Raw genomic sequence first — 57671 nt, 5'->3', positions numbered from 1 at the left:
GCCCGAGCCGCATGCGCTCAGTGCGAGAATCCCCAAGGCGGCCACTGCGAGTGTGAGTCTGTTTTTCATGGGTCGTCATGAATCCTTAGCTGGTGGGTACCGGCGGGGTCGTCCCGCCGAAGGTCTTGCGCAAGTCGGTCTTGCGGATCTTGCCGCTGGCGGTGCGCGGGAAATCGTCCGTGAGCACCACGGAGCGGGGGATCTTGTATTTGGCCAGGCGTCCGGCCAGGTGTTCCTTGATATCGGACTCGGTGATGGCCGCGCCTTCCACCGGGACCACGACGGCCCGCGGCACCTCTCCCCATTTTTCGTCCGGGACACCGATGACGGCCACCGAGGCCACGCCCGCAAGCTCCATGATGGCCTGTTCCACCTCGGCCGGGTAGATGTTTTCGCCGCCCGAGATGATCAGGTCCTTGAGCCGGTCGGAAATATAGAGGAAGCCCTCGTCATCCAGGTACCCCACGTCCCCGGAACGGAACCAGTGTCCGTCGATGAAGGCCGCCTTGCTGGCCTCCGGAAGCTGCCAGTATTCCTTGATCACGTTCGGGCCCGAGATCAGGATCTCGCCGGCCTGTCCGGCCGGCAGCCGGGCGCCTGCGGGGTCGACAACCATGACGTCGGTGAAGAAATGTGCCAGCCCGGCCGAACCGGCCTTGGAACGGGAGCGTTCGGCCTGCAGGGAGGTGGCTCCCGGTGCGGTTTCTGTCATCCCGTAGCCTCCCGAGAATCCCAGACCGCGTTTTTCGTAGGCCTCGAGAACACGCGTCGGAACCGCGGATCCGCCACAGGTGAGCATGCGCAGCGAGGAAATGTCGGTGCCGGCCCATGCGGGGTGCTCGGCCAGCATCTGGTAGGTGGTGGGGACCCCGGAGAGCGAGGTGATCGAGTGGCGCTCGATCGCCGCGAGCACCGAAGAAGGCTCGAAACGGTCCTGGAGCACCAGGGTTCCACCCTTGAGCAGCGTCGGCAACGCGCCCATGCCCAGCGAGGCCACGTGGAACATCGGGGCGATCATCAGGGCCCTGGCATCGCTGGTCACGTCGTAGTCGACCAGGACGTTCAGGGCATTCCAGGTCATGTTCCCGTGCGTCAGCACTGCACCCTTGGGCCGGCCGGTGGTCCCGGAGGTGTACAAGATGATGGCCGGATCCTCGTGGTCCACGGCGATATCCTGGTATCCGGAATCCGCCGCATCCAGTGCACGCTCGTAGGCCGAGTCGGCCCGGGGCTCGTCATCGAGCACCAGATGGTGCTCCACCGGGCTATCAACCATGGCCGCCAGCGCCAGGTCGTCGAAGGAGACAGGGTTGATGATCACGGTGCTGCCCGAGTCGTTCAACGCGTAGTTCAGTTCACGCGCTGTCAGCCGCGTGTTGAGCGGCACGAAGATGGCGCCGATGCCGCCGCAGGCAAAGAGCGTCTCCAGGAAGGCGGAGTGGTTGTTGCCCAGGTAGGCCACGCGGTTGCCCTTGGCCACGCCCAGCGAGCGAAGCGCGTTGGCCAGTTTGTCCACGCGGGACGCCAACTGCGCGTAGCCCAGGGACTTTTCCCCCTCGATGACGGCCGCGTGGTCCTGCGACTTGACGCGGCGCTTGTGGATCCAGCCGCCGAGGCCTTGGTTGAGCATGGGTGCCTTTCCCGTGTGCCGGCCGGGTGGCCGGCACACCTTCTTGGAACGTTGGTGTCGGTACTACTTGACGGTCATGGCCGCGACGTCGGGTGCCTTGGAGAGGAACTTCAGCTTGGCGGCCAGCTCGGCCAGCTTGGCGAGCTGGTCGCTGGGCACCACGCCGTCCCAGGTTTCCATCTTCAGGTTCTCGGCCACCTTGGCGTCCATCTTCATGAATTCGGGCAGCAGGGCCTTGGCCCCGGCCTGGTCGCCTTCGGCGGCCGCGAGTGTCTCGGTCATCGCTGCCTTGAAGTCTGCGACGATTTCGGGCTTCTCCTGGGCGAACTTGCCGCTGGTGAAGCTGACCATGGTCGGCAGGCCGGGGATGGCCTTCTGGTTCGGGTAGCCGAGCAGTGCGTTGTCCGGGTTGGCCAGCGCCTTGGACAGGAACGGTTCCGGGAGCCAGATGGCGTCCATGTTCCCGCGGTCGAGCTGGGCTTCCATGTCCGGGAACGGCATCTCGGAGAACTTCAAGGCACCCGAGTCCCCTCCGTCGATCGCGGCGGATTCCATGATGGTCAGGTCGCCCTGGGTCTTCAGCGCGTTCACCGAGGTGGTTTTGCCGGCCAGGTCGGCAAAGTCCTTGATGCCCGAATCGGCACGCACGACCACTCCGTTGATGTCGTCCCCCTCGGCCTTGGAGTCGGAGTAGCCCGAGACGATTTTCATGTCCAGGCCCTTGTCGACCGCGGTCAGCACCGAGAGCGGGTTGCCGACGGCGAAGTTCAGGTCGCCGGTGGAGACGGCTGGAAGCATGGCCGCACCGGCGGAGCTGGTGGTGAGTTCCACGTCGAGTCCGTGCTTTTCGAAGATGCCCTTGTCGATTCCGTATTTCACGGCGACTGACGGTGCTATCGGCAGGACGCCGACGACAACCTTGGTCAGTCCGCCGGAGCCGGAGCCGGAGGCAGCGGCACCGGTATCCGAGGCGGCGGAGCCCGAGGGCGAACCCTGGCCACACCCGGTCAGCGCGAGAGCCGCAATCGATGCCCCGGCGAGGATGGTGGATAAACGCTTCTTCATGGATGCTCCTTGGTGAAAAATGATGGGCCGGGCATCTGCGCCCCAACCGCGAGATCATGTGACCCCTGCCACATATGACAATCTAAGCACAATCATTGAAAAAATCAATAGTTGTCACTTTTGTGCGCCTGGCCCGGTTGAATGTGACGCCACATTCGAGCCGGCAGCCTTGCGCCGAAACGGCAAAAGGCCGGGAACATCCCCGGCGGGCGCCCGACTTTTTGCTGGATCCTAGGCGTAGAAGCGGTAGATGCCGCGCGACACCACGGCGGGCTTCGGTGCGCCCTCGACCTCGACGACCTGGTCGACAGCGATCTGGTAGCCGCCCTTGACCTCTTCGACCTCGGCGATCTGCGCTTTCATGCGGATCCGCGCGCCCACCGGCACCGGCGAAGGAAAGCGGACCTTGTCCAGCCCGTAGTTCACGCGGGTGGAGACGCCGGTGACGTCGAAGAGCTCGGACCAGAAGGCGATCTGCAGGCTCAGCGAGAGGTATCCGTGGGCGATCGGTCCGCCGAAGGGGCCGTCCTTGGCCTTTTCCGGGTCGGTGTGGATCCACTGGTGGTCGTCGGTCGCATCGGCAAACGTGTTGACCTGGTCCTGGGTGACGGTGCGGAAATCGCTGTACCCCAGGTCGGTGCCGGCCGCGGTGGCGAGCTGCTCGTACGAAAGAACTGTCTGGCCCATGATGGGTACTCCTCTAAGTGATGCGGTTTGTATTGGCGTGTTTGAATAAGGATCCGGTGGTGCCGGAACCCTCCTTAGCGGAAGGCCCCGATGCCGGTGATCGCCCGGCCAAGGATCAATGCATTGATCTCGTCGGTGCCCTCGTAGGAATAGATGGCCTCGGCGTCGGCATGGAAGCGGGCGACGTCGTAGTCGAGCACGATGCCGTTGCCCCCGCAGACCTCCCGTGCCAGGGCTGCGGTCTCCCGGAGCATGCGGGCGGTGAACATCTTGGCCATGGCCGAGTTCTCGTCCTTGTAGATGCCTTCGTCCTGCGCCTGGGTCAGGCTGACCACCATGGCCAGGGAGGCGGTCACGTTGGTGAGCATCGTGGCGAGCTTCTCCTGGATCAGCTGAAAGGACGCCAGTGGCTTGCCGAACTGGTGGCGCTCGGTGACGTATTTCAACGCCGCCTCGTAGGCGCCGGCGGCCGCTCCGGCGGCGATCCAGGCGACGTCCGAGCGCATGTTGCGCAGGCAGGCGGCAACGTCGGCGAATGAGTTGATGTTGCCCAGGCGCCCCGATTCCGGCACGCGGACGTCCGTGAGCTCGATGTCGGCGTTCTGCATGATCCGCAAGGATGTCTTGCGTTCGATCTTGCTCAGCTTGACGCCCGTCGCGTTCGTGGGCACCAGGAAGCATTTGACCTTGGCATCGGCGGTGTCGCGGGCAAAGACCGCCAACACGTCGGCCTGGGCGGCACCCCCGATCCAGCGCTTGGCCCCGTTGATGACCCAGGCTCCCCCCTCGGGACCCTGCTCGAAGGTTGCCGAGGTGGCCAGACCCCCGGCAATGTCCGAGCCATGTTCCGGCTCGGTGAGCGCGAAGACGCCCTTGTATTCATAGGAGGCGATGCGCGGGTCCAGCTCGGCTACCTGCTCCGCACTGCCACCCAGATTCACCGTGGTGCGGAAGAGCCCGGACTGGGCGTTGTAGAAGGTCACGACCGAGGCATCGACACGAGCCAGCTCGAAGTTCCTGAAGCCGCCAAAGAGGCCGCGGACCGTCTCGCCGGCGGCCAGCACCTCGGCCGGCCGCATCAAGTCCAGGCCCACCAGCGGCTCGATGATCGATTCGGGGAATTCCCCACGGTCCCAAAAGTCGTTGAGAACCGGGCGCACGTGCGTATCCAGCACAGAGCGCAGGCGCAGCAGCGCCGCGCGCTCGGCACCGGTCAGCAGCCGGGCAAAGCCGTACTGGTCGCTGGGATAGAAGTCGGTCATGGCCTGCCCAGTCCCAGCACCCGCACCGCGTTGTCCTTGAGGATCAGCGGTCGGACTCCGTCCCTCAGCGGCAATTCGGCGAAGGCGCCGAGCCACTTTTCCGGGGCGATCAACGGGTAGTCGGTGCCGAAGAGCACCTTGGTGGAGAGCACGTTGTTGCTCATCTTCACCAGGGATGCCGGGAAGTACTTCGGGCTCCAGCCCGAAAGGTCGATGAACACGTTCGCCTTGTGCGTGGCGATCGAGTTCGCCTCGTCCTGCCACGGCACCGAGGGGTGGGCCATGATGATCGTGAGCCCCGGGAAGTCCGCGGCCACGTCGTCGAGCAGCAGCGGATTGGAGTAGCGCAGCTTGATGCCGCGTCCACCGGGTAGCCCGGCGCCCATGCCGTTTTGCCCGGTGTGGAAGATGCACGGCAGTCCGAGCTCCTCAAGCGCCGCCCACAGCGGGTGGAACTCCCCACCGGAGGGATCGAAGCCCTGCAGCGAGGGGTGGAACTTGAAGCCCCGCACCCCAAGGTCCTCGGCCTGGCGGCGGGCCTCGGTGATTGCGGCCGGGCCGGTGCGCGGGTCCACCGAACCGAAGGGGATCAGCACGTCGTTGTTGCGTACGGCCCCGGCCACCAGGTCGTCGATCGAGTTCGGCAGATGGCCCAGCGCGGTACGGGCATCGACGGTGAAAAGCACCGCTGCCATCTTCGCCTCGCGGTAGACCTGCGCGATGCGGTCCACCGAGGGAGTGCGCTCCGCGGACTTGAAGTACGCGGCAGAGGCCTCGAAGAGGTCCTCGGGCATGGCCTTGTGCCCGCACTCGTCGACCTCGAGGTGCACGTGCATGTCGATCGCGGTGACAGCGTCGAGGTCGATGCCGGATTCGTAGCGGATGCTCATTGCGCGCACTGGTCCCCTGCTACTTGGCTGCCGGTTCGGGCTGCAGTTCGGCGGGCAGCTCCGGAAACTTCTCGCCGACCGACTGCAGGTTGCCGGAGAACGGGAAGCGTTCGAGCAAGGTGGCGTAGTCCCAGCCGCCGTCGTTGAATTCCGAGGCGATGGCTTCCGGGTGGCTCCACAGCTGGAGGCGGTCCCCGCCGGCGCCGATGGCCTGGCCGGTGATGTTGCCTGCCTCATCGGAGGCGAGGAAGGCGATGAGTCCGGCGACGTCGTCGGCGGTGCCGAAGCCCAGTTCCTTGCGGAAGAAGTCGGGCATGGCCTCGCCGCGCTCGTCGGCCTCGATGGCCTTGGCGAAGAACGGAACGGTCTTGGTCATGGCGGTGGCGGCCACCGGGATGACGGCGTTGACCGTGACGCCGGCGCGCTTCATTTCCATTGCCCAGGTGCGCACCATGCCCACGATGCCGGCCTTGGCAGCGGCGTAGTTGGTCTGGCCGAAGTTTCCCCGTTGGCCGGTGGGCGAACCGATGGTGATGATGCGACCGGCGATGTTGTTTTCCTTGAAGTACCCGTAGGCCTCGCGGACGCAGGTGAAGGTGCCGCGCAGGTGCACGTTGATGACCAGGTCGAAGTCCTCGTCGGTCATCTTCAGGATCGACTTGTCGCGCAGCACGCCCGCGTTGGTGACCAGGATGTCCAGGCGCCCGAAGTTTTCCACGGCGGAGGCAACCAGCGCCTTGGCGGTTTCGGCGGACCCGACAGGGGCCACGACCGCCACGGCCTTCCCGCCCGCCGCGGTGATCGAGGTGACGGCTTCTGCCGCCACCTCGGCATCCACGTCGTTGATGACCACTGCGGCACCCTGGCGGGCCAGTTCCTGCGCGTAGCTCAGGCCAAGTCCGCGGCCGCTGCCGGTAACGATTGCAACTTTTCCAGCCAGTGACACGTCTGCTCCTTCAAGGGTGGTTATTGCCCCCGCCGACCCTGTCGTGGGAACCTTGCTATATACATAACAACTTAAACTCTTGATAAAGTCAACGATTAAGTTTCTTATCAATCTCGAGGGGCAGCACCATGGCAACCAGGCCGGGCACCACCATGAACACCATTGACCGACTCCTGTCCAGCGAACTGGCGGGCGAAATCGAGTTCCTCACCGCCCGCACCCGCTCATTGGGATCGGCACGCGCCAACATGCTCCTCGAGCCGCTTGACCTCAAGGTCCGCTCCTACTCGGTGCTCTCGCTGGCCTGCAGCGGACTGGCACCCACGCAGCGGGAACTGGCCGAATTCCTCTCACTGGATCCGAGCCAGATCGTGCCGCTGGTCGACCAGCTGGAAGGGCGGGGCCTGGTGGAACGAACCGCCGACCCCAACGACCGCCGCTCCAAGGTCATCACCGGCACGAAATCCGGCGAGCAGCTGTACACCAAGGCGCGCGAAGCCACCGCCGAGGGCGAGGCCGTGGCCATGGCGAAGCTGAGCAAGGCGGAACAAGAGACCCTGCGCGACCTGCTCTCGCGGATCGCGTTTCGCGACTGACCGCGACGAGGCGCCTGACAAGCGGGTATTTTTCCCGATTTGCGCGCTATAGACCCCATTGCCTCCGCAAATGAGGCACCATGGGAACATGCCGAAAATTCGCGTCTCCGAAGCAGCCCGTTTTCTCGGGGTCAGCGACGACACCATTCGCCGCTGGACCGAGAACGGAAACCTCACCCCGCACAAGGACGCCTCGGGCCGGCTGGCCGTCGACGGGCTCGAGCTGGCCCACCTCGCCCGGAACCAGGCCCACCTGCCGGATGACCCCTCGCAGATCGGTTCCTCCGCACGCAACCGATTCGTCGGGCTGGTCACCGCCATCACCATGGACACCGTGATGGCACAGGTCGAGCTGCAATGCGGTCCCTTCCGCGTGGTCTCCCTGATGAGCAGCGAGGCCGCACGGGAACTGGATCTCAAGCCGGGGTCCATCGCGACCGCCGTGGTCAAGGCGACCACCGTCATCATCGAATCCCCGCAGGGAAAGACCGCGACATGAGTTTCCCGGGCAAAAGCATGGCCACACTCGTCATGGCCGGGGCGCTCATCACTTCGCTTGCCGGATGCTCCGCGGGCACCGCAAGCGACGCCTCGTCCAATCCCCCCGACACCGGGCCCACCGGAAGCATCACGGTGTTTGCCGCGGCCTCCTTGAAATCCACGTTCACGCAGCTGGCCGACAACTTCGAGGCCGGCCACCCCGGCACCACCGTCCACCTGAGTTTCGCCGGCTCCTCGGACCTGCTCACCCAGATCACTGCCGGCGCCCCAGCCGATGTCTTTGCCTCGGCCGACACCAAGAACATGTCCAAGCTGCAGGACGCCGGCCTGGTTGCCGGCACGCCCGTCGATTTCGCCACCAACACCCTTCAAATCGCGGTTCCCCCGTCCAACCCCACTTCGATCGCGTCCCTTGCCGATTTGGCCAAACCCGGCCTCAAGCTGGTCATCTGCGCACCCCAGGTCCCGTGCGGGGCCGCGACCGAGACCGTCGAGGAATCCGCCGGAGTGATGCTCGCCCCGGTCAGCGAGGAATCCTCCGTCACCGACGTATTGGGCAAGGTGACCAGTGGCGAGGCCGACGCGGGGTTGGTCTACGTCACCGATGTCTTGGCTGCCGGGGACAAGGTCAAGGGCATCGAGTTCCCCGAGTCTTCCGCCGCGGTGAACACCTACCCGATCGCCACCGTGGCCACCAGCCAGAACAAGGAACTCGCGGATGCCTTCATCGCCTCGGCCCTCGAGCCCGAGGGCCGCAAGGTCCTGGCCGCCGCCGGCTTCGGAAACCCGCAGGGCTAGCGGGATGCGTCGTCGAAGCGGCACCGGATACACCGCGGTTCCCCCGTGGATCTATGCGTTCGCGGCCGTGGGCGCGCTCTTTGTCATGCTTCCGCTGGTTGCCATGGCCGTGAAGATCAACTGGGCGCAGTTCATCCCGCTGATCACCTCCGAATCCTCGCTGACCGCGCTGGGCCTGTCACTGCGCACCTCGGCGGCCAGCACCGCGCTGTGCATCCTGCTGGGCATTCCGCTGGCGCTGGTGCTGGCCCGCGGCGATTTCCCGGGCCAGCGGGTGCTGCGCGCCTTCGTGCTGCTGCCCCTGGTGCTGCCGCCGGTGGTCGGCGGCATCGCGTTGCTCTACACCTTCGGACGCCAGGGCCTGCTGGGCCGGTCGCTGGAGCTGGCCGGGATCCAGATCGCATTTTCCACCACCGCGGTCATCCTGGCCCAGACCTTCGTCGCCCTCCCCTTCCTGGTGGTCAGCCTCGAGGGCGCGCTGCGCACCGCGGGCGGAAGGTACGAGGCGGTCGCGGCAACGCTGGGCGCGAGGCCCACCACGGTGCTGCGCCGCGTGACCCTGCCGCTGGTGCTTCCCGGACTGGCCTCCGGAGCGGTGCTCTCCTTTGCCCGCAGCCTCGGGGAATTTGGGGCGACCCTCACCTTCGCCGGCTCCCTGCAGGGCGTCACCCGGACCCTGCCGCTGGAGATCTACCTGCAGCGCGAGACCGACGCGGACGCCGCGGTGGCACTGTCCCTGGTGTTGGTTGCGGTGGCCGTCATCGTCGTGGCCCTGTCCTACCGTGCGCCGCGCGGGCGACAGGCCATGGCGGGGGCGGGCTAGATGGGGTTCAGGTTCGAGGCCACGCTGGAATCCCGGAACTTCGAGGTTGCCCTGGAGCTTGCCCCGGGCCAGACCCTGGCGCTGCTGGGTCCCAACGGGGCGGGCAAATCCACGTTGCTGTCCATCATTGCCGGGCTGCTGCGCCCGGACTCGGGCAGCGCGAGGATCGGCGAGCGCACGCTCTTCGACCTCGATTCCACCAAGCCCTCCTGGGTTGCTCCGCATGCCCGGGGCACCGTGCTGCTGGCGCAGGAGCCCCTGCTCTTTCCGCACTTGAGTGTGCTGGAGAATGTGGCCTTCGGTCCGCGCAGCACCGGCACCCCCGCGGCCGAGGCCAGGAGCGTGGCGCGCCAGTGGCTTGCCTCGACCGACACCGGGGCGCTGGAATCCCGGCGTCCCGGCGAGCTGTCCGGGGGCCAGGCGCAGCGGGTGGCCGTGGCCCGGGCGCTGGCTGCCGCTCCGGACCTGCTGCTGCTCGATGAGCCCATGGCCGCGCTGGACATCCACGCCGCCCCCCTGATGCGCCGGCTGTTGAAGCACGTGCTGGCCGGCCGCAGCGCCATCATCATCACCCACGACGTGCTCGATGCGCTGATGCTCGCCGATTCGGTCGTCGTCATGGAGGGTGGGCGCATCACCGAGGCCGGGGCCACCCGCGAGGTGCTCAACAGGCCGCGTTCCCGCTTTGCCGCCGGGCTCTCCGGGCTGAATCTGCTCACCGGCACGGCCCGCGCCGAGGGGATCGAGACCCGCTACGGGCACGTCAGCGGCATTTCGGAGGGGAAGCTGTCGCCGGGGGACCCGGCGGCGGCGGCCTTCCGCCCCTCCGCGATCTCGGTGTACCTGGATCCGCCGCACGGCAGCCCGCGGAACCTGCTGGCGGCCACCATCACCGATCTGGAACCCCACGGGGATGCGATCCGCGTGCGGGCCGGCGACCTGGCCGCCGACATCACCCCGGGCGCGCTGGCCGACCTCGGGCTGGTTCCCGGGATGCGGGCCTACTTCGTGCTCAAGGCCACCGCCGTCACCATCTATGCCAGCTGAGCGTCCAAGCGTTTCGTGCAACCGGTTGTCAGCATGCAGGTCCCGGGAGCCGCGTAACCTCGCCGCATTCGACCAACATATTCTCATTCAATGAGATGAGGCATGTGTTTTGTGTGCCGACGCCCACAGACTGTTTGCAGACGGATCACATTCATTCGGCTTCCCCCAGGTTGCCCGCGCGACGACGCACGGCCGCCGGCAGGGAAAACGCCACCGACGCACCAAAGGACTCGATCGCCCCATGGCCACAGAGCGCACCATCCTCAAGACCCAGGTCGGCATCGTCGGCGGTGGCCCCGCCGGCCTGATGCTCGCGCACCTTCTGGCCAAGACCGGCATCGAGAACATCGTCGTGGAATCCCGTGACCACGAGACCATCCGCAACACCCACCGCGCCGGCATCCTGGAGTCGGGCTCGGTCAAGATGCTCACCGACACCGGGGTCGACGGGCGGGTGCTCACCCACGGGGACGAGCATGCGGGGATCGACCTGCGCTTCAACGGCGAATCCCACCCGCTGGACTTCACCGACCTGGTCGATGCCACCGTCACGCTCTACGCCCAGAACGAGGTCTTCGTCGACCTTGCCTCGGCCCGGGCGCGCGACAGCGGGGATGTGCGCTACTCCTGCGAGGTCACCGCGGTCTTCGACCTGGAAACCGAGACCCCGAAGTTCCACTTCACCGATGAATCCGGCAACGGCTTCGAGGTGCACTGCGACATCCTGGTCGGCGCCGACGGCTCGCGCAGCTTCTGCCGCCGCGCGGTCCCCGGCACCCAGGACTTCAAGATCGAGTACCCCTTCGCCTGGTTCGGCATCCTCACCGAGGCCCCCAAGTCCGCCCCGGAACTCATCTACGCCAATTCCCCGCACGGCTTCGCGCTGATCTCCCAGCGAAGCGAAACCGTCCAGCGCATGTACTTCCAGTGCGACCCGAACGAGAACACCGACGACTGGTCCGAGGACCGGATCTGGTCCGAGCTGCAGCGCCGCGTCGACGGGCCCGACGGATTCACGCTGAAGACCGGGAACATCTTCGACAAGACGGTGCTGAAGTTCCGCTCGTTCGTCCGCGAACCGCTCTCCCACGGCAGGATGTTCCTGATCGGGGATGCCGGGCACACCGTCCCGCCCACCGGCGCCAAGGGCCTGAACCTTGCCTTCGCCGACGTCAAGGTGCTCTTCGAGGCGCTGGATTCCTTCTACGCCACCCGGAACGACGCGCTGCTGCACGGCTACTCCGACCTGGCGCTGAAGCGCGTGTGGAAGGCGCAGAACTTCTCCTACTGGATGACCTCGATGTTGCACACCCCGGTGGACGCCGACCCGTTCATGGCCAAGCGCGCCCTGGGCGAGCTCGACACCGTGACCTCCTCGCGCTACGGGCAGCAGTACCTGGCCGAGTCCTACACCGGCTGGCCCCACTCCTAGCCTTCTTCCCTCCATCCATTTCCCGCATTCCCCCACCGAAAGGAGCACGCAGTGAGCACCGAAGCCACCTCGACCGAGTCCTTCGCCGATTCGCACGTGCTGGATCCCGCAGCCACGACGCTCTCGCAGGACGCCATCTCCGCCGAGATCACCGACATCCACGCCGCCTACCGCCGGTCCGTCCTTGACGGGGCCAAGGCCGAGACGCAGCCGCGCATCGATTTTGCGCCCTACCGCTCCTCGTTGCTGCGCCACCCCACCAAGAACCTGCACCACGCGGATCCGGAGACCATCGAGCTGTACTCCCCCGCCTTCGGCGAGCGCGACGTGCACGTCCTGGAATCTGATCTGACCATCCAGCACAACGGCGAGCCGATCGGCGAGCGCATCGTGGTGCAGGGGCGCGTGCTCGACGGCGACGGCCGCCCGGTCGCCGGGCAGCTCGTGGAAATCTGGCAGGCCAACGCCGCCGGACGCTACATCCACAAGCGCGACCAGCACCCGGCCCCGATCGACCCGAACTTCACCGGCGTGGGCCGTGCGATCACCGGACCGAACGGCGAGTACTCCTTCACCACCATCAAGCCGGCGCCCTACCCGTGGAAGAACCACCACAACGCCTGGCGCCCGGCGCACATCCACTTCTCGCTCTTCGGCACCGACTTCACCCAGCGGATGATCACCCAGATGTACTTCCCGGGCGACCCGCTGTTCAGCCTCGACCCCATCTACCAGGCGATCACCGACGCTGATGCGCGGGCCCGCTTGGTGGCCACCTACGACCACTCGATCACCTCCCACGAATGGGCCACCGGCTACAACTGGGACATCGTGCTCACCGGCAGCAACCGGACCTGGCTGGAAGAGACAGAGGGAGACCACTAACATGACGCAGGCACCCAACACCCCGGCCCCCGCGCTGAAGCTGGCACCCACCCCGGGACAGACCATCGGCCCGTTCTACGGCTACGCGCTGCCCTTCGCGAAGGACAACGAGCTGGTCAACCAGGCCCGCCCCGGAGCGGTGCGCCTGCACGGGGTCGTCACCGACGGCGCCGGCACCCCCATTCCCGACGCGCTGCTGGAAATCTGGCAGGCCGACGAGCACGGCAACGTGGTCTCCAAGGACGGCTCGCTGGTCCGCGACGGCTACACCTTCACCGGCTGGGGCCGCACCGCGGTGGACAACGTCGGGCACTACACCTTCACCACGCTGAACCCCGGGGCCACCGAGGTTGGCAAGGCACCGTTCATCATGCTCACGGTCTTCGCCCGCGGCCTGCTCAACCGGCTGTTCACCCGCATCTACCTGCCCGAGGACACCGAGGCGCTGGCGGCCGACCCGCTGCTTTCCTCGCTGGACGAGGCCGGCCGCAGGACGCTGGTCGCCACCCGCGAGGCCGACGGCTCACTGCGCTTCGACCTTTCGCTGCAGGGCGAGGACGAGACGGTGTTCCTTTCCTACCCGCGCGAGTCGTAACACGCGCACCCCTGGTGGCCCCCGCCTGCTGCGGAACTCGCCGTTCCGTCCCCGAACCGGGATGATGGAAATGCGGGGTCCGGCGCAGCGGGGGCTTTGGGGGGGTCCACCCCCAGGGGTTCCCGGGCATTCCCGGAACCGCAGAAGCCACCTTGCCCCACCCCCTCCCAAGGAGATGCACCGACCATGTACCCGGCCGATTACGGATTGCTGAGCCCCGCCTGGGCGGGGACGCCGGTGGCTTCCGCCGCCTCGGATGCCGCCTTCGCCCAGGGCATGCTCGACGTTGAAGCCGCCTGGGCCAGGGTCCAGGCCGAGGCCGGACTCTGCAGCCAGGTGGACGCCGATGCTGTTGCCGCCATCTCCAGGGTCGAGCTCTACGACCTGGGCGCACTGGCCCAACGCGGGCCCGACGGCGCCAACGCGTTGATCCCGCTGCTGGGCATGATGCGCGAACAGCTCGCCGTCTCCGGCGCCCCGTCCACCGCGGCACTGGCCCTGCACCGCGGCGCCACCAGCCAGGACATTATCGACAGCGCCCTGATGCTCATTGCGTCCCGCTCCATCGCGGCCATGCGCACCGACCTGCTCGCCGCCGCAGACTCCCTGGCCGCGCTGGCCCACGAGCACGCCGCCACCCTGTGTGTGGCCCGCTCGCTGACCCAGCACGCGCTGCCCACCGTCTTCGGGCTGCGTGCCGCCAACTGGCTCGCCGCCCTCACCGCGGCCGGGCGCCAGCTCGACGCCGCAGCTGCCGCACTGCCCCTGCAATGGGGCGGAGCCGTGGGCACCCTGGCCTCGCTGCACCAGCGCCTGGGAGCGGCACTGCCCTACAAGTCCGACCACCAGCTTTCGGCCCGCGCCGCCGAGCTCGGCGCGAACCTCGCCGCCGAGCTCGGGCTGGCCTCCCCCGTGGCCCCGTGGCACACCGTGCGCCAGCCGGTGCTGGCCCTGGGCTCCGCGCTGGCCTCCGTCGCCGCGGCAACCGGTACCTTCGGAGCCGACGTGCTCACCGCCTCCCGCCCGGAAATCGGCGAGCTGTCCGAACCCCGCGAGGCCGGCAAGGGCGGCTCCTCGGCCATGCCGCAGAAACAGAACCCGGTGCACTCGGTGCTGCTGCGCAATGCTGCGCTGGCCGCCCCCGCGCATCTTGCAACCCTCTTCGCCGCCGCCGGCACGGCCGTGGACGAGCGGCCCGACGGAGCCTGGCACGCCGAATGGGCTTCCCTGCGCGAACTGCTGCGGCTGGCCGGCGGCGCCGCGCACCACGCCGCCGTCCTGGCCTCCGGCCTGGGAGTGCACCCCGAGGCGATGGCCCGGAACATGGCACTGTCCGGGGACCTTCTGGTCGCCGAGCGAATCTCCACCGTCGCCTCACCCCTGGTGGCCGGCGGGAAGGCGGCCGTGCAGGAACTGGTCCACGAATCCCTGCGCACCGGCACCCCGCTGCGCACCCTGTTGCAGGGGGTCCTGCCCTCCGACATGGACAACCAGTTGTTCCTCGACGACCTGCTGGACCCGGCCGGCTACCTGGGTTCGGCCGCCGACTTCATCACCCGTATCCGCGAAGACTTCACGAATTGGAAGGACTCATGAGCATTCCCGCACTGACCCCGACCCTGCTGCATCCGGCAGCCGACCTCCCCACCCTGGTGCTGGGCCCCTCGCTGGGCACCGGCTCGCTGGCCCTCTGGGGTCCGGCAGTCCCGTACCTCAAGGACCACTTCCAGCTGGTGGCCTGGGATTTGCCCGGCCACGGCGAATCCGCGCCCTCCACCGCGGACTTCTCGATGGCAGAGCTGGCCGCCGGGGTCATCTCGATGATCAAGGCGCTGGAAACCGACGGAGTCATCAACCCGGCAGCCCCGCTGTTCTACGCGGGAGTCTCGGTCGGCGGGGCAACCGCCCTGCAGCTGGCCAACGACTTCCCCGGCGCCTTCGCGGGCCTGTCGGCCATCTGCTCCGCGGCGAAGATCGGCACCCCCGCAGGCTGGGAGGAGCGCGCCGAGCTCGTGGCCAAGGCCGGCACCCCGGTGGTGCTCACCGGATCGGCCGAGCGCTGGTTCGCCCCGGGCTTCATCGAGGCGAACCCGGTCATCTCCACCGATCTTCTGCACAACCTGCAGGACGCGGACCGCTTCGCCTACGCCCACGTCTGCCGCGCCCTGGCCGGCTACGACCTGAGCGAGGCCCTGGCCTCCATGCCGGATCCGATCCTGGCCATCGCCGGCGCCCACGACGCGGTCTGCCCGCCGTCCGACGCGCAGTTCATTGCCGATAACGCACCCCATGCCCGGGCCGCCACCATCGACACCGTCGCGCACCTGGCCCCGGCCGAGGACCCGGAGGCCACGGCCGCGCTGCTGGTGGAGTTCTTCGCTTCCGTCACCGCGGAGAAGACCGCATGACCGCCTCCGAACGCCTGCCCGGCGACAGCTACGACGCCGGTCTGGAGGTCCGCAAGCAGGTCCTGGGCACCGAGCACGTCGCCCGGGCCACCGCGAACTCGACCAACTTCACCGACGAGTTCCAGGAAATGATCACCCGCTATGCCTGGGGCACCATCTGGACCCGCGACGGACTGCCGCGCACCACGCGCAGCGCCATCACGCTGACCGCGCTGATCGCCGGCGGCTACTGGGAAGAACTGGAAATGCACGTGCACGCGGCACTGCGCAACGGAATGACCCCGGACGAAATCAAGGAAGTCTTCCTGCAATCCGCCATTTATTGCTCGGTTCCGGCGGCCAACACCGCCTTCAAGATCGGCAAGGCAGTGCTGGCCGAATACGAGGACTAAACCACGTAGCGCTCCCTCGTTAACCAACCGCGGCCCCGCACATTCGATGTGCGGGGCCGCGGTTTTGCCGTCAATCAACGCATCGCGTTAGCCGACCACGTTCATGCACCAGACGATCCAGGGCAGCGCCACCAGGTCGATGAGCACGGCACCGGCAAGCGGCACGATCAGGAACGCGCGCTCGGAGCGCACCCCGAACTTGGAGTTGAATGCATCCATGTTGGCCAGCGCGTTGGGGGTGGCCCCCATGCCGTGCCCGATGAAGCCGGCAACCATCGTCGCAGCGTCGTAGTCCTTGCCGAGCATGCGGAATACCACCACCGCGGCAAACACCAGGATGAAAACCAGCTGCACCAGCAGGATGATCGCCAGCGGACCGGCAAGGGTTGCCAGTTCCCACATCTTCAGGCTCATCATGGCCAGGGTCAGGAAGAAGCCGAGCGTGAACTTGGCGATCAGTTCAACTGCTTCGTCATCGATCGTGAACCAGCCAAACGCGTCGTTGACGTTGCGGAAGACCACGGCAACGATCATCGCACCCACGTAGGCAGGAAGGGTCAGCCCGGTCAGCCCGGAGAGCCATCCGCCCAGCACAGTGCCCAGCACCATCAGGGTGGCAATGACAACCACGACGGCGAGCAGCTTGTTGTAGCTTGTCGTGCCGGCAGTCGATTCTTCCTCGGTCCGCGTGGCTGTGGCCACGGAACCCGTTTCCCCATCCTTGCCGCCGTTTCCAACGATCATGTTCTTGGCCACGGCACCGGCGGTCGCCACCTTGCCCAGCAGGCCGGCCTTCTGCGGAATCTCGACGTTGTGGCGGGCCACCAGGAAGTTGGCGGTCATGCCACCGAGCATGGACCCGGCCACCAGGCCGAAGGTTGCCGAGGCAATCGCAACGGTGGTGGCACCCTCAAAGCCCATGGCTTCGGCGGTGGGACCAAACGCAGCGGCGTTGCCGTGGCCGCCTTCCAGGCTGACCGCGCCGGCCATGATGCCCAGCATCGGCTCGACACCGACGACCTTGGCCATCACCACGCCAATGACATTCTGGAAGATCGCCAGCGACCAGCAGGCCGCCAAGTAGATCAGCAGCAGCTTGCCGCCCTTCTTGATGGTCGCGAGCGAACCGGCCAGGCCGATGGTGGTGAAGAAGGCCACCATGGCCGGGGTCTGCAGCGCGGTATCCAGCTGGATCTGTGCCACGTCCGTCTGGCGAAGCAGGAGCACCAGCAGGGCGAACACGAAACCGCCAACCACCGGGGCCGGAATGCAGAAGCGCTCCAGGAAGCCGATCCTGCGCCGCGCGAATTCGCCACCGGCCAGCAGGAGCATCGCCAGCGCAGCGGTCTGCACCAAGTCAAGTTGTATATCCATCTAGCTATTAGCCTTTGTTCATGATCAGGTCGTTGACCAAGCGGGCACCGGTACGGGCCGTGCGCTGGTCGATGTCTAAGTCGGGGTTCAATTCGGCGATGTCCGCGTGGATGAGCTTGCCGCTGGTGGCCGCGGCCACCACGATGGCGCGCACCACCTCAAGCCCGATGCCGTAGCCCGCCGGTGCGCTGACGCCCGGCGCCACGGACGCGGGCAGCGCGTCCAGGTCGATGGTCAGGTACAGGTGGTCCACCGATCCGGCGAAGTCGGCAACGAAGTTGCGCACCGCATCGATGTTCCCCAGATGGCAATCGGTGTCCAGGAGCACCTGCACGCCAAGTTCTGCTGCACGGTCGAAAAGCACCTTGGTGTTTGAGGCCTCGGAGATGCCCACCGCCGCGTAGCGGAAGGCGCGTCCCGCGGCGGCCTCGGACGCGGCGATCTGCGCGAAACCGGTGCCCGAGGATGCCTGGTCCGCGACGCGCAAATCGAAGTGCGCATCGATGTTCAGGCAGCCCAGGCTCCAGTGCCCGTCGACGCCCAGCGCCTTGGCGATGCCGGCATAGGAGGCGAAGGTGATTTCATGTCCTCCCCCCAGCCCCACGGTGAACTGTCCGTCCTGCAGCAGGCCCGCAAGCGCATGCGCAAATTCTTCCTGGCCTGCCTCAAGTTCTTGGCCATCGACGGCGATGTCTCCGGCATCAAAAAGCCTGGCCGGCTCTTGGAGCGAGATGCTTGAAAGTGCGGCACGCAGCGCAGCGGGCCCGGTCTTGGCGCCCGTGCGTCCCTTGTTCCGGCGCACACCCTCATCGCTGGCGAAGCCCAGAAGCGCACTTCCCGCTCCTTCGCCGGCATGCCACGGCTTGATGGTGTTGTGCCAGCGCGCATTCCGGGCCCCGGGGCCGTCGTCTCGGCCGGCCCAGGAACCGGCATTTTTCCAGGTCATTGCATTCCTTCGCTCAAGGCGTCCGCGGTGCCGCGGACAAGTTCAATCAGTTCTTCTTCCCGGTGGCTGCTTCGCTCGCTGGGGGCCATCAGCGTGAGCGCGCCCGCCAGCTGGTCCTGTCCATCGAGCACCGGCACGCTGACTCCCCAGATCCCCGGGTCCAGTTCCCCCGTGCTTACCGCGTACCCGTCCGCTTGTGCTTGCGCACAGGAGGCTTCGATGTGCTTACGCTGCGCCGAGGGAACCTTGTAGTGCTCAAGGATGGAGCCACGCGAGGCGGCCGGCATCCGTGAGAGCAGGGCGGTTGCGGTGGCTCCGCGCAGCAGTGGCACCGCGGCGCCCACCGAGTAGGAGGCCCGCAGCGTGTGGCTTGATTCAACTTCGTCAACGCACACGGCTTCGGTGCCGCGGACCACCATGAAGGCCGCGAGTTCGCCGGACGTTTCGGCGAGCCGACGCAGGTAGGGGGTCACCAACCCAGTGGCCGGCTCGGCGTCGTGATAACGCTCGGCCAGCTGTACGGCAATGGGACCGGCACAGTATTTCCGGTGCGAGGTCTTGCGCGCAAACCCGGAGGCCACCAAGGGAGCCAGCAGCCGATACATGGTGCTTGGCGGGATCATCGTGGCTTCGGCCAATTGCTTCACGCTTGCTTGCGGGGTCTTGGCCAAGGCGTCCAAGACTTGCAGCACCCTGGAAGCCTGCGCTTCCGCACCCTTGCTATCGCCCACTACTCCCCCTTCCTGGTTTTGCATTGCGCCGATTCGTTCGGTTCGGCCACCGGTGCTAATTCGAAAGAAAATTCTCGTACAGTGAGAATTCTAGGGACTAGCCTTGAGCCCCTCCGCGAAGCCCCCCTGCGCCCCGGCAACGACCGCTCGCCGGCGGAAACGCCGAAACGTACGGGTCAAACGGGTGATGGGCGCGACAGGGTCGCGCGATCCAGCTCTCATTGCAGGCGTTCGAACGTGGCGAGTATCACTGGTTTTCGCCTGCTTTTGCTGGTTCCCGAAGGCGAATACGCGCAAAAACCCTGCCGTGATTAATTCAAACGTTCAATCATTCGATCCATTTGCCGCTTCGGGGCCGACTTCGACCTCGCAGCCGGACCCGCACGAGTCGGCTCGCTCGGATTGCCCGGGGCAGACACTGTGGAGAGATGAATAACGGCGAACCCATGAATGGAGGTTCCGGCAGCAGTCGACCCTCTGGCGATCTTGCGCTTGTCCCGGCTGGATGGATGCAGCAGCCGGGTTCTTCCCGCAAGAAACCCCGCCCACCCGGGCGGGGCCCGACCCGGGAAGGAAAACAATGGCACATTCGCCGCATCGCAGAAATCCGGGCGGCGCCCTGTGCAAACCGCACCAACGGCGCGGGCAGGGCAAGGCACGCAAGTCCCCGTGGCGCGTCAATCGCGCCATCGGGCGCAAACGGCGCCGGGACCACCGCACGCTGGATGACTGACGCTCCATGATCCACTCCGAACGGCCGGCAAGGCCTCGGTCAGCGGTCGCCTTTGCCGGCCGTTGGGCGGAGCGACCGGAATCAGTCAGGACCCTTGGGCAGCGCGCGTCCAGGTGGCGTTCCCGGAATTCGCGTCCGCGCATTCCCATGCCACTTCTTCGTCGCGAAGCGCCACCCCATCGGTGAGCCAACGGGTCCCATCGGGGTTCCATCCGGCCATCACGCTCGCGCGTTCCGCGTCCACCTCGATCACTTCGCCCGCCATGGCCAGGTACGCGGCGACGCCCAGGTGCACCCCGTCGTAGTCGGCGGCCAGTCGCGAGAAATCGGGCATGACCCAGCTCCCCACCCGCCCGGTGGTGCGGTACCAGTCGTGGCGCTTCTGTGCGGTGACCTCCAACGGGAAGCTGCGGCACAGCTGCGCCCAATCGGACGCATCGGTGATTTCGAAGATGCGCACCGACGCCGGAACCTCCACCCTTCGGGCGATGGCCCGATCCCACCCGAACCCGTCCTCGACGCACCACAGTCCCACCGGTGAACCGTCGAAGAACGTGCCTGTGGAGTGCAACAACTGCGCCGGCGGCATCGACCACCATTCACCGCCGTAGTTGGCCGCGGGGTCGACCGGACGTTCAACCGCCGCCCGGGCCTCCTCGATCTCCGCCGCTTTTCTCCAGGAAGCCAACACCGTTGCCGCGGGTTCCCCGCTCGGTGCCCACCGGCCCGGCGCATCGGCCTGTTCCCATTCAACGTGCCACTGGTCGCCGGTCGCGGCCGTACGCATCCACCAGGCGGCCAGCCCGGACGCGGCGAGGTGTTGGGCCACCCGCGCCAGCTGCGCCCGCACCGGTGCCGAGCCGGCGATCACGTCGGTCCCCTCGGGTGGCTGCCAGTAGCGGGCGGTATCGACGCTCCGGGCCAGCGCCTCGCACAGCAAACCCGCGGTGACGGGTGCCAGCGCGGTGGCGGCGAGCAGCTCGGCCACGTCTTCGGCGGTGACGATGATTTTCCGGCCCTCCTCGGCGCCGGGCCCGAACAACGACACCGCTTCGCCTCGTGCGACGTCCTCCCGGTAGGAGGCGTAGAAAATCCCCCCATGCAGCGGAAGCTCCGCTTGGCCCTTGAGCAGGATCGCCTCGGACTCCAGCGCGAACTCCAACAGCAGCCGCCGGCCCCGCCGACCTCCCAGCAACGCCCCAACCAATTCCATGACCGTTTTCTCCCCCGAAAGGTATGGCCAGCCGTCACATGGCTGTTTGGCTTCCACCGTACCCGGCACGCCCGGTCCTAGACTTGGGCCATGCGCATAGCCGTCCTCGATGACTACCAAGACGTTGCCCGTTCCCTGGCGGACTGGGAATCACTGCCCGGGCAGACCGTTTTCTTCACCGCGTTCCTGGGACACGAGGATGACGCCGTCACCGCTGCCCTGCGGGACTTCGAGGTGGTCGTGGCCATGCGCGAGCGCACGCCGTTCACCGCCGCACGCTTGGCCGAGCTGCCGAACCTCAAGCTGCTTGTCACCACCGGTATGCGCAACGCAGCCATAGACCTGGATGCGGCGCGGGAGCTGGACATCACGGTGTGCGGCACCGCAGGCAGCGCAACGGCCGCGGTGGAGCACACCTGGGCGCTGATACTGGCCGCCGCCCGCCGCCTGGATGTGGAACTGTTCTCCACCGACCGGCCGCTGGGCGCCGGCAGACCCTGGCAGCAGACCCTTGGCACCGGGCTGTCCGACAAGACCCTCGGGGTCTACGGCCTGGGCAAGCTGGGCAGCCAGGTCGCACGCATCGGGCAGGCCTTCGGGATGCACGTGATCGCCCACAGCCAGAACCTCACGGCGGAACGCGCCGCCGAGGTCGGGGCCGAACTGGTGTCCAAGGAGGAACTCTTCACCCGCAGCGACGTGCTCACCATCCACTTGAAGCTCTCCGGGCGCACCACCGGTGTGGTGGGAGAAGCGGAACTGGCCATGATGCAGCCCGGTTCCATCCTGGTCAACACCTCGCGCAGCGCCATCCTCGATACGGATGCGCTGGTTTCAGCGCTCGACACCGGGGCCCCGTCGCTGGCGGCCCTCGACGTGTTCGACATCGAACCGCTGCCCGCGGGCGACCTGCTGGCGCACACACCCGGGGTGATCGCCACCCCGCACCTGGGCTACGTGACCGAGGACCAGTTCAGGATCTTCTACGCCGGCGCCGTCGATGACATCGCGGCCTGGGCTGCCGGAACGCCCATCAACGCGTTGGCCTGATCCTCCTAGCAGTCCAGCGGCTCGGTGCCCAGCAAGGCATCTTCGACTTCGGCCGTCCGGCGACGCAGCGCATCGGCCACCGCGGCGACCGCGGGTTGGCGCAGCGAGTCGGGACGCAGCACCATCCAGTACGGCAGGCGTTCGGCAAAGTCCCCCGGCAGCAGCCGCACCAAGTCCGCGTGGCGGTCGGCCATGAAGCAGGGCAGGAAGCCGATTCCGGCACCGGCACGCGTGGCCTCGACCTGGACGAAGACATTGGTGGAGCTGAGCGCATCCATCATCCCGGGCACCAGCCGCCGCGGGGCATCCAGGTCGTCAACCTGCAGCATCGAGTCGACGAAATACACCAGCCCGTGCGCGCTCAGTTCCTTGACGCCGGCAGGCGTGCCGAAGTCCTCCAGGTAGCGGCGCGAGGCATACATGCCCAGCGTGTAACGGCCCAGCCGGATCGCTTCCGCCCGGTGCACCTGCGGCTCGCCAACCACCACCTCAAGGTCCAGCCCGGAACGGTGCTGCAGCGCCCGTCGGGTGACGTTCACGATCTCCACGCTGAGGTTCGGGTGTTTGCGCCGCAGCCGTGCAACCGCCGGCGCGATGATGAACGCACTGAAGCCATCCGTGGCGGAGATGCGCACGACCCCGGCAATCTGGCCCGCTTCCGCTTCGCCTTCGTTGATGGTGGCCACCGCGGTTTCCACGTCCTCGGCTGCCCGCACGGCACGGCGGCCCAGGTCGGTCAGCTCCCAGCCGCCCACGGTGCGGGCCAGCGTCCGGCCGCCGAGGTCCTTCTCCAACGCGGCAATCCGCCGCGAGATGGTGGTGTGGTTCAGGCCCAGGGTCTCGGCGGCCGTCGTGAACCGCCCGGTGCGCGCCACCGCGAGCAGGACCAGCAGGTCATCGGGATTCGGGGCCGCGGCGCCCGGAGGCTTCAGGTTCATATCTGCAATTGTGCACCCGATCACTGCGCAACTGGTCATTGATGCACATCATCGGCAGTGTCCATACTGGGGTGAAGCTTCCCTGTGCGGCAGCACACAGTCCCCCTCAAGGCCGGCGTCAACGCCGACACCTGCAAAACATACGGAGTGCAAAGATGAGCACCAGCAAGCTGACGGACGTCCAGGAGACGAAGACGTCCGGACTGAAGAAAGTCGTGGCCGCCTCGATGGTGGGCACGGTGGTGGAATGGTATGAATTCTTCCTCTACGCCACCGCCGCCTCGCTGGTCTTCGGCAAGTTCTTCTTCCCCAACGCGGACACGGAGCTGGACGGCATCATCGCCGCGTTCCTGACCTACGCCGTCGGCTTCATCGCCCGACCGCTGGGCGGCATCGTCTTCGGCCAGATCGGCGACAGGCTCGGGCGCAAGCACACCCTGCAGGTCACCATCGTCATGGTCGGCGTCGCCACGTTCCTCATGGGCTGCCTGCCCGGCTTCAACTCCATCGGCTACTGGGCCCCGGCGCTGCTGGTGGTCCTGCGCTTCGTCCAGGGCTTCGCCGTGGGCGGGGAGTGGGGCGGGGCCGTGCTGCTGGTGGCCGAGCACAGCCCGAACTCATCGCGTGGCTTCTGGTCCAGCTGGCCGCAGGCCGCGGTTCCGGTGGGCAACCTGCTGGCCACCCTGGTGCTGCTGGGCATGAGCTGGATCCTCCCGGCCGAGCAGTTCCTGTCCTGGGGCTGGCGCGTGGCCTTCTGGGTGTCCGCGTTCATCGTCATCATCGGCTACTACATCCGCACCCACGTTTCCGAGGCACCGATCTTCCTCGAGGCCCGCGCCCAGGCCGAGGCCGACCAGGCCGCCAGCTACGGCGCGCTCGAGGTCGTGCGGAAGTACCCCAAGGGCATTTTCGGTGCCATGGGCCTGCGCTTCGCCGAAAACATCCTCTACTACGTGATCGTGTCCTTCACGATTGTCTACCTGAAAACGGTGCACGCGTATGACACCAGCCAGCTGCTGCTGGCCCTGCTGGTCGCCCACGTCATCCACTTCATCGTGATCCCGCAGGTCGGGCGGCTCTCGGATGCCTTCGGCCGCAAGCCGGTCTATCTGGCCGGTGCGGTGCTCGGGGCCAGCTGGGCGTTCTTCGCCTTCCCGATGTTCGACACCCGGAACCCCATCATCATCATTGCCGCCGTCACCATCGGCCTGTGCTTCCACGCGCTGATGTACGCGGGCCAGCCGGCCATCATGGCCGAAATGTTCCCCACCCGCATGCGCTACTCCGGGGTCTCGCTGGGCTACCAGGTCACCTCGATCATCGCCGGCTCGATGGCTCCGATCATCGCGACCGCGCTGCTGCAGGACTTCGGCTCGTGGCTGCCGGTGGCCATCTACGTGGCGGTCGCCTGTGCCATCACCGCCGTCGCTGTCATCACGCTGAAGGAAACCCGCGGGGTCTCGCTGCACGACATCGACGACGCCGATGCCCGCAAGCACGGGCTGAACACGGCCAGGGTCGGCAACTGAGCCACGCAACGCCCGCACATTGCACCAACATGCTCCACACAAGGGAAAAATCATGACCAACCAGGAATCCGACCGGATGACCCGGCAAGCCCTCCAACCGGCTTCTCACCCCCTGGCCGGCCGGCGGGCGCTGGTCACCGGCGGTGCCAGCGGGATCGGACTGGCCGTGGTGCGGGCGCTGGCCGCCCGCGGCGCCCACGTCGTCGTCGCCGACAGGGACTCGGCCGGTGCCGAGGCGGCGGCGGCGGAAGTCGGCGGCTCCAGCTGGGTGGTCGACCTGCTCGATCCGGATGCGGTCGCCGATGACAAGCTGGCCGAGGCGCTGAACGGGGTGGACATCCTGGTCAACAATGCCGGGATCCAGCACATCAGCCCGATCCAGGACTTCGATCCGGCCGCGTTCCGCCGGATCATGGCCCTGATGCTGGAGGTCCCGTTCCTGCTGGTCCGCGCGGCACTGCCGAAGATGTATGCGCGGGGGTTCGGGCGGATCATCAACGTCTCCTCGGTGCACGGGCTGCGCGCCTCCCCGTTCAAGTCCGCCTACGTGACCGCCAAGCACGGGCTCGAGGGGCTGTCCAAGGTCACCGCGCTCGAGGGCGGCGAGCACGGGGTGACCAGCAATTGCGTCAACCCCGGCTACGTCCGGACCCCGCTGGTGGAGAAACAGCTGGCCGACCAGGCCCGGGTCCATTCCATCCCCGAGGCCGAGGTGCTGGCCAGGATCATGCTGACCGAAAGCGCCATCAAGCGCCTGGTCGAGCCCCACGAGGTTGCCTCGTTGGTGGCCTGGCTGGCCAGCGACGAGGCGGCCATGGTGACCGGTGCAAGCCACGCAATGGATGGAGGCTGGTCGGCCCGTTAGCTTGCGGCCCTACCCACTGGGCGGCGCTTGCACCGGGCGAGCACTTCTTGTTCCGGCCAGGTGCCGGTCACGGGCCCGGCAACCTGCTAGATCACCCGCGGAGCCTTGGCCAGGTTCGCCTCCAGCTCCGCCACGTTCTGCCGCACCGCGTAGGCGGGGCGGTCACGCTCCACCCGCCAGCTTTCGGCCAGCGGGCCGATCTGCACGTTGCCGAAGCCGAACTCGTCGTAAAGCCGGGTGACCAGCGCCGCGGCGGCCTCGTGGTCGCTGGCCGTGGCCAGCGCCCGGCGGTTCTCGGTGCCGGCCGGGGAGCCTTCGGTGGTGATGTCCGCCGCGAGAATGTGGTTGAAGCCCTTGGCGACCTTCGAAGTTGCCAGGTGTTCCTGGACCAGGCCCGAGGTCGTGGCCTCGCCCCGATCCAGCGCGTTGATGCGGCCGTCCCGCTCCCAGTAATAGTTGATCGTGTCGATCACGACCTTGCCCGCCAGCGCTTCGGCGGGAAGCGCCTGGTAGTTCTTCAGCGGGATGGTGACCACGGCGAAGTCGGCCGCCGCCCCGGCCTCGGCTGCGGTGGCGGCACGCGCATGCGGCCCCAATTCGGCCACCGGTTCCGCGAGGGTTTCGGGCCCGCGCGAATTGCCGATGACCACGTCGTACCCCAGCTGCACGGCCCTGCGTGCGATCTGCGATCCAATATGTCCTGCTCCGATGGTTCCGATCGTTGTCATGCTGTTGTCAACATGGCTGCGGGCCGGTGCATTCCATTCTTCCGGCACGTTAAGCGCCCGCCCGGCTCTGGTCGGGCTCTGGGTGCACGGGCAGAATTGACCCCATGAACAACACAGTGCAGGACACCCGGTGGGAAACCCATCCGGTCACCCCCGACCGCTTCGAGGACTTCGCCGACGTCATCAACCCGACCCGGAGGGAACCCCACTGCTGGTGCCTCTCGCATCGCCTGCGCGTCAAGGACATCGGGGAACTCGGCGAAGGCAACCGCGAAACGGCCATGCGCAAACTCTGCGAGCGGGACAACCCGCCCGGGGTGATCACCTACCGCGACGGCGAGCCCGTCGGGTGGTGCAGCATCGGCCCGCGCGCCGAAATCCCGCGCCTGGTGGCCTCCAAGCTCATCCGGCCCGTGGATGCGGTTCCGGTGTGGAGCATCATCTGCGTGGTGGTGCGCAGCGGCCACCGCAGGCAGGGCGTCACCGAGCACCTGCTCGACGGTGCCGTCGCCCATGCGGCCTCCCGCGGGGCACCGGCCATCGAGGCCCACCCCGTGGACCCGGACGGAAGGATGGACACCACGATGGCGTTCGTCGGCACCCGGGCGATGTTCGAGCGGGCCGGCTTCCGCGTCATCGGCACCACCGACGCGGTGGCCAGCAGGATGCCGCGGTTGGTCATGCGCCGCGACCTCTGACGCTGATTCCTGGCCAGGCCAACGTTTAGGTCAGCGACCAGGAACGCTTGGACAGCCCGAACCAGAAGCCGTCGATCGCGGTCTTGGCCTTGATGCCTCCCGAGGCATATGCCGCGCCCAAGGCGACGTAGAGCGGCGCCCAGTGCTCGGAGCGCGGATGTGCCTCGCGGGCGGCCGGTGCCTTGTGCAGGAAATCGAGGATGGAATCCACGTCCCCGCGGGCCATGGCTTCCTCCGCCCACTGGTCGAACTCGCTCGAGGCCGTCGGCGGGGAGGTGTCAGGACCTGCAGCCGGATTGAACCAGCGCAGGTTGTGCGTGGTGAAGCCCGAACCGATGATCATGGTGCCGCGCTCGCGCAGCGGGGCGAGCGACTGGCCCAAGGCAAAGAGGCCCTGCGGGTCCAGCGTGGGCATCGACATCTGCACCACCGGCACGTCGGCATCGGGGAACATTTCCTTCAGCGGTACATAGGCACCGTGGTCCAGACCGCGCGTCTCGTCGCGTTCCACGTGGTGGCCGTGGTTGCCGGTCAGCCGGGCGACCTCGTCGGCCAGCTCCGGTGCCATCGGTGCGTCGTAGCGCACATCGTAGTAGTGCTGCGGGAAGCCCCGGAAGTCATAGACGAGTTCCTGCTTGCGGTGGGTGGCGCTCAGCGTCACCGGTGCGTTCTCCCAGTGCGCGGAGACCATCAGGATGTCCTTGGGCTTTTCCATGGTTCCCGACCAGGCCGCAAGCTCGGCGGTCCAGGTGGCGTCGTCGGCGAGCGGCGGTGCGCCATGGGAGAGGAAGAGCACCGGAGGGAGGTCGGCTGCAGTAGTCATGGGACCATTCTAAACCAGATTAGTTGACGCTTCAAGCTTTTTCCGCTGGTAGTTGCCGTGCCTTACGCCCAGGCGGGCCTCGAGACGGGAAGGCCCCGGCGGTTCCTTTGAACCGCCGGGACCTTCACCCGTTGGGTGCGCCCCTAGAACGGGTAGGGTGCGATCTCCGGACGCATGGTCAGCCACTGCGTCTCGGTGAACGCCTCCATGTTGGCCGCCGCCCCGCCGATGCGTCCGCCGTTGCCGGAGTCCTTGACCCCGCCGAACGGCGAGTTGGGCTCGTCGGAGACGGTCTGCTCATTGATGTGGACCTTGCCGGATTGAACCCTGTCGGCGATCTTCATGGCCATGCCCACGTCCCCGAGGATGGACACCGAGAGCCCGTAGTCCGAGTCGTTGGCCATCTCAATCGCTTCGTCGATGGTGGAGAAGCTGCGCACCGGGGCGACCGGCCCAAAGATCTCCTCCTTCCACGCAGCGTGCTCCGGGTCCAGGTCCGCCAGCACGGTGGGCGGGTAAAACCAGCCCTCCCCGCGGCTTCCGCCGGCGGCCAGCCGCGCACCGCCGGCGACTGCCGCCTGCACCATGGAATCGATCCGCTCCAGCTGCCGCCCGTCGATGACCGGCCCGATCGCCACGGTTCCGGACTTCGGATCTCCCATCGGCAGGTTCTTCGCCTTTTCGGCCAAGGCCGCCACATAGTCCTCGTAGATGTCCCGGTGCACGATATGCCGGCCGGTGGCCATGCAGATTTGGCCCTGGTGCATGAAAGAGCCGAATGCCGCCGCGGAGGCGGCCTTGGCCAGGTCGGCACCGGGCAGCACGATCATGGCGCTGTTGCCTCCCAGCTCGAGGTGGGCGCGCTTGAGCAGCCGGGCGGCGCTCTCGCCGATCTTGCGTCCGGCGGCGGTGGAACCGGTGAACGCGATGACCCGGACCTCGGGGGCCTCGACCACTGCTGCGCCGACCTCCGCTCCGCCGGGAAGCAGGTGCAGCAGGCCCTCGGGCAGGCCCGCCTCCTCGAAAATCCGCATGATTGACACGCCGGCGCAGACCGAGGTGCGTGGGTCCGGCTTGAGCAGCACGGCGTTGCCCAGGGCCAGTGCCGGTGCGACGGCACGAATGCCCAGGATCAGCGGGAAGTTGAACGGTGCGATCACGGACACGACACCCACGGGGCGACGCCGGGCAAAGGACCAGCGGTCCTCGTTGGTGGTCAGCACGTCGCCGGCGGGCAGCGACGGGAGTGCGGAGGCCTCGTAGCATTCGTTGGCCGCGGTGTGCGTCTCCAGAGCCGCCTTGGCGGGAATGCCGCCGGACTCGCGCACCAGCCAGTCATTGATCTCCTCGGCGTGCTCTTCCCACAGCAGCCCCGCCTTGCGCAGCACCGCTGCCCGCTCCTCGGGCTTCTTCGCCGCCCAGGCGACCTGCGCCTTGGCCGCAGCGGTGGAGGCACGCAACACGTCCTCGGCCGAGGCCACCCCGAGTACACCCAGGACGTTTCCGGTGGCCGGCTCCACAACGTCCTGGGTGCCGGCACCGCCGGCAACCCAGCCGTTGATGTTGATCTTCGAGTTCCAGAGTGATTCTTCAAGCAGTGGCACTTTGTGGTTCCTTTTCTGGTGGACCGGCATGCGGTGTTTCCGCGTGGGGCGCGACCGCGGGACGTGGAATCCTGGCCTTTGGCGCCGACCTTCGGCTCTGCCCCCGCTCGTCATCTGCCCCATGTCCACGCTAGGCCAGAACCACGCATCAGTCCACCGAATGTACGCGCAATTGCCCATCGATCACTTCGATAGAGTTGGCGCATGAGCCTGGACCTGAATCTCTTGCGGACCTTCCTGGAAATCTACGCGGCAAAAAGCGTCACCCGTGCAGCCGAGGAGCTCTCGCTCACCCAACCGACGGTCTCGCATTCCCTGGCGCGGCTGCGCACGCAATTGGGCGACCCGCTCTTTGTCCGCGGGCCCCGCGGACTCGTTCCGACCAACCGCGCCCATGAGCTGTTCCAGGTCTTCCGCTCCTCGGTGGACGCCATCGACGGAGCCATCGATTCCAGCGCGGCCTTCGACCCGTCCACCACCGTGCGAACCTTCCGGATCTGCCTGTCCGACATCGGCGAGGTCATTTTCCTCCCCTCGATCATGCGGCACTTCGGCACCCTTGCGCCGCACGCCAGCCTGGAATCGGTCCCCATGAACGTGGAACGGATACCGCATTGGCTCGCCCACGGGCAGGTCGATGCCGCGCTGACGTCGCTGGTGCTTGGCGGAGGGGCCCGGCGCGAGGGCGTGATCAAGGACCGCTATGTCTGCCTGTTGCCGCGCAGCATGGCGCCGAAGCAGGCCAAGCTCTCCGACAAGCAGTTTGACGCACTGAACTTCGTGACCATCGATCCGACCGCGGGCCACGGGCAGATCGAGGAAAGGCTGGCCGATTCGGGGATCCGGTTGCGCACCGCCCTGCGTGTGCATCATTTTTCCGCGTTGCCCTCGGTGCTGCTGGAAGGCTCGCTGGCCGCCGTCGTTCCGCTGGAAATCGCCGAGAGATTCTGCCGGCATTGGCCGCTGGAACACCGCGAGCTTCCGGTGGACAGCCCCGCCTTTTCCGTGGACGTCTACACCGACCACAAGATCGCTGCCAGCGGGCCGGCGCTCTGGTTCCGCGAGTTGGTGCGCGAGTCGTTGCGCGACATGCCCTCGGCGCTCGGTCCCGCAACGGACTGAGCGGGCCGCGGTTCCGGCCGGGCCACGCCCCGGACACCCGGCGCAGCGGAAAGGGCGTGCACCGGGTTCCGCACCCACGGATTCCGGGCGCACGCCCCCTCACTCATTGCCCCGGGAGAACCGCTATACCGAGTGCTTCTCCAACACCGGCTCGGCAACATCCTGCCCGGCCGGCTTGGGGATGATGGCCACGGCGAGCATGCCGAGCAACGCCGCCCCGGCGAAGAGGTAGAAGCCCCAGGGGTAGGCGTGGCCGCTGGCCACCAGCAGGCCGGTCAGGCCGGGCCCGGCGATGGCCCCCAGGCGTCCCACACCCGCCACCATGCCCATCCCGGTGCCCACCACGTGTTTGGGGTAGATGTAGCCGACAAAACCGTAGACCAGCACCTGCGCACAGAAGACGAAGAAGCCGGTCACCAGGACCACGCCGTTGAGCAGCAACTGGCTTTCCATCCGGATGCTTAGCAACGCCAGCAGCACCGCGGCCGAGGTGAACCAGAACATCGTGGTGCCCTTGACGCCGCGCTTGTCCGCGATGCGGCCTCCGAGCAGCAACCCGGCGATCGCGCCGACGTTGAGGATCAGCAGCAGCACCAGGGAATCCGCAACGTTGTATCCGGCGCCGCGCATCAGCTGCGGCAGCCAGGTGTTCAGCCCGTAGACAAGCAACAGGCCCATGAAGGCCGCGACCCACAGGCCGATGGTCGAGCGGGCAAGCCCTCCGGTGAACAGCATCAGCATCCCGGTCTTGGGTGCCGGGGTGCCGACCTGGGTGATGCCCACGGCGTGGGTCTCGGGCAGCTTGGCCCACATGAACGGGAGCACCACCAGACCCAGGGCACCGCCGATGTAGAAGAGCAGGTGCCAGTCGGCGTGGGCGAGGATCGCGAAGAGCGAGGCGGCCACGGCGCCGACGTGGTAACCGGTCATGGTGATGGTCGCGGAGTGCGCGCGGGCGTTGGAGGCCGCGGCTTCCTGCATCATGGTGATGGCCACGGGCATGCATGCGCCCATGCCTAGGCCCGCGATCATGCGCACCGTGGCCAGAAGGGCAATGGTGGGCATCAACGGGAAGAGGATGGTGAAGATCGAGAAGATCAGCACGCAGGCCATCAGCGGGTTGCGGCGTCCGTATCGGTCCGAGATCGGGCCGATCAGCACGGCTCCGGCACCGACGCCAACCAACGAAATCGTGGCGATGAAGGTCGCGTCAAGCGCGGTGATCCCGGCGTACGCGGTATCGATCAGCTGGGGAATCGAAGCGGAGAGGGCGACGATGTCGAAGCCCTCGAAGACGACCGTCAGCCAGCACAGGGCAACGATCCATTTATTGCGAGTGGATTTCATGGAGTGTGTGGAACCTTAGGTCAAGATGTTCGGGAACCACGAGATCTATGGCACCCATCACCCCCCAGTGTGCCTAAGCTCGCATTATCTTGTCCAATAGATGCGGCGTGCACCACACATAGATAAAATCTATGTGCCCATGGAACTGGACACGGACGGAGCGGTCCGGAGGCGGTGCGGCGGAAGACCGGTAAACGCGTAAGCACCTGCATGGGATGACTCAGAGCCCCCAGTCCCGTGCATGCTCCAGCGCATGCTCCACGTCCGAGGCCTGCAGCTTCCGGTAGAGGCTGCGCATCTGGGTCTTGACGGTGTTTTCCGACCGGTAGTCCGCCACGGCAATCTGGCGCCGGGTCATCCCCTCGCGCAATTGCCGCAGCACCTCCTGCTCGCGCGCGGTGAGCACCGGGCGCCTGGGCAACGGTGCGGGAGCAAGATCCAGCGCGTAACCCAGTCGCTGGAATTCCTCGGGCCCAAGCTGCAGGGCCCGGCCCACCTCGGACCACCCGGGAATCAGGCCCAGGATCGAAATTTCGTAAAGCGCCCCCGCGTCCCGGTGCAGCCCCCGCACACGTTGCAAAGCCTGCGGGGTCGGGCCCTCCGGGTTCCGGGCGGCAAGATCCAGGTACAGCGCAAGGTTTCCCCGCCGGCGCAGTCCTCCGGTGAGCGGGACGTCCTGCAGGGCAGCCAGCGCCGCGTCGGGATTCCCGTTGAGCAGGTGTCCGAGTGCCAGCAACAGCGGATCCCGCTGTTCGGTCCCGATTCCGGTTCCGGAGCGCATGCCGCCACGATCCAGGATTTCGGCCAGCATGAGCGTATCGCTGAACAATCTCTTCGCCAGCGGCGAGGCCGAGGCATAGCGGCGTTCCTCGCGCAGCGAGGAGACCATCGCCCGCGCCGCATCCGAGGTCCCTGCATTGATTTTCCGCAGCGCCAGCAACTGGGCATGCGCTGCCCAGAATTCATCGTTGTCCGGCTTCGGAGGCAGGGAGCCCATCAATTCCTCGAAGCCCGCATAGTCGAGTCGGGCCAGCGCCAGGTAGGCGCGGGCCAGCGCGGCCGTTCGTTCGACCATTGCCCGGCCCCAGCCGACGTCCCCGATGGCGGCGTCGTGCTCGGCCAGCCAGCGCTCCGTGGCGGCACCGTCGCCTTCCAGGATATTGACCAGCGCCAGCTTGCCGGCCACGTCCGCCAGCAGGAACGCCTTGCCCGAGACCCGTGCCCAGTGGAAGCCGCGTTCGTAGGCCTGGCGTGCCCGGACGTCAAGGCCGGCCAGCTGCAGGGAGATGCCGGCCTGCAATTCGATCCAAGAGACCAGTGCCGAGTTGAGCTTCCGGGTGTCCAGGGCCCGGTGCAGCGCCTCGATCAGGCGCTTGGCAGCGTGGGCCGCTTCCGGGTAAAGCCCCTCCAGCCGCAGGTGGGCCGTCTCCAGCAGGCCCACGGTCAGGGCATGGGTGTTGGGTTTGGCGTAGAGCCGCTGGGTGTCGCGATGCAAGCGCTGGGCCGTTTGGTTGGTGGCGTAGTCGGGCTCGAAACCCGGCAGCTGAAGGGCCATCCCGTCACGGTCGGCCTGGCCCAGGAACCGCAGGCCCATGTGCATGTAGCCGGTCTGCGCGGCGATGAAGTGCGGGACCTTGGCGGCAACGGCGCCCAAGTGCTGCGGGTTTCCGAGGAAGATGTCCACCCAATGCTCCAGCAGCAGGTTCAGCAGTGCGCTCCAGCTGCGGCTTGCCACGGCCGATTCCACCGCCGCGCCCACCCCGCGGGTCGCGGCCATCGCGTTGACGGCGGCTTGTTCAAGGACGGTGGTCGGTTCGTGTCCGCGCAGCCCGACCCGCTCCACCAGCACCTGCCGCACCATCGCCGGCATCATCCAGCCGCCGCGGCCGTCCCCCTGCACCAGGCCCGCCTCGACGAGTTCCTCCAGGGTGTGCACCACCGGGGAAAATTCCCCGTAGAAGGCCTCGACGGTGCGCCTGTCGAATGCGGGCAGGAATCCGGCCTCGGATAACGCCCCCTCGGGGTCGCGGTGGGCCAGCCAGGGCGCCAGGCCGCTGCGAATGATCTGCAGTGCGCGGGCCTCTGCCTTCGGGTGGGCCGCAAGGGCCTGGGCCGCCGCAAGCCACCCGCCGGAGAGCTCGTGGATGCCCTGGGCCTCGCCGGCGGCGGCACGGGCTCCCGGTCCAACCAGCCGAGCAGTCTCCCGGGCATCGAGCAGCAGGTCGCGGTGCCTTGCCACCAGGCACTGGGTTCGGGAAGACAGGTCCCAGAGGGAGGCGTCCGGTGCCAGGATGACGGCCAGGTGCAGCGTGGCATCCGCACGAAGCCGATGAATCAGCAGGTCCGTTTCGGTGGCTTCGTCGAGGCCCCCGCCGGACCAATCCAGCACTTCTCCCACCCGGTTGCCGAGCCACGAGCGCGCAAAGAATGTGCGGCCGGTGCCGACCGCGGAGCGGATGAACAGCAACCTGCAGGTTCCGTCGTCCCAGGCCAAGAACCTGGCCATGGTTGGATGAACGTCCCTCCGGATGGGTGCGATCCCCATGCCACCCTCCCCTTGCACTCGTCACATTCCCTGGTGCGCCCACGCGGCAGCTGCACTCGATGTTCCAGCATGCCGCCCATGCCACAGGGCGACGGGCAATTTGATACCTCATCCTAAGCGAAGGTTCCCCGTTTTGACCCTCTACGGCAGCATGGCCAAGGCCCCCTCCGCGGGGGCCGCACCCCCGCCATCCACCGCGGCACCGTGCTTCCCAGCAGGTGCCGGGCCCAACCGGTGCGCGCACGACACTGTCCGGTCGGACACATGGACCTACCTTGGCGCCCCCGGCCACCTAGAATTGGGCAGAATCCCCTTCCGCCTCGCACCAGGTGCCACACCCCACGCCTCCTGCAACCGGCCGTACCCGCCGGGCCGGTGCCACCTTGCCGCAACCTTTCTGAACGGAAATTCGCTATGCCTTCCCTGCCCGCCACCGCAAAAGCCGCGCCGACACCGCTCGAACGACAGTCGGTGCTGCGCACGCTGCGCTCCCCGCGGTTGCTGGGCGTCGAGATCCTCGGAGGGCTGGTGGTGGCGCTCGCGCTGATTCCCGAGGCGATCGCGTTCTCCATCATCGCCGGGGTCGACCCACGAGTGGGATTGTTCTCCGCCTTCACCATGGCGGTGACCATCGCGGTCGTCGGCGGACGGCCGGCGATGATCTCGGCTGCCACCGGTGCCGTGGCACTGGTGATTGCGCCGCTGGTAGCAAGCCATGGCGTGAATTACCTGGTCGCCGCGATCCTGCTGGCGGGCGTCTTCCAGGTGCTGCTGGCGGTGCTCGGCGTGGCCAAGCTGATGCGGTTCATCCCCCGCCAGGTCATGGTCGGATTCGTGAACGCGCTGGCGATCCTGGTGTTCGTGGCGCAGTTGCCCGAGCTCATGAACGTGCCCTGGCTGGTCTATCCGCTGCTGGGACTGGCCCTGCTGATCGTCTTCGGGTTGCCGCGGATCACCACAAAGGTCCCGGCCCCGCTGGTGGCGATCGTGGTGCTCACACTCATCACGGTCTTCGCTTCCCTCACGGTCCCGACGGTGGGAGACAAGGGCGAGCTGCCCTCCAGCCTGCCGGGGTTGTTCTTCCCGCAGATCCCGTGGACCTTCGAAACCGTCCAGGTCATCGCCCCCTATGCCCTCGCGGTGGCCTTCGTGGGGCTGCTCGAATCCCTGCTGACGGCCAAGCTGGTCGACGACGTGACCGACACCCGCTCGAACAAGACCCGCGAGGCCTGGGGCCAGGGCGTGGCGAACCTGGTGACAGGTTTCTTCGGCGGCATGGGCGGGTGCGCGATGATCGGCCAGACCATGATCAACGTGAAGGCCTCCGGTGCCAGGACGCGGATCTCCACGTTCCTGGCCGGCGCCTTCCTGTTGGTGCTGGTGGTGGCCTTCGGCGACGTGGTGGCGCTGATCCCCATGGTCGCGCTGGTGGCCGTGATGGTCTTTGTGTCGTGGGCGACCTTCGACTGGCACAGCATCCGTCCCTCCACGCTGCGCCGGATGCCCAAGAGCGAAAACGCGGTCATGCTCATCACGGTGCTGGCCACGGTCTTCTCCCACAACCTTGCTATCGGGGTGGGCGCGGGGGTGCTGTCGGCGATGGTGCTCTTCGCCCGGCGCGTCGCGCACTTCGTCACTGTCACCCGCACCGTGGATGCCACGGGTGAAACCGCCACCTACACCGTCAACGGCGAGCTGTTCTTTGCCTCGTCCAACGATTTGTACACTCAGTTCGAGTACGCACTGGACCCGGGCCACGTCGTCATCGACATGCATGCCTCCCACCTTTGGGACATCTCGACGCTTGCCGCGCTCGAGGCGATCACCGCCAAGTACGCTGCCGCCGGCAAGACGGCCGAGATCACCGGGCTGAACGAAGCCAGCGCGGCCATGCACCAACGGATGGCCGGTCATTTGGGCTGATTGCCCCGATTCCTATCCGGGTACACAAGCCCAACGGTATGCATGTGTCACGAATGTTGGCGAAGCGAGCGAGACGCTCGGTGTGACCGAACGACCCGTGCGCGCCCTGATCCAACAAGGCAAACTCAAGGCGCAGAAGGTCGGGCGCACTTGGCAGATCGATGATCTTCAGCTCCGCCGGGCCGAGCGCCGGCCGCTATCCGAACATTCGCGGCTGGTCCTGTCGAGGGCACTGCACAACCGCAGCCTCACCGGGTTGTCGGGCCAGGACCGCAAGCGCACGGCCAAGCGCATTGCCGAACAGCAGGCCTCCGACAACCCTGCGGCGTTGCTCATCGACTGGTGGGGTGGCAAGCATTCCTGCCCATTGAACTTCGGCACCAATCTCGTCGAACACGCCCTCGCTGGACACTCTGCCCACGTCTTCGAGTCCCTGCACGGGACGCGACATGAGTACCTTCGCAAGCCGGAGGATCTGGCGGATGTGGCATCCTCCGAACGCCTTATCCAACGATTCACCCAGGCCGAACTGGCGGACAAGGCCCAAGTATCCTTGGCGGATCTGAAAATGATCGAACGCGCGATACGTCTGCCGTCGCCCACGCCAAGTCGCAGAATTCTCCGCATCTTGAGTATCGAACCGACGGCCTTGCCGACTTTGGCGGTCGTCGGCCGCAATGTCGAGAAGGCATCGCGGGCCAACTGACCTTCCGTCAATCCACTGCGTCCCACCCGCAGGCATCTCCGATGCGCGCCAGCGCATAGTCCCAGTTGACCTGTTCCTGTTCCAACCGGATCCGCTGCCCGTGCATGCCCGAGACCAGTTCGCCGAAGAGCCGGGCCTCGGCCGCATCCAGGTGGACCAGGGTCCCCTTCGACGGGCTGGTCTCGACGCCCCAGAATCCGCGGTGGTCCATCAGCGTTTCTTTGTCCATCAAGACGCTGCGCACATGTGGGTGGTGCGAACGCAGCTGGTTCAAGATGGCAAAGCCGTGCGTGTCCAAGTCTCCCCAATAAACGACGTCGCAGCCGCCCACCCACCCGGCGGCACCCAGCCCGCTGAACCCGTAACCGCCCCCGAAGACGATGAGCGTGCCAGGCATCAACGGCAGCGCCAGGAAGTTCGTCTTGTTCTCCGTGACGATCACCCTCTGTACCGGCAGAGCCAGGTTTTCGAAGGCCTCGGCGGGTATTTCCACGTCCTCGGCCCCGCCCGGCGCGTTCAGGATTCCGGGCAGGGCGCGCATGCGCACGGTGTCGGGCTCGGTCGTAAAGCAGTGCCGCGCCCTGAACGACTTCATCGAGGAGCTGCGCGGGGCCTGCATGCCGGTGAGGACCGCGGCCATGTCGTCGATGGACCGCACGTGCTTCTCCACGAACTTGGTGTGCACGCCGCCAAGGGCCAGCTGGCGCACGTAGATGCCCGGTTCCGGGTTTTCCGCCAGCCAGCGGGCGACCCGTGCCACGACGAGGGCTTCGGGGCCCAGCTCCAGCAGCTGGAACGGCTTGGCCAGCACCCACGGGCGAAGGCCTGGTTCTGCTGCTTCGAGCTGCGCTGCCAGTTTCAGGAATGCCGCCGCGTCCCTACCCTTGCCCGAGAAGGCTATCTCGTCCTCGACGGCATCAAAACGGGCGGCCTGCGGGACATCGTTCGCCCCGACGCTCTGGTGCCCGATGCTCCGGGTCTCCAGGCGGTAGTGCCCGGCCCCGGCATGCAGTTCCCGGGCCCAGCCCCGCACCTCGGCAAAGCGCTGGCGCAATTCCCCGGCAGTCGGCGCCTTCAGCGGGCGCCGGCGCGGGTAGGTGCCGGCGGGTTCCAGCAGCTCGCGCAGCATGTCCCCGCGGTCCCAGGACTTCAGGCACGCGGCCCGCAACCCCGCCGTGTCCGTCCAGCCCGAAGCCCTAGTTGCCACGAAGTTCCTTCTGGGCCCGGTATTCCTCGATGCTCATGTTCCGCAGGTGCGATGCCTGCCCGGAGGGGTTGTCGACAAACCCGACGTGCGCCACGAACGGCTCGATCACGTGGATTTTCTGCAGCGGGGTGACGATCAGCAGCTGCAGTTTCATCTGCTGAAAAAGTTCCAACCCGTAGCGGGCCGACTCGTCCGAGCCCCGGCCGAAGGCCTCGTCGATCACCACGAACCTGAAGTTCCGCTTGGCCTCGGTCTTGCCTGACTTGCGCCCGCCGAGCCCGAACTGGAAGGCCAGCGCCGCGGCGAGGATCGTGTAGGCAAGCTTCTCCTTCTGCCCGCCGGATTTGCCGCCCGAATCGGTGAAATGCTCGAATTCCTCGCCCGTCTCGCTCCAGCGCTCGGAGGCGCTGAAGGTGAACCAATTGCGCACGTCGGTGACCTTCGCCGTCCACCGTTGGTCCAGGCTGGTCAGCCCGTCGCGGCCGCGGAAGCGCTCCACCAGCTTCGAGACCTGCGCGAACTTCAGCTCCGAATACTGCTCGGACTCCCCCAGCGTCCCTTCGGAACAGGAGCGCAAATCCATGATGAACTCCCTGATTTCCGGATCGGTGGACTGGTCGTGCTCCAGCTGGATGTGCCTGCCGGCGTTGTAGTCGATCTGCGCGAGGGACGCGTTGATCTGGGCGATGCGCCCGCTGATGTCGGTCTTGCGCGCATCGAGGAAGGCGTTGAACGCAACGATCTCGTTGATGGTGTTCTGGTTCAGCGCCTCCTTGAAACGGGTGGCGAAGCGCGGCAGGTCGTCCTTCTGGAGCTTCTCGAGCAGTGCGACGAATTCCCCGGCGGCCTGGAGCGAGTTGTCGATGTCCGTGCATTCCCCGGGATACTTGGCCCTGAACTCCGACATCCTGTTCAGCGTGTTTTCCCCGGCCCTGATCACCTGCCGGTTGAGCCCATCGATGCGGGTGGTCAGCTGCTCGCGCACCGTTCGCTCGGTGGTCGTGGTGTTGCGGTAGCTCAGTTCTGCATCGCCCAGCGCTTCGGTGGTCAATCGCGCCAGCTGTGCCAGGACCCCGGTGTCGCTGCTGGCCGGGGTTTCGGCCAGGGACTCGCGGCATCCGGCAATCGCCACTTCGATGTCCTCGAGGGCTTGCTTGTTCCGTCCACCCCGGTCGATCAGCACCTCCGACTGGTCCTGCAGCTTCTTCAGGCCCAGCACCAGCCCCGCTTCCTTGGTGGCCAACAGCGACAGCTGGTCGTTGGCGCCGGACAACTCCCGGTGTTCGGCCTCGAGCCCGCCGATCGTTCGTGCGGTGAGCTGCCAGCTGATCTCGGAGAAAGACTCCACGCCCTGCACGGTGCCCACCGCGCGCTGGGCCAACCCCAGGTCGCCAAGCTTCTGCAGCAGCGCAGCAACGCGCCGCTCGAATCCCAGGCGCCTGGCCGTGGTCTCCTCCATGAGCCGGCGGACCATCGCCATCTTTTCGTGGTTGTCCCAGCCAAGCACGAAGTTCCGGCGGTCCCGGCTCGCGGGCCTGTCGTCCTTCTCATGGCGCCCGCCGCCGGTCTTCAGCTGCCCGTTGGGCGTCACCGCCCGCGGGTGGCGGCGGAAATCCTCCAGGGAGTCGCAGCATTGGTGGTCGAATCGCTTGTTCAACTCCGCGGCCAGGTAGGCGCGGAAATGCGTGCCGGCCTTGATCTCCACTTTCGACGCCAGCGTCCCGGGCCGCTGCTCCACGGCGCGCACGGGTTCCGCATCGACCTTCCGGTAGACCAGCCGCCCGCGCAGGTTGTTCGCATCCACCCAGCTCGACACCGCGGCATAGTGTTCCTGGGGCACCAGCAGCGACAGGGCGAATCCGCGCAGCGTCAGCTCCGCCGCGCTCTCCCACAATTGCTCGCCCGGGCGCACGCGCAGCAGCTCGCCGACGTACGGGAGGACAGCCTCGTCGATGCCGGTCGCCGTACAGAGCCGGTGGCGGATTTCCAGCTGCTCGCGCGGCAGCAGGTTGGCTCGCGCCTGCAAGGACGCGTGTTCTTCCTTGAGCGAGGCTTCCTCCGTGGCGGCCTCGCGCACCTGGCCCAGCAGCTCGCCGTGGTCCTGGTTCAGTGCCGCCGTTTCGTCCGCCAGCCGTGCGGTGGTTGCCGGCAGCGCCGCGACGTTGGCATCAAAATCGACCTGGTCGCGCACCTCGGCAAGCTCCAGCAACGCGGCCGAAGCACCGTAGCCGGCGGCCTTGGTTTTCTGTCGTTCCTGTGCGGCACGCGCCGCAAGGATCTCCGAATCGATGGCGGCAAGCCTCCCGCCGCCCTGCGTACGGATGTCCTCGCGGATCACGGCCAATTGCTCCTGGGCCGTGGCCGCCTGCGCCTTCTTGGCCTCCGATTCGCGGGCAAGCCGCTGTGCGGTGCGCCCAAGCTCCGCCTGGTGCTGCAGGCTGAGCTCCAGCTGCCTGGACATGAACCACGGGGTCAGCTCGTCGCGCAGCGCGCGGCTGGTTCTCTCCTGCGAATCCAACTCGCGGTGCCGCTGTGAGTGTTCGCGCACCGGGACGAGCATCTCGATCTGGTCCTTGGCCCGGCGCACCGCGTCGTGCGCCTTCTTCAAATCGTCGAAGTGCAGGATCAGGTTCTTGAGCCGCTCTGCCACGTCATCGTCGTCGAGCATGTTGGTGCGCACGAAGCTGGTGATGTTCTCCACCTGCTTCATCGACACCGTGCGGTGGAACAGGTCCATGGCCTGGGACCCGGTGATCCCGAACTGGCGCTTGAACTCCGACTCGTAGCTGTCGAAGGTGTCAAAGACCTTCACCCCGTCGGTGCCGCGCAGCCGCCGCTTGAGCTTGAGCGGGTCCCCGCCGAAGTTCGCAAAATCCCCGGTGATCGATTGGTCGGATTCGGCAAGCGAGTAGAAGCGGTTGGGCTGGCCCGCCTCCTGCGTGGCCCACAACGTCAGCGCGAGGGTGACGGCCTTGTCCATTTCCGCGTTGCCGAACACGCCCAGCACCACGGTGTAGGAGCCGGGCTTGCGCAGCGCGACCGGCTTGGAGGATTCACCGCCGCCGCGTTCGGACTTGTGGAAGCCGCGCACATAGGACATGAGGGACCGTTCCTTCTTCTGCGCGCCGGCGGCCTTGTTGAATTCGATCCGGTGCGCCGGCAGCAGCAGCGTGGTGATCGCATCGACCACGGTCGACTTGCCCGAGCCGATGTCCCCGGTGAGCAGCGAGTTCTTCCCGTCCAGGATGAAGCGGCGGACCTCCCCGTCGAAGGTGCCCCAGTTCAGGATCTCGAGCCGGCGCAGGCGGAATCCGGGCTCCAGGCCCTCGAATTCGAAGGCCTCGGCCTGCGGCATCGACGCCCTGGTGACCTTGGGTGTTTCCTTGCTGGCCACCGCATCCACCCCCTGGCCGTTGGGACGCTGCAGCGCTTCGGCAAAGAGCGTCTCCTGCTCCTGCCCGAACAACGAGTCCTGGTCCCCGAAGGCATTCATCTGGTTCATTCCGTTCCTTCCATGGACGTGCGGTAGTCGGCCAACCGCGCGTCGAGCTCGCCCAGCCACTGCGCATCCACGAATGCCTTGATGATCCGTTGGACCTCGTAGTGGTCATCGGTACCGCGCAGCTTGCGCAGGAAGCCCAGCTCGGCGACCTTCTTGATGGAGGTGTTCAGCTGGTCGAACAGGCGCACCTCGTTGCTGGTTTCGGGCATGAACACCGAGACCATCTCCGCGATCTGCTCGCGGGACATCACCAACCGGGTCTCGGAGGTCTGCTGGTCGAACTCGGCCAGCCGCACCCGCAGCAGGGCCAGCAGCAGCGAGACGTGGAAGGTCAGCGGCCTCCGGGCGACCAGCCGCGGCAGCTTGGAGTCCTCCTCCTGGTCCGAGCGCAGGAACGCGTAGCCCTCGATGTCGTCGTGGAAGAGCTCCAGCCCGAGCACCGCGACGTAGTCCCGGGCCGTGGCAATGTTCTCCCCCAGCGCCTGCCACAGCTTGGGATCGGCCTCGCGGTAGACCACGCCCTTGAGCAGGTGGGTGAGCACCAGGGAGAGGGCGTCGGACGCACTCGGGGCGATCGCGCCCGGGTCCACGCCCGCCTCCATCTCGAAGGGCAATGCATCGTCCAGGTTCATTCGGGCCTCACATAGGTTACGTGTTCCACCGTGGCTTCGCGCCGCGCCCCGGTGTTGGTGCTCCAGGAAAGGGTCTGGGTGCGCGAGGCGTCGATGTCCGCCCACGTGGTTTCGGCGGCGATCTGGAAGTAGGTGACGATCTCGGCCAGGCCCTTTTCCAGCGGGTGCGCCTCCAGGACCTGTCCCAGGCTGGCCTGCGGCAGCTGTCCCAACACCTCGTCGATGTTCGCCTGCAGCTCGGCCCGGTCCACATGGAACTGGTCGAAGAGCGCGCTCGAGTCGACCTCGGTGTCCTCGGCGAGCGCCACCGCATCGTCGATGACCACCTGGGTTCCTGGCTTGTAGAGCGGGCGCTCGAAGGGAAGGGTGATCTCCGCCTGCTGCGCCGCGATCTCGGTGACGGTGCCGGACGGCGGGTCGTTGCGCAGGGACAGCGCGTTGGATTCGATGCTGCGGATCAGCTGCATGATGCGCTTGTTCTCCAGGAAGACCTTGTCATCGAGCAGCCTGCGCATCTGCGAGGAGAGCCGGCGCACGGTGCCCTGGGTCTGTTCGACCGCCGGCAGCCAGTCGCGCTGCAGGTTCACGATCTCCCCCACCCCGTCAACGGTCGCCAGCGTGGGTATCTGCGTGGTCTTTTCCAGCAGGTCGGACAGCTCGGCACGCTGCGCCGGGGACATCAGGTAGTCCCAGAACCCCTGGAAGGTGCGTCCCTGCAAGGACCCGGAGATGTCCTCCTGGTTGGTGAAGATCGCATCGAGCAGCTCTCCCTGGCTTCCCTCCCAGGTGGCGATGCGTTCACGGACCTTGCGGTCCAGGTCGCGGAAGTTCGCCTCGACCTCGCGGAAGTCCGAGAGCAGGTCCTGGGCCTGGGCGCGCAGCTGCTGGTAGTGGTCAAGCGCCTCGGGGCCGGTCATCACCGGCATGTCCCCGGCCGCAACGGCCTCGATCTTCGCGTCGATGGCGGCGCGTTCGGCCTCCAGCTGCGCCAGGCGCACTTCGGGATCGGTTTCCGAGCCCTGCACCAGGGTCTTGAGCAGTGCGAAGATGCCGGTGAGCCGCGACTGGGTGGCCACGAACTCCCGCCCCTGCAGCGATTGCACCCAGCGCACCGCGTCCTCGGTGGTCGGGGTCAGATCGAAGATCGGGTCGTCCTGGTTCTCGATGTAGAACTTGCGCAGCCAGGCCTTCTCCGGCGCCGCCCAGTTGTCCAGGTATTCCGCGGCGCTGCGCGGGAACGCTGCATCGCCCTGTTCGTCGCGGACCATGAACAGCACGTCCTCGAGCGCGTCGATCAGCTCGCGGCGCGGGATGTTCCGGCGGTTCGGTTCGATGAAGGCCGCGACGAAGAAGGCGACGAGCAACGGGGCATGGTCGGCGCGCAGCAAGGCCCACCCCGGGTGGTTTTCCCGCAGTCCCTGTATGGCGTAGTAATCCAAGTACCCGGTCCTCGTCCCTCAACGTTCCCGCCGGCGCCCTTCCCGGCCCACCCCATCATCATAGGAAGTCTCGGCCACGATTGGGCCCGCGGCGCGGGATATCAGGCTTTGATCGCGACGAGCGCACTGGACCCTGCACACGTGGTCATGGACATGCAGGCTTCGCACCTCTGGGAGGTCTCGACGCTTGCCGTCCACTCGAATCCAGATACCGTCCGGCGAAAGAGAACTCCAGGATCGATTCGGTCCTTGTTAGCCTCCAATTTTGCGGGCGAACTCCCTCAGGTCGTTGGCGAACAACCCTGGTTGCTCCATGGCCCCGAAGTGGCCTCCGGCCGGATGCTCCGTCCAATGCACCAGTGGGAATCGCCGTTCCATCCAGGCTCTGGGCGACTTGAGGATCTCCTGGGGAAATATTCCAGCGCCGGTTGGGACTGTGACTCTCCCGGCCGTTCCCTGGCCCAATCTCAGTGCCAGGTACTGTTCCCGGTAAAAATGCATGGCGGAGGAGATGGTGTCAGTGAACCAGTACAAGGACAGGTTCGTCAGGAACTGGTCCCAGCTCACCGCGTTCCGGATATCCTTGGCCCCGTCTCGTTCGCAGTCGGTCCACTGGTGGAACTTTTCCAAGACCCAGGCGCACCAACCCACCGGGGAATCGGTGAGCGCAAATCCCAAGGTCTCCGGGCGGGTCTTCTGTATTTCGAAGTAACCCCGGCCGTCGATGGCCTTGAATTCGTTCTCTTCCAGCCGTCTCCGCTCGTGCTCCCGCACCAACGCCATCGGGTCGGGCACATCGGTTGGCGGAATCGGATGGGCAAGCGTCACATGCAACCCCAGGACCCGCTCCGGGTAGAGGGACGCGATATGGGTGGCCATGGGGGTTCCCCGGTCTCCTCCATGCACCATGAACCGCTCGTAGCCCAGTTCCTCCATCAACGCGGCAAGGCGGTGTGCAATGCGGATGGGCGACATCCCGGGTTCGTCGATTCCGGGGGAACCGCCGAACCCCTGCAGCGAGGGGGCCACGACGTGGAAGGATTCCCTGCCTGCCTCGCTGGGTTCCGAGAGCTTCGGGATGACCTCAAGAAATTCAACGACCGAGCCGGGCCAACCGTGAAGAAGCAAGACCGGTGTCGCGTCGGATTCGGCTGACCGGGAGTGCAAGTGGTGAATGGGCAACCCGTCAACGGCTGTCAGGTAGTTCGGAATCGAATTGATCCGTTGTCCTGCGGCCTCGAAGTCAAAGCCATCGCGCAGGTAATCGACCAGGCTTCGCAAATATTCGCGGTCCGTGCCAAAGTCCCAATCGCCCACCCCGAACTGCCGTGGCCACCTGGTCATGGCAATGCGGGACTTGAGTTGCCTTGCTGCCTCGGCGTCAAAAACTAATTTCATGCGGAACTGTCGACACCCAATTTGCCTCTCGTGTGCCGGATGGTGATCCGTCGGCGCTGCTTCCATGCGGATGTGTGCCTGGCTTGATGGCGAATCTTCACGTCTCTGGACGCACCGGACAAGCGCCACCAAGGATTCTGTTTGGGACCACCTGACTCGGGGTTTGCTCTTCGGGCAGCCCGAAAACAAGCTGCCACGGCTCGAACCGGCGTCGTCCGGCAGAAAGCTATCACCGTGCAAAGCCCTGTTGACGAGGCATGCTGCTGTCCTGGCTGGTGCGAGGAATTCCACTTGTTTCGCTAGCGCATGGAAGACCCCAAACAGTTCCACTTGCTTCATCTGCACCCGAAACAGCGGGGCGCCCGGTCCCATTTACCATCAGGCATCCAGGCATGAGGCCGAGATCCTCCGGATTCCCGGGCAGCCTTGGGGGACCGGTGACGGCGTTCGATTCATGACCCGGTCACGGCTTCGCTGTGGAGGAGCTCCTCCCCCGCATCCCGCCATCCGGGGGCTCAAGTTGCGAAGGATGTCCTTGGCCCAGCTGTTGGGCGCCAGCGGACAGGTGCATGGCAGGCTCAGGCGTCGGCTGCGACGAACGCGCTTTCAAGCCAGGCACGCTCCAGGTCGTTGATCGCCCGGCTCGAGGTCTTGTCCTCGGCCAGCGGCACCATCACCGAGACGCCGTCGAAGACCGGGACCCCGTCCTGGATCCCCACGTGGCGCAGCGAGAAGGACTTGGTGCCGATGCGCACCACCGACAGCTGGATCACCATGGTCGGTTGGTAGTACAGCGGACGCAGGTAGTCCAGCTTCAGCGAGGCGACCACGGTCCCGTGCGGGAAGCGCCCGGACTTGCCGCGCGGCTGGGTCCAGCGGAGCCGCGCTTCCTCCATCAACGTGACGATGCGGGCATTGTTCACGTGCCCCAGTGCGTCCTCGTCGGACCAGCGCAATTGCAGTTCGATGTCGACGGGCGCCGCGGTGCCTGCAGGGGTGTTTTCACTCATGAACCCCATTGCACCAGAACCGGGGCAAAGCGCGCAGTTGTTTACGGTCCCGGGTACAACACCCGCTTTTTGCGGCGCCGAGGTGGACCAATTGAGGGCTTGCGGCAACTATGTGCGTCAACACATACTGGTTCCGGGAGCAAACGCTGCGAGGAGACCACCATGCCCACACAACCATACGAAGAATTCGTTGACCCGTTCCGCGCGCAATGGAGCTCCGACGTGAGGGAGTTTTCCAAGGCCCTTGGTGCGCAAATGGACTCGGAAGCCAGTGCCCAGCTCGCATTGGGCCAAGGCCTTGCCGCGGCACGCGAGCCCTCCGGACTCACCCAACCCCAGCTGGCCCAACGCTCCGGAGTCGAGCAGGCGGATATCAGCCGCATCGAACGCGGCATGGGGAACCCCACCCGGGACACCCTGATCAGGCTGGCCGACGCCCTGGACATGCGGCTGGTTCTGCTGCCCAAGGACTGACAAGTCCTATTATGGCCGGAAAAACGCCTGCCCAGACGCTAAAGCAAATCCATAAACGAAGCCGACGAGGTCAGTGCCCTCGGCGGAATTGGTGAGGGGCTCAATTAATCTCATTTCTGATGAAAGCCCCCCTTTTTGACGGCTTTCATCGAGAAATCTGTGCCTCTTGTCAAGCCAATGTAGCTGGGCTAATGAGTACCCAAAAAACGCCAGATCTCGCTTAGTATTGAAACAATATTTGTTCGGCTCGTTTTCATTCCGATTGAGTCCATGGGTCGGCCAACTCTCGCACCGTGTTTTGTCTCCCACACATACTTCCTCGTTGAAAATGAAGAGCATGATTTGAGAAGCAAGAAGGTAATTTATGGGGAACAACAGCCTTTCGGACATATTCAAACTTCTATGGCCCGATTATTCGGCACTTTGGCGCGGCGACTTGAATGGCATCAACGCGCTCATCGTAAGCATCATCATCATCATTTTTGCCGCCCAAGTTATTTACGTCATAGCTAAATGCAGCAAGACCGTTCAGCGAGTGGATGCGGTTTATAGAATCATTCACGACGTAGATTCAGGCAGCCTGCTCGACAAACGTAGCACCATGAAACGACGCGCGACCGAAGGCACTGAGGTCAGCGTTGGCAACAAGACAGCGTTCCATCTCTGGCAAGAGTTTGATGAGACGCTTGTTGAAACCGGCGATCGCTCCGCACTGCGCAATACGGTCGATGCAGACTATTTCTTCAATTCGGAGTCACTTGCCGGCGAAGTCATGCACAACCGAGTCCTTGCGGTCGTTCCTTCCGTGCTGACGGCTATTGGTGTGCTCGGAACATTTATCGGACTAACAACTGGGCTCAACGGCCTTAATTTGAATGCCGACAATGGCGTAGACGAACTCCGTGACGGCATAGATACGCTCATCGGTGGCGCTGCCATTGCCTTCATGACTTCCGTCTGGGGAGTTTTCACGAGCTTGCTTTCCAACATTATCGACAAGCAAGCAGAGCGATGGTTGAGTGCAAGGATCCGAACACTTCAATCAGAGATTGACGGGCTTTTCCAGCGCCAAACGCCGGAGCATTCGCTGATTAACATCATGGACAACACGTACGAAGCCCGTGAGTCGCTCGCTGAACTACATGAGCGTATCGGCAACCGCCTCCAAGAAGCTGTCGGCGCGATGTCGGGTCAAATGCAATCGGCGATTGAGTCTTCGATGGCACCAGCTCTTACCGCATTAGCCAATTCAACATCTCGACAGAACGAAGAAGCTCTCGCCAGCTTGGTGGAAAAGTTTTCTGAGAACATCTATGCAGAGGGCGAAAAACAAGCGGATCAGATGCGTCTCGCCTCGAGCGGGATCAATGAGGCTCTCAACGCCATGAGTACGAATATGGCTACGATCATGGACAGAATCCAAAATGAGTCGAGCAACCAACAGACTGCAAGCGCAAAAGCCTCCGAAGAGTTTCGTGAGCATCTTCGCAGCCTCCACAACCTCAGCACTCAACAGCATCAGCAAACGGAGAAATCTATGGCTGAACTCCTGGGTGCGGTCGAATCGATTTCAACGGCTTTGACTACGTCCAGTACCCACTTGGTCGATGTCTCCAGCCAGTTTGAGGGTTCATCGAGACAGTTTGCCACGGCCACCACTACCTTGGGAACGCAGCTAACAACCTCTGCTCAAAGTATTGAAGCATCATCCAAAAATCATCAGTCAGCTGCGGAAGCAGTTGCCAAGCACGCCACAGAATTTGATCGACTCCGTCAGCTGACAACCGAGGCCGCAGAAAGGCTCGCTGCTGCATCCGCTGAGTCCTCAATTGGTTTCGACGCGCTTCGTAAACACCAATCGTCGTTCCTCGCAGAACTCGAGCAAAAATACGATGCAATGAGTTTGGCAGCCAAGGATTGGATCGATACCTATTCAGAAGTCGTCATAGCGCAGACAGACAACCGCCTGGAAGCTTGGAACACACAGACAACCAGTTTCGCTTCGCACATGCTCCAGATCGCCCAAAACCTATCCAACGTAATCGATGAGTTCGAGGTGAAACGTGCTGCGGTACTCGCGCAAGCAGAAGAGTCGTAGCGATGAGGAGAACCCTTACTGGATCTCATTCTCAGACCTCATGTCTGCACTTTTGGTGGTCTTCATTCTCGCGGTCGTTGCATTGGTATTACAGCTCAACCAGAAGCAATCATCACTAGACGAACAACAAGCTCACTTCAGTCGTCAGATCGGCACGCTGCAAAACGCTGAATCCGTGCGCAAAGCGATGGTCTTGGATATCCAGAAGACGCTCAAGGCCAAAGGCCTCGAAGTCATGGTCAGCGAAGACTCATCGGTCATTAGCATTCCATCAGAACGGCTCGGGTTTCAGGCTTCGTCGTACTCCATTGAAGACTCACATCGGGAGGTTGCGCGCGCAATCGGCTCGGTCCTGTCGGACGCACTTAGGGACGAAAACCGGACGAAGTACTTCGACACGGTGTTCGTCGAAGGACATACTGACAACAGAAATTTCGATGGTCTCGAAGGAACTGGTAACTGGGGATTATCTACGTTTCGGGCAATCTCGCTATGGAACCTTTGGGAAGAAGACCTCCCTAAAGACAACCAGCTGGGGCAACTAGAAAATGCTAATGGGTCTCCCTTGTTTTCTGTGTCTGGTTACGGCGAAACACGACCCATCACTTCCAAACAGACAACCGAAGCCGAACGGTCAACCAACCGGCGCATAGACCTTCGCTTCACCATCGTTCGTCCAAGCGCGCAAGACTTGTTGGATCTTGAAAACAAAGCCAAGCAAGTCGAGGTTCCTTAAATGTTCGGCCCTGTACCTCAGATCCACATTCACGAATGGAAGCCGTCGGCAGCGATTGAATGGCTCGAAGTAACCAGCCGAGCACACAAGATTGAATCGTCTGCTGGTCAAGGCTCCGTGTTCGAGTTAACTCTGCAATTGATCAAAGAGCTGTTAAGAGATGGAAAAGAAGAAGATGTAAGACGTCTGCTGGACCAACGCCGGAACATCCGCGCCCTTCTAACACTTTGGCAAGATCAGAAGGGGTTGGCTAAACAGACTATGCGAGTTTCCTTCATGCGCGCCCTTCGCGAACCAGAAGTTTGGCCGCCTACACGGATGTCCATTAGCCTCCTCATTGGGCTGCATCTCAACCATTTCGATTTCCTCGACGAATGGCAGCCTGGGTTGTTCAATGAGTCACGGGATCTTATTCGTGACGCGTTGAAGGCCTTGTCCAGCAACCCTGGTTCCATAGGTCTAGTCGAGACCGTTCGCCAGGAACCCGACAATTTTCTCTTGATATCGAGTCCTGAGAGTCTCTCTAACGTACTCATCGATAACGAGCAAACGCTCGCTGGATATATGGACGGTTCTGGAGTACACGGCTTTGATGCGGGCCGTTTCGGCGATCTTGTAAGGAACTGGTACTACCTTGAGCAGATTCGACAAGCAGATCCCAAACTTAACCATCCGTTCCTGGGCGAATTGACGTCGCAGGCGGTATCCAAAGCACCGGCTCCTGATGGACGGTACTTCGGGCACCACATCATTGAGGCCATGACCAATAAACCGAGTTCAGAACCAACCCGTTCATGGATCGACACCATCGTCGAGATTGCCGGCGATCCCCGGCTCACCGCGTCCGCACAATGGCATACGTGGTGGCGAAGCGTTACTCACGAGTCGCGCGAACAAATGGTTCGTTGGCTGAGCGCCGAGGACCTACGCCTCTTCTTGGCGGCAGTAGAGCTCTACGGGCGACAAACCGAGAATGACAGGTTGGAAAGGATGTTCCCTGCCCGAAAGAAATTTATCGAAGGTCTCCACAGCCAAGGAATCATCCGAGAGACTCGGCTAATTCTGGGGAATAAAGCCAGCAGAGCAATCCGTCAACATTTGGGTACTGCGCTAAGGACAGATGTTGCACTTCTCGAGAAGCTACATGATACATCCATCATTTACATCGACTGCGGTGATTTCAAAATCATCGAAGGGTCGCACGACTACAGAATGTGGATCTTCATCGGCGGTGAGCTCCCGCTGATCACGGATCGTAAGAAGGGGCAGTACACCGCGAATGAGCTTCGCGAGGACATTCCAGAGCAGCACGGCATCGATCATAGTTGTGGTGCGTACGCACACGTGGGCATAGTCCACAGCGGGTTTTGGCAGCGAAAAGCCCTAGAGTTCATTGCAGAATGGAACATTTCCATTGACGCTGAAAAGGTGCTCACAAAAGAAGACTATAGTGACCTCAGGCGGTCAGGTCTGCCTGTGCCTTACCATCGCTATTCGCTAAGGAACTAGATGCGATTTCGAGATATTCTCCGCCAACGCCGTAGAAAAGCGGATGTGTCAGTAACCAAAGGTCAAGACTTTTCCGTCCGCGTGGATAGCCTAGGGGTCTCGTTCCTGGCCGACCCTGTACGGTTACAAGAATTGCTCAATCCGGATTCTGTCAATGCAGTCTCAGAGCAGCTAGTCATTCTCTGCATGCTTGAAGAAGAAGGTCACGCGCAAGCGGTGTCCAACGGATTCACCATGCCCACCGAAGCAATTACGCGTCTTGACGAGGATAACGCCGTAGCGCTGGGTCTACCACTGCTCTTGCCAGAAACATTCGATACTCAAATCGTCGGACACACGAATACTCAGCGCTTCGCAGTGACCGTTGGAGCCCTTATTAACGGCGTTGAAGAACGTTTCAAACGGACTGGTCCCATTGTAGATTTGGCCTCAGGGGCACGCTATCGGATCAGCTACCCGACTTTGCTCATGATGCAAGCTATCGAAGATCACAGCGTTCTCAGTTTCGATGAAAGAACCGAAACTGAGAATGTCACGCTGGTCGCGCGGCTTCAGCACGCACGAGAAGTCGCAGCTATTGATGGTCGCATCTTCGAAATGCCGCTTCGACACCTCGAAAAATTCAGCACAGTGGTTCCGCAACGAGTCGGCGTCAATGTCGCAATTGAGGAGAGCGGTGAAATTCTGCTTACCCCCGACTTGGGTTCCTTGGGAACAACTGATGACAGCTCGGCATTGAACACTCGGTGGCATCAGATTTCCGATAATGCCGCGACCGGAGTTATTAGGGTGGAAAGTAACCTCGTGCTTCTGGAAGAGGCCGCCATGCGGGGTGTGCGAGAGGTTCGTAGCCATAGAAGGATTCCTGCCGATAGAGCCAAGGAATTTTTGCTTGCGCCAGGTGATTTCCTAAACCCTGAAATTGTCGACGTGGACATCAAATTTGGGCTGCGCGTGAAGGGTATCGGCGCTCTGGCTCCCGTGACTTTTTCTGAAGCATCCGAATCCGGAATCGAATGGTTTGATGAGGTAACAGAGGTATTGCCACCTTCTGTACTGGCTGAACTCCCCACGACTCAAGATGAACTTGAAGACCTAGAAGAACAAATCGAGAGCGCGTATGAACGCAATGAAATCAACATGCCGTTCGACGAGAACATTATTGATATTTCCGACCATGAAGAAGTCTCACGCCAGCTGGATCGAGCTCGACGTCGAGTCCTGGATGCACTCCCCAAACCCATAATCGAAGATGCGGTCAAGGTCGGGGTAATCGTCGAGGAAAGCGATTCGACAGCTTCGAGGCTACGCCGGAAAGCCAACGAATCGAGTCTGCTACAACCTGTCGATTACGATTGTCTGCCCCGCACACCGTTTCCTCACCAGAGGGAGGGGATCGAGTGGATGGCTAAATTGATGCATGCATCCCTGCTCGAGCCTTACGAAAGCCCAGACCGTCTCCAAGGCGCAATCTTGGCTGACGACATGGGCTTGGGGAAGACCTTCATGGCGCTGGTAGCCCTCAAGGAATTTTTGCAAGCACAGCAGCAATTACTCGGTGAGGTACTCCCGACTTTGGTGGTCTTGCCACTTACCTTGATCGAAAACTGGGAGGAGGAAATCGAGAAATCTTTTACAGCAGTCCCTTTCAAAGATGTCGTTGTCTTGCTCGGGTCCCGCGATCTGCCACGTTTTCGGCTTTACGGTTCTGGCCGCGAAACACGTGCAGCTGCCTCATCTTTGGACAGCACTGGCATGGTGCGTGAAGAAGAGCTCAATATTTCCCTTCGTATCGGCTCGGGGTTTGGCGACAAGCGTCTAGATATGCCAGGCCGATTGGTACTCACTACTTACGAGACCCTCACATCGTTCCAATTGTCTCTGGGGCAAATTGACTGGGGTGCTGTTTTCCTCGACGAGGCTCAAACAACCAAGAACCCCGAAGCACTCAAAACCCGTGCATCTAAAGGACTTAGGTCGCGTTTCAAACTGCTAGCTACCGGTACTCCAGTGGAGAATTCACTGAAAGACTTGTGGTGTCTCATGGATACCGCCCAACCCGGACTACTCGGAACCTGGCAAGAGTTCAGAAGTGTCTGGGTCCGAAACGTTGACACCTCGAATCATGATGCAAAGGTAGCGAAAGGGCGAGAACTAAGCGATTTCATTGGCCCGTTCATGCTCCGCCGAAATAAAGAAGACCACCTCACAAATCTCCCAAGCAAGACCATTTACAGCGGCCTGGCAGATCCAACTGGTGCAGTTCAATACCGTCCAGATTTGTCTGTTCAGATGCCGTCGAAACAACAACACACTTACGATCAGCATCTCGCCAAGTACAAGCTTCAGGCGGGACGGCAAAAAGGTGCCGCCCTGGCAGCAATATCAGCACTCAAGGCAATTAGTCTGCACCCCGATGCCAGCGGGGAAAATGAAATGCCCTCTTCCAGCGCACTCCTCACTGACTCCGCACGAATGATCGCCATGAACAGCATCCTGGATGCGGTTCGGCAGGCCGACGAGAAAGCGATCATTTTCGTAATCAACAAGAAGGTGCAGCGGCAGTTGTCTCTCTGGCTGCAGACTCGGTTCGGCATACGTGTCAGAGTGGTTAATGGCGAAACAAAGGCGGTTTCCATCAGCGGCAACGAAACACGCCGCACCATAATCAAGGAGTTCGAGGCAAAACCGGGATTTAATCTCATCATCATGTCACCGCTAGCAGTGGGGACGGGGCTCACCGTAGTCGGCGCAAACCATGCCATTCACCTTGAACGCCATTGGAATCCAGCAAAAGAAGCGCAAGCAACTGACCGAATCTACCGAATAGGACAAACACGTCCAGTTCACGTGTATCTGCCATTGGCCGTTCACCCGGATTTTCCCTCATTCGATATCAACTTGGACCAACTCCTACGTCAGAAGACTTCGTTGAAGGACGCCGTCGTCGTGCCAGAGATTGTTTCCACGGACGAGATGGTCGCGGCGCTTTCTCGATCAACCCCGTCATAACTGACCCAGCTCCAAGGCTTCATCTCAGCTTCCTGAACGCCATCAGACACAGAAGCCCAGTTGCTTCAGCCGACGGGGAACTGGATGATCTCGCTTCGGATCAAGAAACGCTTGCCCTCCGGGGCCTCCACCGAGAAGCCCGATCCGCGCCCGGGGACCACGTCGACGGTCAGCTTGGTGTGCTTCCAGTACTCGAATTGCTCGCGGCTCATCCAGAAGTCCAGCTCCCCCAGCACGCCTCCGTCGGCATCGGGCAGCGCGAAGGTCCCCAGCAGCACGTCGGCGTCCCCGGTCTTGAAATCCCCGGCCGGGAAGCACATGGGCGAGGATCCGTCGCAGCAGCCGCCGGATTGGTGGAACATCAGCGGGCCGTACTGCCCCCAGAGCTTGCGCAGCAGGTCGGCCGCCTCGGGCGCCAGCGCCACGCGCGAAAATTCCTCGCCGGCGATCCGCGGCGCCGATTCGATGTTCTCTTCCATGGTCCTGCTCCCTCGTGCTTCGTGGTTTCGCTGGCAGACACCGCCGCCCGGCGCCGTCTTGGATTGACGGTGCCGGGCGGGAAGTGCGGAACGGTCTTGCCGGTTCCCCTGGCCCTTGTTCCACGGGTGCGGGGAGGTCTTGTCACCGGCCCGCGGGGCCGATGCTACTTCGCGTAGTCGATGACCACGCGGCCGTCGATCTTTGCGTGCTTCATCTCGTCGAAGACCGCGTTGACGTCCTCGAGCGGCCGGGTGTGGAAGGTCGGCTTGATCTGGCCGCGGGCGTAGAACTCCAGCGCCTCGTCCATGTCCTGGCGGGTGCCGACGATCGAGCCGCGGATGGTCAGGCCCTTGAGCACGATGTCGAAGATCGGTGCCGGGAAGTCCCCCGGCGGCAGGCCGTTGAACACGATGGTTCCGCCGCGTCGGGTCATGTTGATGGCCTGGCCGAAGGCCGCCGGGTGCACCGCGGTGACCAGCACGCCGTGGGCGCCGCCGGTTGCAGCCTGGATCGCTTCGGCCGGGTCCTCGGCGAAGGCGTTGACCGTGACCTCGGCGCCGTGGCTGCGGGCCAGGGCCAGCTTCTCCTCGGCGACGTCGACGGCCGCGACGCGCATGCCCATGGCCACCGCGTACTGCACCGCGATGTGCCCCAACCCTCCGATGCCGGAGATCACGACCCACTGGCCGGGGCGCACCTCGGTCTGCTTCAGGCCCTTGTAGACGGTGACGCCGGCGCAGAGCACCGGGGCGATCTCGAACGGATCCGATCCCTCGGGGATGTGGGCGGCGAACTTCGCATCGACCAGCATGTACTCGCCGAAGGAACCGTCGACCGAATAGCCGCCGTTGGACTGCGACTCGCACAGCGTCTCCCAGCCGGTGCGGCAGTATTCACAGCTGCCGCAGGCGCTGGCCAGCCAGGCGTTGCCGACCAGGTCCCCGACCTTGACCTCGGTGACCCCGGGACCGACCTTGACCACGTTGCCCACGCCTTCGTGGCCGGGGACCAGCGGGAGCTTGGGCTTGACCGGCCAGTCTCCCTGGGCGGCGTGCAGGTCGGTGTGGCAGACGCCGGAGGCGATGACCTTCACCAGCGCCTGGCCCGGGCCGGGCTCGGGGATGGCGGTGGTTCCGATGGTGAGTTCGTCGCCAAAATTCTCGACAATGGCTGCGCGCATGGTGCTCATGGGGGGTGTTTCCTTTGCTTTGTACCGGTGGCGCGGGGCACAGGGGGATGCACCATTGGTGCCCGACCCTGATCCCGCGCCACCGAAGAAGAGTGGAAAGGGGTGTGGTGCTCGCTAAAAGGGTGTTGCGTGGGGGGGTGGTTGCCAGGGGTGGCGCAACCGCAGGTGGTGGCCGGTTGCCTGCGGGGACGAAAGCTCCTGTGCCTCCGGCCCCGCTGGCAATTGCCGGTTTAGAAGAAGCCGAGCTTGTCCTCCGAGTAGGAGACAAGCAGGTTCTTCGTCTGCTGGTAGTGGTCGAGCATCATCTTGTGGTTTTCACGTCCGATGCCCGAGGACTTGTAGCCGCCGAAGGCGGAGTGCGCGGGGTACGCGTGGTACTGGTTGACCCAGACGCGTCCGGCCTGGATGTCGCGGCCTGCACGGTAGGCGGTGTTGCCGTTGCGGCTCCACACGCCCGAGCCCAGCCCGTAGAGGGTGTCGTTGGCGATCTCGATCGCATCCTCGTAGCCGGAGAACTTCGCCACCGAGACGACGGGGCCGAAGATCTCCTCCTGGAAGATGCGCATCTTGTTGTGGCCCTCGAAGATGGTCGGCTGCACGTAGTAGCCGCCCTCGAGGTCCCCGCCAAGCTCGGCGCGTCCGCCGCCGGTGAGCACCTTGGCGCCCTCGGCCTTGCCGATGTCCAGGTAGGAGAGGATCTTTTCCAGCTGGTCGTTGGAGGCCTGGGCACCCATCATGGTCTCGGTGTCCAGCGGGTTGCCCTGCTTGATGGCCTTGGTGCGCTCCACGACGTCGGCCATGAAGGAGTCGTAGATGGATTCCTGGACCAGGGCGCGCGACGGGCAGGTGCAGACCTCGCCCTGGTTCAGCGCGAACATCGTGAAGCCTTCCTTGGCCTTGTCGTAGAACGCGTCGTCCTTCGCCGCGACGTCCTCGAAGAAGATGTTCGGGGACTTGCCGCCCAGCTCCAGGGTGACGGGGATCAGGTTCTCCGAGGCGTACTGCATGATCAGCCGGCCGGTGGTGGTTTCGCCGGTGAACGCGATCTTGCGGATGCGCTTGTTGGAGGCCAGCGGCTTGCCGGCCTCGACGCCGAAGCCGTTGACGACGTTCAGTACGCCGGCCGGGATCAGGTCGCCGATCAGTTCCATGAGCACCAGGATCGAGACCGGGGTCTGCTCGGCGGGCTTCAGGACGATCGCGTTGCCCGCGGCCAGCGCCGGGGCCAGCTTCCACACGGCCATGAGGATCGGGAAGTTCCAGGGGATGATCTGTCCGACCACGCCGAGCGGCTCGTGGAAGTGGTAGGCGGTGGTGTTCTCGTCGATCTGCGACAGGCCGCCTTCCTGGGCGCGGATGGCGCCGGCGAAGTAGCGGAAGTGGTCCACGGCCAGCGGGAGGTCGGCGTTGATGGTTTCGCGCACGGCCTTGCCGTTGTCCCAGGTCTCGGCGACGGCGAGCATCTCCAGGTTTTCCTCGATGCGGTCGGCGATCTTGTTCAGGATCACCGCGCGTTCGGCCGGGCTGGTCTTGCCCCACGGGCCGGCCGCGGCCTCCGCCGCGTCGAGTGCCGCTTCGATGTCCTCGGCGGTGCCGCGGCCGACCTCGCAGAAGCCCTTGCCGGTGACCGGGGTGATGTTCTCGAAGTACTGGCCCTTGACCGGGGCCACCCACTGGCCACCGATGTAGTGCTCATAACGGGACTTGAAGTGAACGAGTGAACCTTCGGTGTTGGGGTTGGCGTAGACCGTCATGACGACTCCTTGGAGATGAGTGGGGTGGTGAGCTTGTTGCTTGATGTGAGCCTACTCACATGAAGGTTGCAGCAACGTTGCACGCCAGGCTGCAACGTTGCCGCTCGGGCGGGCACCCGCGGATTCCCGCGGAGGTGCACCAAGCCAACCCGTCTTCCCACGGACTCCTACGGGCCCGAGCCCCACACCTCCCCGCCCTCCTTGATACTTGGGCAGGAACCTTCCGTTCCACGGTTCCGCTTCCCCCCACATTGGGATTCTCCTGCCGCGCGCCGGGCCCGGGCGGCGCAGACTGGGGTTCATGACCATCACCGCGCCAACCGGCACCCCAAGGGGGCCGACCCCCTCCGACACCGCGATCCGGCAGCTTGCCGGCGCGGTGCTGGCGCTGCGTGCCGC

49 protein-coding genes (1 of these 49 running past the window's edge) are annotated in these 57671 nt (G+C 64.8%); 23 read left to right on the top strand and 26 right to left on the bottom strand.

Features of this window, described 5'->3' with window-relative positions:
- From DQ353_RS14470 to DQ353_RS14440, 7 genes are all read right to left on the bottom strand, one after another.
- Nucleotides 1–69, bottom strand: partial view of an ABC transporter substrate-binding protein gene (locus DQ353_RS14470; RefSeq protein ID WP_113763452.1) — the start only. The gene continues 912 nt to the left of window position 1, outside the view; only the first 69 of its 981 coding nucleotides appear in the window; the start codon lies at nucleotides 67–69; the stop codon falls past the left edge of the window.
- 16 nt (nucleotides 70–85) lie between these two features.
- The gene (locus DQ353_RS14465) at nucleotides 86–1630 is read right to left on the bottom strand and encodes an acyl-CoA synthetase (protein ID WP_113763450.1); all 1545 of its coding nucleotides are present in this window, start codon (nucleotides 1628–1630) and stop codon (nucleotides 86–88) included.
- A gap of 63 nt (nucleotides 1631–1693) precedes the next feature.
- Nucleotides 1694–2695 (bottom strand): ABC transporter substrate-binding protein, encoded by a 1002-nt coding sequence (locus DQ353_RS14460; RefSeq protein WP_113763448.1) that lies wholly within the window; start codon nucleotides 2693–2695, stop codon nucleotides 1694–1696.
- Between the two features lie 231 nt (nucleotides 2696–2926).
- Nucleotides 2927–3382, bottom strand: coding sequence for a MaoC family dehydratase (locus tag DQ353_RS14455; RefSeq protein WP_113763446.1), 456 nt, complete (start codon nucleotides 3380–3382; stop codon nucleotides 2927–2929).
- A 74-nt stretch (nucleotides 3383–3456) separates the two neighbouring features.
- Nucleotides 3457–4644, bottom strand: coding sequence for an acyl-CoA dehydrogenase family protein (locus tag DQ353_RS14450; protein WP_113763445.1), 1188 nt, complete (start codon nucleotides 4642–4644; stop codon nucleotides 3457–3459).
- A complete protein-coding gene (locus DQ353_RS14445; RefSeq protein WP_113763444.1) occupies nucleotides 4641–5534 on the bottom strand; it encodes an amidohydrolase family protein in 894 nt (297 codons plus the stop codon). The genes DQ353_RS14450 and DQ353_RS14445 overlap by 4 nt, the downstream gene beginning before the upstream one ends.
- A 19-nt stretch (nucleotides 5535–5553) precedes the next feature.
- The gene (locus DQ353_RS14440; RefSeq protein ID WP_113763443.1) at nucleotides 5554–6480 is read right to left on the bottom strand and encodes an SDR family NAD(P)-dependent oxidoreductase; all 927 of its coding nucleotides are present in this window, start codon (nucleotides 6478–6480) and stop codon (nucleotides 5554–5556) included.
- A gap of 128 nt (nucleotides 6481–6608) precedes the next feature.
- Here DQ353_RS14440 and DQ353_RS14435 point away from each other — a divergent pair, with 128 nt between their 5' ends.
- From DQ353_RS14435 to pcaC, 11 genes are all read left to right on the top strand, one after another.
- Nucleotides 6609–7076 (top strand): MarR family winged helix-turn-helix transcriptional regulator, encoded by a 468-nt coding sequence (locus tag DQ353_RS14435; RefSeq protein ID WP_113763442.1) that lies wholly within the window; start codon nucleotides 6609–6611, stop codon nucleotides 7074–7076.
- A gap of 88 nt (nucleotides 7077–7164) precedes the next feature.
- Nucleotides 7165–7575, top strand: a complete 411-nt coding sequence (locus DQ353_RS14430) for a TOBE domain-containing protein (protein ID WP_113763441.1) — start codon at nucleotides 7165–7167, stop codon at nucleotides 7573–7575.
- A gap of 17 nt (nucleotides 7576–7592) precedes the next feature.
- A complete protein-coding gene (gene modA, locus DQ353_RS14425; protein WP_502696404.1) occupies nucleotides 7593–8375 on the top strand; it encodes a molybdate ABC transporter substrate-binding protein in 783 nt (260 codons plus the stop codon).
- A gap of 4 nt (nucleotides 8376–8379) precedes the next feature.
- Nucleotides 8380–9198 (top strand): ABC transporter permease, encoded by an 819-nt coding sequence (locus DQ353_RS14420; RefSeq protein ID WP_113763439.1) that lies wholly within the window; start codon nucleotides 8380–8382, stop codon nucleotides 9196–9198.
- A complete protein-coding gene (locus DQ353_RS14415) occupies nucleotides 9199–10245 on the top strand; it encodes a sulfate/molybdate ABC transporter ATP-binding protein (protein ID WP_113763438.1) in 1047 nt (348 codons plus the stop codon).
- 241 nt (nucleotides 10246–10486) lie between these two features.
- Nucleotides 10487–11677, top strand: coding sequence for a 4-hydroxybenzoate 3-monooxygenase (locus DQ353_RS14410; RefSeq protein ID WP_113763437.1), 1191 nt, complete (start codon nucleotides 10487–10489; stop codon nucleotides 11675–11677).
- A 51-nt stretch (nucleotides 11678–11728) separates the two neighbouring features.
- Nucleotides 11729–12562, top strand: coding sequence for a protocatechuate 3,4-dioxygenase subunit beta (gene pcaH, locus DQ353_RS14405; protein WP_113763436.1), 834 nt, complete (start codon nucleotides 11729–11731; stop codon nucleotides 12560–12562).
- Nucleotide 12563: 1 nt separating this feature from the next.
- Nucleotides 12564–13157, top strand: a complete 594-nt coding sequence (gene pcaG, locus DQ353_RS14400) for a protocatechuate 3,4-dioxygenase subunit alpha (RefSeq protein ID WP_113763435.1) — start codon at nucleotides 12564–12566, stop codon at nucleotides 13155–13157.
- A gap of 186 nt (nucleotides 13158–13343) precedes the next feature.
- A complete protein-coding gene (locus DQ353_RS14395; RefSeq protein WP_113763434.1) occupies nucleotides 13344–14753 on the top strand; it encodes a lyase family protein in 1410 nt (469 codons plus the stop codon).
- On the top strand, nucleotides 14750–15565 hold the full coding sequence (locus DQ353_RS14390) for an alpha/beta fold hydrolase (protein ID WP_113763433.1): 816 nt from the start codon (nucleotides 14750–14752) through the stop codon (nucleotides 15563–15565). Before DQ353_RS14395 ends, DQ353_RS14390 begins: the two co-directional genes overlap by 4 nt.
- On the top strand, nucleotides 15562–15957 hold the full coding sequence (gene pcaC, locus DQ353_RS14385) for a 4-carboxymuconolactone decarboxylase (protein ID WP_113763432.1): 396 nt from the start codon (nucleotides 15562–15564) through the stop codon (nucleotides 15955–15957). Before DQ353_RS14390 ends, pcaC begins: the two co-directional genes overlap by 4 nt.
- An 87-nt stretch (nucleotides 15958–16044) precedes the next feature.
- Here the strand turns inward: pcaC and DQ353_RS14380 are convergent, their stop codons facing one another.
- The 4 genes from DQ353_RS14380 to DQ353_RS14365 all read right to left on the bottom strand — a co-directional run bounded on the left by DQ353_RS14380 (nucleotide 16045) and on the right by DQ353_RS14365 (nucleotide 20954).
- Nucleotides 16045–17331 carry a sodium/glutamate symporter gene (locus DQ353_RS14380; protein WP_113763431.1) on the bottom strand — a complete coding sequence of 429 codons (1287 nt, stop codon included), beginning with the start codon at nucleotides 17329–17331 and terminating at the stop codon, nucleotides 16045–16047.
- A gap of 7 nt (nucleotides 17332–17338) precedes the next feature.
- Nucleotides 17339–18277 (bottom strand): formimidoylglutamase, encoded by a 939-nt coding sequence (gene hutG / locus DQ353_RS14375; protein WP_113763430.1) that lies wholly within the window; start codon nucleotides 18275–18277, stop codon nucleotides 17339–17341.
- The gene (locus DQ353_RS14370) at nucleotides 18274–19008 is read right to left on the bottom strand and encodes an IclR family transcriptional regulator (protein WP_181578411.1); all 735 of its coding nucleotides are present in this window, start codon (nucleotides 19006–19008) and stop codon (nucleotides 18274–18276) included. Before DQ353_RS14370 ends, hutG begins: the two co-directional genes overlap by 4 nt.
- 818 nt (nucleotides 19009–19826) lie before the next feature.
- Nucleotides 19827–20954, bottom strand: coding sequence for a hypothetical protein (locus DQ353_RS14365; protein ID WP_113763428.1), 1128 nt, complete (start codon nucleotides 20952–20954; stop codon nucleotides 19827–19829).
- A gap of 90 nt (nucleotides 20955–21044) precedes the next feature.
- On the opposite strand from DQ353_RS14365, the gene DQ353_RS14360 reads away from it, so the two are divergent.
- Nucleotides 21045–22004 carry a D-2-hydroxyacid dehydrogenase family protein gene (locus DQ353_RS14360; protein ID WP_113763427.1) on the top strand — a complete coding sequence of 320 codons (960 nt, stop codon included), beginning with the start codon at nucleotides 21045–21047 and terminating at the stop codon, nucleotides 22002–22004.
- Nucleotides 22005–22009: 5 nt separating this feature from the next.
- On the opposite strand, the gene DQ353_RS14355 is transcribed toward DQ353_RS14360, so the two are convergent.
- Entirely contained in the window at nucleotides 22010–22942 is a 933-nt protein-coding gene (locus tag DQ353_RS14355) for a LysR family transcriptional regulator (protein ID WP_286166833.1), read from the bottom strand.
- Between the two features lie 155 nt (nucleotides 22943–23097).
- Between DQ353_RS14355 and DQ353_RS14350 the strand changes: the two genes are divergently transcribed.
- Both DQ353_RS14350 and DQ353_RS14345 read left to right on the top strand, forming a co-directional pair.
- The gene (locus DQ353_RS14350) at nucleotides 23098–24471 is read left to right on the top strand and encodes an MFS transporter (RefSeq protein WP_113763425.1); all 1374 of its coding nucleotides are present in this window, start codon (nucleotides 23098–23100) and stop codon (nucleotides 24469–24471) included.
- Nucleotides 24472–24523: 52 nt separating this feature from the next.
- Nucleotides 24524–25336: a 3-hydroxybutyrate dehydrogenase gene (locus DQ353_RS14345; RefSeq protein ID WP_286166832.1), complete on the top strand. Its 813-nt coding sequence runs from the start codon at nucleotides 24524–24526 to the stop codon at nucleotides 25334–25336.
- Nucleotides 25337–25422: 86 nt separating this feature from the next.
- On the opposite strand, the gene DQ353_RS14340 is transcribed toward DQ353_RS14345, so the two are convergent.
- On the bottom strand, nucleotides 25423–26112 hold the full coding sequence (locus DQ353_RS14340; RefSeq protein ID WP_286166831.1) for an NADPH-dependent F420 reductase: 690 nt from the start codon (nucleotides 26110–26112) through the stop codon (nucleotides 25423–25425).
- Between the two features lie 56 nt (nucleotides 26113–26168).
- Here DQ353_RS14340 and DQ353_RS14335 point away from each other — a divergent pair, with 56 nt between their 5' ends.
- Nucleotides 26169–26762 (top strand): GNAT family N-acetyltransferase, encoded by a 594-nt coding sequence (locus DQ353_RS14335; RefSeq protein ID WP_113763423.1) that lies wholly within the window; start codon nucleotides 26169–26171, stop codon nucleotides 26760–26762.
- A gap of 25 nt (nucleotides 26763–26787) precedes the next feature.
- Here DQ353_RS14335 and DQ353_RS14330 read toward each other — a convergent pair whose 3' ends face one another.
- Entirely contained in the window at nucleotides 26788–27585 is a 798-nt protein-coding gene (locus DQ353_RS14330; protein ID WP_113763422.1) for a dioxygenase family protein, read from the bottom strand.
- A 143-nt stretch (nucleotides 27586–27728) separates the two neighbouring features.
- Entirely contained in the window at nucleotides 27729–29189 is a 1461-nt protein-coding gene (locus DQ353_RS14325) for an aldehyde dehydrogenase family protein (RefSeq protein WP_113763421.1), read from the bottom strand.
- Between the two features lie 204 nt (nucleotides 29190–29393).
- On the opposite strand from DQ353_RS14325, the gene DQ353_RS14320 reads away from it, so the two are divergent.
- On the top strand, nucleotides 29394–30311 hold the full coding sequence (locus DQ353_RS14320; RefSeq protein ID WP_113763420.1) for a LysR family transcriptional regulator: 918 nt from the start codon (nucleotides 29394–29396) through the stop codon (nucleotides 30309–30311).
- A gap of 123 nt (nucleotides 30312–30434) precedes the next feature.
- On the opposite strand, the gene DQ353_RS14315 is transcribed toward DQ353_RS14320, so the two are convergent.
- Both DQ353_RS14315 and DQ353_RS14310 read right to left on the bottom strand, forming a co-directional pair.
- Nucleotides 30435–31658 carry an MFS transporter gene (locus DQ353_RS14315; protein ID WP_113763419.1) on the bottom strand — a complete coding sequence of 408 codons (1224 nt, stop codon included), beginning with the start codon at nucleotides 31656–31658 and terminating at the stop codon, nucleotides 30435–30437.
- Nucleotides 31659–31878: 220 nt separating this feature from the next.
- Nucleotides 31879–34164 (bottom strand): helix-turn-helix transcriptional regulator, encoded by a 2286-nt coding sequence (locus DQ353_RS14310; RefSeq protein ID WP_113763418.1) that lies wholly within the window; start codon nucleotides 34162–34164, stop codon nucleotides 31879–31881.
- A gap of 453 nt (nucleotides 34165–34617) precedes the next feature.
- Between DQ353_RS14310 and DQ353_RS14305 the strand changes: the two genes are divergently transcribed.
- Complete coding sequence (locus DQ353_RS14305) at nucleotides 34618–36126, top strand: SulP family inorganic anion transporter (RefSeq protein WP_113763417.1); 1509 nt, start codon at nucleotides 34618–34620, stop codon at nucleotides 36124–36126.
- Between the two features lie 82 nt (nucleotides 36127–36208).
- Nucleotides 36209–36832: a helix-turn-helix domain-containing protein gene (locus tag DQ353_RS21730; protein ID WP_181578410.1), complete on the top strand. Its 624-nt coding sequence runs from the start codon at nucleotides 36209–36211 to the stop codon at nucleotides 36830–36832.
- Nucleotides 36833–36839: 7 nt separating this feature from the next.
- On the opposite strand, the gene DQ353_RS14295 is transcribed toward DQ353_RS21730, so the two are convergent.
- The 6 genes from DQ353_RS14295 to DQ353_RS14270 all read right to left on the bottom strand — a co-directional run bounded on the left by DQ353_RS14295 (nucleotide 36840) and on the right by DQ353_RS14270 (nucleotide 46020).
- Complete coding sequence (locus tag DQ353_RS14295) at nucleotides 36840–38039, bottom strand: Wadjet anti-phage system protein JetD domain-containing protein (protein ID WP_146755258.1); 1200 nt, start codon at nucleotides 38037–38039, stop codon at nucleotides 36840–36842.
- On the bottom strand, nucleotides 38029–41541 hold the full coding sequence (locus DQ353_RS14290; protein ID WP_113763415.1) for an ATP-binding protein: 3513 nt from the start codon (nucleotides 41539–41541) through the stop codon (nucleotides 38029–38031). The genes DQ353_RS14295 and DQ353_RS14290 overlap by 11 nt, the downstream gene beginning before the upstream one ends.
- A complete protein-coding gene (locus tag DQ353_RS14285; protein WP_286166830.1) occupies nucleotides 41538–42173 on the bottom strand; it encodes a DUF4194 domain-containing protein in 636 nt (211 codons plus the stop codon). Before DQ353_RS14285 ends, DQ353_RS14290 begins: the two co-directional genes overlap by 4 nt.
- Entirely contained in the window at nucleotides 42170–43612 is a 1443-nt protein-coding gene (locus DQ353_RS14280; RefSeq protein ID WP_113763414.1) for a DUF3375 domain-containing protein, read from the bottom strand. The genes DQ353_RS14285 and DQ353_RS14280 overlap by 4 nt, the downstream gene beginning before the upstream one ends.
- 252 nt (nucleotides 43613–43864) lie before the next feature.
- On the bottom strand, nucleotides 43865–45382 hold the full coding sequence (locus DQ353_RS14275) for an epoxide hydrolase family protein (protein ID WP_113763413.1): 1518 nt from the start codon (nucleotides 45380–45382) through the stop codon (nucleotides 43865–43867).
- A gap of 206 nt (nucleotides 45383–45588) precedes the next feature.
- A complete protein-coding gene (locus tag DQ353_RS14270; protein WP_113763504.1) occupies nucleotides 45589–46020 on the bottom strand; it encodes an acyl-CoA thioesterase in 432 nt (143 codons plus the stop codon).
- A 162-nt stretch (nucleotides 46021–46182) separates the two neighbouring features.
- Here DQ353_RS14270 and DQ353_RS14265 point away from each other — a divergent pair, with 162 nt between their 5' ends.
- The 5 genes from DQ353_RS14265 to DQ353_RS14245 all read left to right on the top strand — a co-directional run bounded on the left by DQ353_RS14265 (nucleotide 46183) and on the right by DQ353_RS14245 (nucleotide 53849).
- A complete protein-coding gene (locus tag DQ353_RS14265) occupies nucleotides 46183–46494 on the top strand; it encodes a helix-turn-helix domain-containing protein (protein WP_113763412.1) in 312 nt (103 codons plus the stop codon).
- Nucleotides 46495–46858: 364 nt separating this feature from the next.
- On the top strand, nucleotides 46859–48592 hold the full coding sequence (gene zorA / locus DQ353_RS14260) for an anti-phage ZorAB system protein ZorA (RefSeq protein ID WP_113763411.1): 1734 nt from the start codon (nucleotides 46859–46861) through the stop codon (nucleotides 48590–48592).
- A gap of 40 nt (nucleotides 48593–48632) precedes the next feature.
- Nucleotides 48633–49328: an OmpA/MotB family protein gene (locus tag DQ353_RS14255; RefSeq protein ID WP_113763502.1), complete on the top strand. Its 696-nt coding sequence runs from the start codon at nucleotides 48633–48635 to the stop codon at nucleotides 49326–49328.
- Nucleotides 49329–50837 (top strand): EH signature domain-containing protein, encoded by a 1509-nt coding sequence (locus DQ353_RS14250; RefSeq protein ID WP_113763410.1) that lies wholly within the window; start codon nucleotides 49329–49331, stop codon nucleotides 50835–50837.
- A gap of 45 nt (nucleotides 50838–50882) precedes the next feature.
- Complete coding sequence (locus DQ353_RS14245) at nucleotides 50883–53849, top strand: DEAD/DEAH box helicase (protein WP_181578409.1); 2967 nt, start codon at nucleotides 50883–50885, stop codon at nucleotides 53847–53849.
- Nucleotides 53850–53914: 65 nt separating this feature from the next.
- Here DQ353_RS14245 and DQ353_RS14240 read toward each other — a convergent pair whose 3' ends face one another.
- From DQ353_RS14240 to adh, 3 genes are all read right to left on the bottom strand, one after another.
- Complete coding sequence (locus DQ353_RS14240) at nucleotides 53915–54328, bottom strand: DUF779 domain-containing protein (RefSeq protein WP_113763408.1); 414 nt, start codon at nucleotides 54326–54328, stop codon at nucleotides 53915–53917.
- 164 nt (nucleotides 54329–54492) lie between these two features.
- The gene (gene adhP, locus DQ353_RS14235; protein WP_113763407.1) at nucleotides 54493–55518 is read right to left on the bottom strand and encodes an alcohol dehydrogenase AdhP; all 1026 of its coding nucleotides are present in this window, start codon (nucleotides 55516–55518) and stop codon (nucleotides 54493–54495) included.
- Nucleotides 55519–55748: 230 nt separating this feature from the next.
- Nucleotides 55749–57272, bottom strand: a complete 1524-nt coding sequence (gene adh / locus DQ353_RS14230) for an aldehyde dehydrogenase (RefSeq protein ID WP_113763406.1) — start codon at nucleotides 57270–57272, stop codon at nucleotides 55749–55751.
- Between the last annotated feature and the right edge of the window lie 399 nt (nucleotides 57273–57671).

This window comes from Arthrobacter sp. AQ5-05 (genome assembly GCF_003287975.1).
Lineage (GTDB): Bacteria > Actinomycetota > Actinomycetes > Actinomycetales > Micrococcaceae > Paeniglutamicibacter.
The sequence above is the reverse complement of the archived record's forward strand: the minus strand, read 5'-3'. Positions and strand labels throughout refer to the sequence as shown.

Coding starts and splice junctions, on each gene's coding strand:
- DQ353_RS14465 (WP_113763450.1), bottom strand. CDS start 1,630: ATGCTCAACCAAGGCCTCGGCGGCTGGATCCACAAGCGCCGCGTCAAG.
- DQ353_RS14460 (WP_113763448.1), bottom strand. CDS start 2,695: ATGAAGAAGCGTTTATCCACCATCCTCGCCGGGGCATCGATTGCGGCT.
- DQ353_RS14455 (WP_113763446.1), bottom strand. CDS start 3,382: ATGGGCCAGACAGTTCTTTCGTACGAGCAGCTCGCCACCGCGGCCGGC.
- DQ353_RS14450 (WP_113763445.1), bottom strand. CDS start 4,644: ATGACCGACTTCTATCCCAGCGACCAGTACGGCTTTGCCCGGCTGCTG.
- DQ353_RS14445 (WP_113763444.1), bottom strand. CDS start 5,534: ATGAGCATCCGCTACGAATCCGGCATCGACCTCGACGCTGTCACCGCG.
- DQ353_RS14435 (WP_113763442.1), top strand. CDS start 6,609: ATGGCAACCAGGCCGGGCACCACCATGAACACCATTGACCGACTCCTG.
- DQ353_RS14430 (WP_113763441.1), top strand. CDS start 7,165: ATGCCGAAAATTCGCGTCTCCGAAGCAGCCCGTTTTCTCGGGGTCAGC.
- modA (WP_502696404.1), top strand. CDS start 7,593: ATGGCCACACTCGTCATGGCCGGGGCGCTCATCACTTCGCTTGCCGGA.
- DQ353_RS14420 (WP_113763439.1), top strand. CDS start 8,380: ATGCGTCGTCGAAGCGGCACCGGATACACCGCGGTTCCCCCGTGGATC.
- DQ353_RS14415 (WP_113763438.1), top strand. CDS start 9,199: ATGGGGTTCAGGTTCGAGGCCACGCTGGAATCCCGGAACTTCGAGGTT.
- DQ353_RS14410 (WP_113763437.1), top strand. CDS start 10,487: ATGGCCACAGAGCGCACCATCCTCAAGACCCAGGTCGGCATCGTCGGC.
- pcaG (WP_113763435.1), top strand. CDS start 12,564: ATGACGCAGGCACCCAACACCCCGGCCCCCGCGCTGAAGCTGGCACCC.
- DQ353_RS14395 (WP_113763434.1), top strand. CDS start 13,344: ATGTACCCGGCCGATTACGGATTGCTGAGCCCCGCCTGGGCGGGGACG.
- DQ353_RS14390 (WP_113763433.1), top strand. CDS start 14,750: ATGAGCATTCCCGCACTGACCCCGACCCTGCTGCATCCGGCAGCCGAC.
- pcaC (WP_113763432.1), top strand. CDS start 15,562: ATGACCGCCTCCGAACGCCTGCCCGGCGACAGCTACGACGCCGGTCTG.
- DQ353_RS14380 (WP_113763431.1), bottom strand. CDS start 17,331: ATGGATATACAACTTGACTTGGTGCAGACCGCTGCGCTGGCGATGCTC.
- hutG (WP_113763430.1), bottom strand. CDS start 18,277: ATGACCTGGAAAAATGCCGGTTCCTGGGCCGGCCGAGACGACGGCCCC.
- DQ353_RS14365 (WP_113763428.1), bottom strand. CDS start 20,954: ATGGAATTGGTTGGGGCGTTGCTGGGAGGTCGGCGGGGCCGGCGGCTG.
- DQ353_RS14360 (WP_113763427.1), top strand. CDS start 21,045: ATGCGCATAGCCGTCCTCGATGACTACCAAGACGTTGCCCGTTCCCTG.
- DQ353_RS14355 (WP_286166833.1), bottom strand. CDS start 22,942: ATGAACCTGAAGCCTCCGGGCGCCGCGGCCCCGAATCCCGATGACCTG.
- DQ353_RS14350 (WP_113763425.1), top strand. CDS start 23,098: ATGAGCACCAGCAAGCTGACGGACGTCCAGGAGACGAAGACGTCCGGA.
- DQ353_RS14345 (WP_286166832.1), top strand. CDS start 24,524: ATGACCAACCAGGAATCCGACCGGATGACCCGGCAAGCCCTCCAACCG.
- DQ353_RS14335 (WP_113763423.1), top strand. CDS start 26,169: ATGAACAACACAGTGCAGGACACCCGGTGGGAAACCCATCCGGTCACC.
- DQ353_RS14330 (WP_113763422.1), bottom strand. CDS start 27,585: ATGACTACTGCAGCCGACCTCCCTCCGGTGCTCTTCCTCTCCCATGGC.
- DQ353_RS14320 (WP_113763420.1), top strand. CDS start 29,394: ATGAGCCTGGACCTGAATCTCTTGCGGACCTTCCTGGAAATCTACGCG.
- DQ353_RS14315 (WP_113763419.1), bottom strand. CDS start 31,658: ATGAAATCCACTCGCAATAAATGGATCGTTGCCCTGTGCTGGCTGACG.
- DQ353_RS14310 (WP_113763418.1), bottom strand. CDS start 34,164: ATGGCCAGGTTCTTGGCCTGGGACGACGGAACCTGCAGGTTGCTGTTC.
- DQ353_RS14305 (WP_113763417.1), top strand. CDS start 34,618: ATGCCTTCCCTGCCCGCCACCGCAAAAGCCGCGCCGACACCGCTCGAA.
- DQ353_RS14290 (WP_113763415.1), bottom strand. CDS start 41,541: ATGAACCAGATGAATGCCTTCGGGGACCAGGACTCGTTGTTCGGGCAG.
- DQ353_RS14285 (WP_286166830.1), bottom strand. CDS start 42,173: ATGAACCTGGACGATGCATTGCCCTTCGAGATGGAGGCGGGCGTGGAC.
- DQ353_RS14275 (WP_113763413.1), bottom strand. CDS start 45,382: ATGGGACCGGGCGCCCCGCTGTTTCGGGTGCAGATGAAGCAAGTGGAA.
- DQ353_RS14270 (WP_113763504.1), bottom strand. CDS start 46,020: ATGAGTGAAAACACCCCTGCAGGCACCGCGGCGCCCGTCGACATCGAA.
- DQ353_RS14265 (WP_113763412.1), top strand. CDS start 46,183: ATGCCCACACAACCATACGAAGAATTCGTTGACCCGTTCCGCGCGCAA.
- zorA (WP_113763411.1), top strand. CDS start 46,859: ATGGGGAACAACAGCCTTTCGGACATATTCAAACTTCTATGGCCCGAT.
- DQ353_RS14255 (WP_113763502.1), top strand. CDS start 48,633: ATGTCTGCACTTTTGGTGGTCTTCATTCTCGCGGTCGTTGCATTGGTA.
- DQ353_RS14250 (WP_113763410.1), top strand. CDS start 49,329: ATGTTCGGCCCTGTACCTCAGATCCACATTCACGAATGGAAGCCGTCG.
- DQ353_RS14240 (WP_113763408.1), bottom strand. CDS start 54,328: ATGGAAGAGAACATCGAATCGGCGCCGCGGATCGCCGGCGAGGAATTT.
- adhP (WP_113763407.1), bottom strand. CDS start 55,518: ATGAGCACCATGCGCGCAGCCATTGTCGAGAATTTTGGCGACGAACTC.
- adh (WP_113763406.1), bottom strand. CDS start 57,272: ATGACGGTCTACGCCAACCCCAACACCGAAGGTTCACTCGTTCACTTC.